Source organism: Advenella alkanexedens (genome assembly GCF_019132845.1).
Taxonomy (GTDB): Bacteria; Pseudomonadota; Gammaproteobacteria; order Burkholderiales; family Burkholderiaceae_B; genus Advenella; species Advenella alkanexedens.
In genome coordinates this window covers 229,390-287,060 of the sequence record NZ_JAHSPR010000005.1, presented here as the reverse complement: position 1 = coordinate 287,060, position 57,671 = coordinate 229,390, and the positions used below count along the sequence as shown (strand labels likewise).

Below are 57,671 nucleotides of genomic sequence, written 5' to 3'. Positions count from 1 at the left end.
GCACCTGCTACAAAACCGGGCGCGCAGTAACCGCATTGGAAAGAAAAATGGTCGATAAAGGCTTGCTGTACGGGGCTGAGGGATTCCAGATTGCCTTGCGGATCGTATTTGGCCTGGCCTTCAATGGTGGTAATGGATTTATTATTGAAGTAGTGGGCGCTGAATACACAAGTGCGGGTTTCTGATAAAGCGCCATCGGGATGGACCTCCATGACCGTGCAGGCATGACATACGCCTTGGCCGCAACCAAACCGGGTGCCCGTCAGGTTTAAGTACTCATGTAGAAAGTCGATCATGGGCATATCCAGCGGTACCTCAACCGGCCCGATTTTTTTGCCATTGATCGTGAGCGTGAGGGGGCGTTTTTCTAAGCTCATACCAGCGCTTCCTTGATTTTGTCAGGGGTAATGGGAAATTCGTAAAAACGTTTGTCAATGGCATGTGTAATGGCATTGCTGATGGCGGCAACGATGGGAATCATGCCCAGTTCGGCCAGACCTTTGGGAGGCGAAGTTTCCGATAAAGGTGGCAGGTAGTCGGCTGTTTGGGTCCATACTGCCACATCTTTGGCGCGTGGCAATGTATACCGGTTGAAGTTCCAGGTGCCGTTACCGGGACCGTCCTCATAAAGCGGCAGTTCTTCCATTAAGGCATGACCGATGCCCATGGCGGTTCCACCTTGTAATTGACCCGATACCAGCTCGGGCACAATCATGGTGCCCGGATCCATCAGTGAATGGTGGCGCATGATTTGCACCCGACCGTCAAATGTGTTCACATTGAGTTCAACCAGGCAGGCGGCGGGTGTATAGGTGGTGGGTCCGGCGCTGCTGCGTTTGGCGGGGGGGTAAGTGGCACTGATGCGTTTGATGAAGTCATAGCCCGCTGTTGTCATGCGTTTTTTCAGGGGTTCGGGCGCACCATCACCATAGCGTAATGCCAGTGCATCGATGGGGAGATTACGTACGCCCACGCCCGGAATGTCAAATTCGGCACGTGCCCACTCCCAACGGCTGAAAGTATGCACCGCCACTCCGGTGATCAGGCCCATTTCATGGGCTTTGCGGGCCAGCACTTCGAAGGGGATGGGCTTCATGCCGCCACCGCCCAGACCATCGGGTCCGATGCGCAGGTCGGAAAACTCTACATTAAAACTGGAAATGGGTCCGCCACCGGCACCTTGGCTCCAGATGGCGCGTGCTGCCGGCCAGAGAGTGAATTCCAGCAAGAAGCGGGCCGCCTGGCGTGTTGCAAAGCCAATGTAATAAACACTGGCCGATGAACTCATGTCAGGGATGATGGATGGCACCCAGTAAGGGTCGTTTTTAGAAAATTCGTCCTGCAGTTTTTGGTCGGCCCAGGCACTCTTGAGTGGCAGCTCCGGAAATTCCGTCACCCCAAATTCAACGTCATCGGGTGCCTTGCCCAAGGCCTGCCACACCATGACTTGTTGTGCAGTGGTTGCACCGGTACCGATTTCCTGGGCGCAATGGCGCATGCTTAATTTGCCATTGCTGTCAAATTCCAGCACCAGGATGCTGGGATCACCGCTTGAACCATACACTTGTTGCACCTGGGCAAAGCCCACGCCATATCGCTTGCCGGGGTTGGCAGCATCAAATTCAGCCTTGGTTTTGTCGCGGTTGGTCCATAAGGGATGTTTGGCGGCCAGGTCCAGCATTTCCAAAAGGCGTGGGTCTCCGGCCTGTACACCACCTTGTGTGTTTTGTACGCCTTCAAGCAGGGCATTGCGGCGGCGCAGTTCAATGGGGTCAATCTTTAATTCATTGGCGATTTCATCCACCATGATTTCGGTAATGCTCATGGTTTGCAAAGAGCCAAAACCACGCATGGAGCCAGCTTCAACGGCCCGGGATGCCATGGCTACCGTTGCCAGGTCGGATTTGGGGAAATAGTAAATAGACTGTGCGCCGCGTGCGCCAACGTGTGAAACGGCCACTGACAGGTTTTCGCGACCGCCACCATTACATGTATACAGGCCTTTCAGGATGTCGAACTTACCGGTCTTGCGGTCTGCCGTAATGGTGACGTTCATGTCGAAAGAATGGCGTTTCATACCAAGCTGGAATTGCTCATAGCGATTATTGGCGACACGAACGGGCATGCCTGCGCTGTACAGGCACGCGGCAATGGCGTAGTACGGGAAGACTGAATAGTCTTTGGAACCATAGCCCACGGTAGAACCCGTTAACAGGATGATGCGTTCAACCGGCGCCTGGGTATTGTCTTTGACCATGGCCGCTGCCGCACTGGCCACACCTGCCGGTGATTGCGTGGCGGTAATGATGTGCAGGCTGCGGGTGCTTGCATCATACCAGGCGGTACAGTTGTCGGGCTCCATGGCACAGGGATCGATGGATTGCGAAAAGCCATGACGTTCCAATACGATTTTATCCGGATTGCTGCGAGCTTTTTCAATTTCATCGGCAATTACCATGGCGGCATCCATGGCCTGGGCCGGTATGCTTGGGTCCAGTGTGGATGCATGAAGGGAGTCCTCGAAACCGCTACCCCGTTTTCTTTTAATGACCTCGGGGATGAACAGTTCAGGATCGGGTTCAAAGGGGGGCCATATCACCTCATTGCCATGAAAGCCACCCTTGATGGAACCATTCTGGAAAGGGGCGAACAATGGGGGATCGTAGGGGCTTTTGCCTCCTATTCGAACGAATCGGCCGGCACCGTAATTGGCTGGGGGTTTGGGGCCGGTGAACTCTCCGTATTTGACGGCGTTTTTCTCAAAGCTGAGTTTGCGTTTGGCTTGCTCAAAGCGGTCAAAGTCTTTGTAAAATAAAATGGCAACCGGATGTCCCAGCAGGGGAGCCGTTTCACCAACCGGCAGCAAAATATGTTTGCCATAGAAACCGCTGCCCATGCTGGTGGGGGCTTCCAGTCCCTTGCTGGCCAAATCTTTTTGCATTAACAGGGTGTCGGGCTGCAGGGTATCGCCCAGTACGCTAAGGTCTATGCCTTCAAAACGATGTTCGGCATCGCTGGCTTTCAGCATAAACGCATAGCCCTGTTCTTTGGGCCAGCCCGGCAAATCCCATGAACGGTAGTCAAATGAAAAGTTTTTTTGACCCGTGACTTTGCGTATGGCGTCCCAGCGGAATTTGGGTTTGCCATTACGACCTATCCATTCGGTCGTGCTTGGTCCAGAGTTCACCTCTAGCGCCTGGGCTGTTGGTAAACGGCCCAGAAGAAGGGTAATACCTCCTGCTGTGCCCAGTTTGATAAAGTCCCGACGGGAAAAACTATTTTGATTCGATCTCGACACAGCCTGCTCCTGATCTTGATTGGGGGTCGGTTTGTTTTTTTGGGCCAACCCCTGAAAAATATATTGAACCGACAGCTGGAAAATTAAAAACTATGGTCCAGACCCACCATGATTTGTTTTCCACTTACGTTTTGGTATGAGAAACCGGTGACATAGGCGCCCAGTGCATACAGTGACGTACGTTTGGACAGGTTATAGCTATAGCCTGCGCTATAGATGTTTTGCTGTCGTTTATCCAGGTTATACGTATCGTTGAAAGCCTTGCTGGCGCGCGATGTGCTCCAGCCCACGATTGCACTGGAAGCAGCGTTGACAGGCACGGTTGCGTTGATGGTAAAACCTGTTGTTTTGAAGTTTTTGGTATAGCCGGAATTCCAGTATTTGAAATCCGGTGAGGTCGCAAAAGAACCCAACCCGGACTGACGACCATTGATATCCTGGCCGACTGCCACGGCAAGTGTCAGTACATTAAAGTCATAGCTGCCGGCCACGATCCAGGAATGCACGGGTTTTTGCCAGCTATCCGCTTTCAGGCGGTCGTAACCCAGGGCCAGCGACAAGGGACCTTTGTTGTAGCCCAGTGCCGAGGTTATCAGTTTGATGTCATCGTCACTATCCGTGCTTTGTTCGCCTTGCGTATTGGAGGAATAGCCAATCGAGAAGTCAAGGCCATTGAAATTGGGCGAGGTGTAAACGATCGTGTTGTTTGCTTTATTTGAACCCGCTGCACTGAAGGTGTTGCTGATGTCGGACAAGCCTTCTTCATCATCCGGGCCGGCTATAAAGCCGGCATAACCCTGTACGGAATTGCCTATACGGCCAAACGTCAGGCTGCCCCATTTTTCACTGCTCAGTCCCAGGGTGGTGGTTTTGAAGAAATGATTGCTGGAGCCTTCACCATTTTCCAGGTTAAAGCCGCTTTCCAGTTTGAAGGTGGCGTGCAGGCCATTCCCCAGATCCTCACTGCCTTTCATTCCCCAGGAGTTGCTGGACCATACACCGCTAAACATGCCGTCTTGTTTGTCTCTGGTGCCGGTGTTTTTGTTCTTTACGGATTTGTACCCGAAGCCACTATCTAAAGTTCCATATAGAGTTACGGAGAGTTGTGCCTGTGCGACACCTGAAACACCCATGATGAGTGTCATGGCAAGTAGTTTCTTTTTCACGAATTCAGCCCCCTTACGAATCCAGCCCCTTTTTTTGATGGATGTTTTAATTGTGATTGATGATTGAGATGTCTTTGTTGTAAAGCCAGAATCGGTATCGATCAGGCAGTCGGTTAGAGTGTATCAATTTTTTGTTAAATTGAATATCTGTTGAATTTTGAAGGAATATTAACCCTGCCAATTATGGGGTGATGTTTTGGTTTGGCAGGGCATGCAGGCGCTGATCGGGCCTATTCAATATTCTGCGACTGTTCGCGCAGCTGTTCTACATAAAGCTTCAGGTTTATCACAGCCTGGGTAATTTCCAAAGAGCTGGACTTGGAGCCCAGGGTATTCACTTCCCGGTTCATTTCCTGGAACAAAAAATCCAGCCGTTTGCCGGTGCTTTGTTTGCTGTTGGTTTTGCCATCCAGCAACAATTGCAGTTCTTTGATATGGGAACGCAGGCGGGTGATTTCTTCTTCCACATCAATGCGTAATGAAAATAGCGCCGATTCGCTGGCGATGCGGGCAGACAGTTCTTCTGCACTCAGGTGCTGCAAGCCATTGGGGCAGGCCGCCTCCAGGGTTTCCTGCAGTTTGGTGGCCAGTTTTGTGCGGTACTCGGCATGTACTTCGGGCAAAAGGGCTTCAACCGTGTCAACAATCCCGGTCATGGCTGTGGCATAGGATCGCATGGCGTTGGCAAGGCGTTCACCTTCGCGATTACGCGCAGTAATAAATTCTTCAATGGCCAGCCGGGCGGTTTCCAGGCACTGTTTGTGCCATTCGGTGTTGGAATCGGGTTTGGCTTTCTGGCTGGGCCAGCTTACCAGTTCGGACAGTTTGGGGGCCTCGGTGTCGGGAATAACGGCACGCACGTCTGCCAGCAGGGTGGCAATAGCCTGAAGCAGGGCGGGATCAACTGAAAGCGTAGCTGCATCCTGGTTTTTTATGAAGGAAACCCGGGCTTCCAGTTTTCCACGGTTGATTTTACCGGTTAGCAGTTCACGCAGGCCGTTTTCCGTTTGTCGCAATTCATCGGGAATGCGAAAATTCAAATCCAGATAGCGGCTGTTAACACTTTTAAGTTCGACGGTAATCGTGCCCAATTCCGATTCGGTCTGGGCGCTGCCAAAAGCAGTCATGCTTTGAATCATAAATATTTCCAAAGTATATGTTGGTGAATTTTGTTGCTGTGGTATGTTAATCCACATCGGAAAATAAGGAAAACTCCATTTTTCAATGTCCTCATACTACAATGTTACCAACGTTAATTACATAGGTGAAAGCATGCCAGGCAATGATCTGACAATAGACTTCAAACGACCTTCAGACAGAGAACCCAATGGCTTGCGAAAAGTGCAGGTTGAGCGTTCTTACACTCCTTATGCAGAAGGGTCTGTATTAATCAAGATGGGTAACACGCATGTGTTGTGCAATGCCAGCGTCTTGGACAAAGTGCCGCCCTTTTTAAAGGGGCAGGGAAAAGGTTGGGTAACGGCTGAATATGGCATGTTACCCCGGTCTACCCATACTCGCAGTGATCGCGAAGCGGCGCGTGGCAAGCAAAGTGGCCGCACCCAGGAAATCCAGCGTCTTATTGGTCGCAGCCTGCGTGCCATTATAGATCTTGAAAAACTGGGAGAACGCACCATTCATCTTGATTGCGACGTGATCCAGGCTGATGGCGGTACCCGTTGTGCCAGTATCACCGGAGCCTGGATTGCCCTGGCTGATGCGGTTTCACACCTGCTCAAAACCGGGCAAATTACCGAAAACCCGCTTAAAGACCGGGTGGCGGCTATTTCCGTAGGCATGTACAAGGGCTATCCGGTTCTGGATCTTGATTACGAAGAGGACTCCAACTGCGATGCCGACATGAATGTTGTCATGACGGGTAGCGGCCAGTTTGTCGAGGTTCAGGGTACCGCGGAAGGGCATCCTTTCAGTCGTCAGGAGCTGGATAGCCTGCTGATGCTGGCTGAAAAGGGAATTGCCGGTTTGTTGCGCGTTCAACAAGATGCATGGCCGGTTTAATCATTATCAAGTAACAACAATCAGGACGTAATGTGGTGAGTTTCAAGGGAAAAGTGGTACTGGCTTCCAATAACCAGGGTAAGCTGAAAGAGTTCAAGGCATTGTTCGAGCCTCTGGGCATAGAGCTGGTTCCCCAGGGAGAGCTGGCTGTGCCCGAGGCCGAAGAGCCTTTTGACACGTTTGTGGAAAATGCCCTGGCCAAGGCGCGTCATGCCAGCAAGTATACCGGACTGCCTGCGATTGCCGATGATTCCGGTCTGACCGTTAATGCACTGGCTGGCGCGCCAGGCGTATTGTCAGCGCGTTACGCCACTTTGTTCGGTGAAGAAAAATCAGACCAGAACAATAATCTGCGTTTGTTAAAACAACTGGAAAATGAAACCGACCGTTCTGCCGCCTATATCGCTTTGCTGGTGTTTGTAAGGTCCGCCGCTGACCCATGTCCCATTATTGCCCAAGGGGTCTGGAAAGGTGAAATTGCCATGCAGGCGGCAGGCAGCAATGGCTTTGGCTACGATCCGTATTTTTATTTGCCCGAATTGGGCTGTACCGCCGCCGAGCTCGCCCCCGAGGTAAAGAACCGTCAAAGTCACCGGGCAATTGCCCTGAAAAAACTGCTTGCCGATTTACAGGCCAATTAAACCATCATGAAAGAAATTATCCCTGTTTTTCCAGCGCTTTCCCGTAGCAAAAAACAGGTGGGTGGAATGGTCAACCGGGCTGTTTCATTTACCCATGGCTTGCCGCCACTGTCTTTATATATCCATGTACCCTGGTGCGTAAAAAAATGTCCGTATTGTGATTTCAACTCCCATGCACAAAAAGGCGAGTTGCCCGAAGAGCGTTATCTGAACGCCTTGGCGGCCGATCTGGAACAAACCCTGCCGCTTATATGGGGGCGGCAAATTCATACGGTGTTTATTGGTGGAGGGACGCCCAGCCTGCTTTCCGCGCAAGCGGTGGAGCGCCTAATGGCCATGCTGCGCAATTATTTAAATCTCTGGCCCGATACCGAAGTCACCCTGGAAGCCAATCCGGGCACGGCAGAGGCTTTGCGTTTCAAACAGTATGCAGAATCCGGTATTAATCGCATTTCATTGGGCATACAAAGTTTTGATGATAGGGCTTTGGGCATTTTGGGGCGTATTCATGACAGCAGCCAGGCCATTGAAGCGATTGAAATGGCCCAAAAGGCGGTGAGTCGCATCAATCTTGACTTGATGTATGCTTTGCCAGGTCAAACGCTGGCGTCTTGTCAGAAGGAGATAGAAACCGCCTTGTCTTTTGGCACCGAGCATTTGTCTTTGTACCACTTGACCATGGAGCCTAATACCGTTTTTGCCAAGTATCCACCCTCCGATCTGCCCGATGACGATACCAGTGCCGCCTTGCAGGACATGCTGATAGAGCTGACGGCTTTGCATGGGTTGGAACAGTACGAGGTTTCGGCTTATGCGCGACCCGGTGCAAGGGCAAAACATAATGTGAATTACTGGGAGTTTGGCGATTACATTGGCATTGGTCCCGGTGCGCATGGCAAGCTCAGTTTTCATGATCGTATTGTGCGAACTGCCAAAGTACGTAACCCCGAGTCCTGGATGGAAAAGGCCGTATTACATGATGGTTCTCATCTGGCTGAAGAACGTGAACTGCAAAGCAGTGATTTGCCATTTGAATTCATGCTTAATGCACTTCGATTGAAAGAGGGGGTGCCCGTATCCCGTTACGAAGAGCGCACCAGTCTTTCTTTGGCAGGTATTAGCCGACCGCTGGAAGAGGCACTTAAAAAGGGTCTGTTAGATGCCGATCCCATGCGCATCAAGGCGTCACCGCTTGGCTGGCGTTTTCTGAATGATTTACAAGGTTTGTTTTTATAATGCACCATACTGGCGCGTTTTATTTTAAGCGCACCAATCGGGTGCAAAATAATTCATGATTGCCGCACCAAAATGCAGCAATCATGACCGTAGTGACAGATTTTCGTGCAAAAATAGTTGGCATGATTATTGCTTTACTTATATCGAACGGCCTGAATGGCTTGCTATTACGCTTTTCCTGGAGAAAACATGACAACCCCACAAGATATTCTGAAGTTGATGAGTGAACGTGAAGTCACTTTTGTTGATTTTCGTTTTACCGATACGCTTGGTAAAGAACATCACATGACTGTTCCTTCCAAAATGGTTGATGAAGACAAGTTTGAGTCAGGCCAGGCCTTTGATGGTTCTTCCATTGCCGGCTGGAAAGGAATTGAAGCCTCTGATATGCTGCTGATTCCCGATGCCAATACAGCCCGTCTTGATCCGTTCCGTGAAGAACCCACCCTGATTCTGACTTGTGATGTGGTTGAGCCTTCCGATCTGAAAGGCTATGATCGTGATCCCCGCTCCCTGGCCAAACGCGCCGAAGCCTATCTGAAAGCCAGTGGCTTGGGCGATACCGCTTATTTTGGTCCGGAACCTGAATTTTTCGTGTTTGATGGCATTACCTGGTCTGATGACATGTCCGGCTGTTCATACAAAATCAAATCTGACGAGGCTTACTGGTCTCGCAGTGAAGATTCCGAGCAGGGCAATCATGGTCATCGTCCTCGCGTTAAAGGCGGTTATGTGCCTGTTTCACCCGTGGATTCTTTTGCTGACATGCGTTCTGAAATGTGTCTTTTGCTGGAGCAGCAAGGTGTGCCGGTGGAAATCCATCACCATGAAGTGGCCGGTGCCGGTCAGCTTGAAATTGGTACTAAATTCAGCACCCTGGTAGAGCGTGCCGACTGGAACCAGATCCTTAAATATACCGTTCATAACGTTGCCCACGTTTATGGTAAAACCGCAACCTTCATGCCCAAACCAGTCGTAGGTGATAACGGTTCTGGCATGCACGTTCACCAGTCTATCTGGAAAGATGGTCAAAACCTGTTTGCCGGTAATGGTTACGCAGGTCTGTCCGAGTTTGCCCTGTACTACATTGGCGGTATCATCAAGCATGCACGTGCTTTGAATGCGATTACCAATCCAGGCACCAACTCGTACAAACGTCTGGTTCCTCACTTCGAGGCACCGGTCAAACTGGCATACTCCGCACGTAACCGTTCGGCTTCCATCCGTATTCCTTATGTGGGCAATCCCAAAGCCCGTCGTGTAGAGGCCCGTTTCCCCGATCCTTTGGCCAATCCTTACCTGGCGTTTTCTGCCCTGATGATGGCAGGCCTGGACGGTGTTCAAAACAAGATCCACCCTGGTGATCCTGCAGATAAAAACCTGTACGATCTGCCACCGGAAGAGGATAAAAAAATTCCAACCGTGGCCGCGTCACTGGAAGAAGCTTTGGAAGCCCTGGATGCAGATCGTGAGTTCCTGACACGGGGTGGAGTGTTCAGCAATGAAATGCTGGATGCCTATCTGGAATTGAAAATGCAGGAAGTGACTCGTTTGCGCATGACTACGCACCCTGTTGAGTATGATTTGTATTATTCGCTGTAATTCAACGATAGTAAACAGGCCATGACAGGAGAAGTTGATGAACAAAAACGGATCTTTTCCTGTCACCCTTCAGGATTGCAAGGCGCTTGATCTGCTGGCGACTACTGTTTTCATGTTAGACCAGGATGGTCTGATTCGGTGGGTAAATAATGCCGGTCAACATCTGTTAAAGCGTTCAAGCCGATCTTTGGAGGGTATGGCTGTCAAGAACCTGTTTGAGGATGTTCGTGCATTTGAACATGCCTTTGAAGCCATTTTACATGAGGAGTTCAGCTCATTTGGCTTGATGGGGTGCATTATCCAAAACCTGGGTCAGGAAAAATTGCTGGTGAGTGCGACCATGCAACGACTTGAACAGCAGGCCTGGAGTGTGATTCTCGAGGTGCGTGAAATTGAACAGCACACACTGGCCGAGCGTAATGAACGCCTGATTAAAGAGCTTGAAATTCATCAGGAAACTTTCCGTAATCTGGGTCACGAAGTCAAAAACCCGCTGGGAGGGCTAAGAGGGGCCGCACAACTGCTTGAAATGGAATTGTCTGATCCTGCCTTGCAGGAGTACACACGGGTCATTATTGCCGAGGCGGATCGTTTGCAGGAACTGGTTGATCGCTTGATCAGGCCAGGGCAAACTAACCTGAACCTATCCCTGATTAATATTCATGAGGTTTGTGAGCGTGTGCACGCCTTGCTGAAAGCCGAGTATCGTGACCAGATCACGATTGCACGTGATTACGATGCGTCGGTTCCTGACATGAATGCGGATATGGCCAAGTTGCTTCAGGCCTATCTCAATATTGGTAAAAATGCCGCTCAGTCCCTATTGTCGAGCAATATTAAAGACAGTCCACGTATTACGTTAAGAACCCGTGTCCTTAACAGGCATTTATTGTTGAATAAAATGCATCGTCTGGTTGTGGTGGTGTCTGTGATTGATAATGGTGCGGGCGTACCGGAAGCATTGCATGATCGTGTTTTTCATCCCCTGGTAACCGGCCGGCCGGATGGAACAGGACTGGGACTTAGCCTGGCACAAGAGTATGTTCGCCAGCATGGTGGACTTATCGAGTTTGATTCGGTGCCGGGCAGAACAGAATTCAGGATATTGCTACCATTGGATGTCACATGAAAAAAATTTGGGTCATTGATGACGATCAGGCCATTCGTTGGGTATTGGACAAGGCCTTGCAAAAAGCAGGCATGCAGCCCCGTTGTTTTGAGCGGGTGGGTGATCTGTGGCAGGCTTTACAGGCCGAACGCCCCGATGTGCTGGTAACAGATATCCGGATGCCTGATATTTCGGGCCTTGAGTTGCTGCGGCAGGTCAAGATGCAGTACCCCGATCTTAACGTGATTGTCATGACGGCGTTTACCGATCTGGATAGCACGGTGATTGCATTTCAGGAGGGGGCTTTTGATTATCTGGTCAAGCCTTTTGACCTTAATGAGGCCTTGGCCCTCATTACAAGGGCTCTCGAACAAAGCCAGAACACGGCTGGTGCCGATACGGCTATCTCAAGCATTGACAATGATTCTGTCGATAAGATGATGAGCAAGTCATCGTCACGCGCGATGCAGGATATTTTTCGGGCCATTGGCAGGCTGGCACCATCCAAAGTGACGGTTCTGATTACTGGCGAATCCGGGACAGGTAAAGAGTTGATTGCACGGGCCTTGCATAAGCATGGGGCGCGTGTCAATAAGCCCTTTGTGGCACTGAATGCCGCTGCGATCCCCAAGGATTTACTGGAAGCGGAATTGTTTGGTCATGAACGGGGGGCTTTTACCGGCGCCAGTCATTTGCGTAAGGGGCGGTTTGAAGAAGCCAATGGAGGCACCCTGTTTTTAGATGAGATCGGGGACATGCCTTTGGATTTGCAAACCCGTTTGTTGCGGGTGCTGGCCGAGGGCAGTTTTTACCGGATTGGTGGTACCCAGCCCGTTAATGTGGATGTGCGAATTATTGCCGCGACTCATCAGCCGTTGGAAACCAGAGTGGCACAAGGCAGTTTTCGTGAGGATTTGTTTCATCGACTGAACGTTATTCGATTAAGGGTACCGCCTTTACGTGAACGAAAAGAAGATATTCCTCGTCTGGTCAGGCATTTCCTGCAGCTTTCTGCTGCAGGCTTGGGGGTTGCAACCAAACGTCTTAGTCCGGATGCCATGCAGGTGTTGCAGGATTTTGATTTTCCGGGCAATGTCAGGCAATTGGAGAATTTCTGTCATTGGCTAACCGTCATGTCACCGGCCAATGTCATTGGAAAGTCGGATTTGCCGCCAGAGCTGTTAAGCAGTCTGACTCATTATTTACCTGCTGATGCCGGTGCGGGACAATCCAATGTGGCGGAAGATATAAGCTTTTCATCTGTACCCGCTTCCGCATCTCAAGCAGCGCAGCCGGTCAATCAGTCTTTCATGAGTGAGTCTGAGGCTCAGTTACAATACGCTGAATCACAGCGTTTCGCAGACAATACGCCAACCATGGCTTCATCTGTGTCCGAGCAGGGCAGCGAAGGCTGGTTGATGCTTTTGGAAAAAGAAGTGCTTAGACAGCTCATGCTCGGCACCTCGGGCATTATGGATAATCTGACTACCGAGTTCGAAAAGAAGGTGTTGAGTACCACGCTTGCCTATTGCAGAGGACATCGCTCTGAGGCCGCCACACGATTGGGCATTGGTCGTAATACGGTTACACGCAAGCTGAAATTGCTGGGTTTTGCTGACGAATAATCGTATGCGCTAGCGCATGAAAGCCTGCTCACGCAAGGCGGACAGGCTGTCCCGGCGAATGAAGTCACTGACTTCCTTGCTGTTCGGGTTATGCATGATCTCGTTGGGACTGGACCATTGAAGCAGTTTGCCATGGCTCATGATGCCGATTTTATCTGCAATCGCAAAGGCTTCGGCTTGATTATGGGTAACCAGGATGGCACTCAGCTTGTTTTCCTTAAGAATTTCCCGCACCTCAAAGGCCAGTTTTTCACGGCTGTCGGTATCCAGGTTTGAGAATGGTTCATCAAGCAAGAGGATTTTTGGGGAGGGCGCAATCGCACGCGCCAGCGCTACCCGCTGTTGCTGCCCGCCAGACAGTTCGTGTGGGTAACGTTTGCGGGTATCAGCCAGATTGATCAGGCTGAGCATTTCGGCCGTGCGGCTTTTAATGTAAGCCTTGTCTTTTTTCTTCAGGCCAAAAGCAATGTTTTGTTCAATGGTTAAATGCGGAAATAAGGCATAGTCCTGGAACATCATGCCGATATGGCGATTTTCCGGCTCTACCATCTTGCCAGGGGCGGATAACACCACATTAGCCAGTTTTATTTCACCTGCATAAACCGGTTCAAAGCCGGCAATCGATCTCAAGACTGTGGTTTTTCCGCAGCCGGAAGGCCCCAGCAGGCAACCAATCTCGCCTTCCTGCAGGGAAAGGGAAAAATTTTCAACAACGACCTTTAACTGTTTTTGTTGTGGATAGGCCAGTTTGATCTTATCCAGTTCGAGAAGCTGATTCATAGGGTTAATAGTTGGATTTTGTTTGTGATTTGGCCAGTATGATCACTGGCAACAGACCTGCCAGAACGATAATGAGTGCGGCAATAGCCCCTTCCTCATAGGTGCCCCTGGCAGCCTCAGCATAAAGCCAGGTAGAAAGCGTTTCAAAATTCAGCGGGCGCAGCAGCAAGGTGGCGGAAAGCTCTTTCATGGCATCGACAAAAATAAGCAAGGAAGCGGCACCAATGGCAGGCTTTAGCAGGGGAAGATGAATTTTAAAGAAGGTTTGCCGTGATGTCTGTCCCAGTATGCGGGAAGCATTTTCCAGGGAGGGAGGAATGCGTGAAAGACCGGCTTCTATGCCGCCAACGGAAATGGCCAGAAAGCGGATGACATAGGCAATAATAATGCCGCTCATGCTGCCCATGATATAGAGTTGGGGGGGTAACTGAAACAAAAATGACAGGCTGTCTGAAATGAAGGTATCTATTAAGGCGTAAGGAGTAAGCAGGCCAATGGCCAGCACTGTGCCGGGAATGGCGTAACCCAGGCTGCTGGCACGCACAATGAATTTGCCCATTTTAAAGCGGGGGTTTCTTACCACCCATGCAATTAACAGACCACAGACTACGGTAATAAAGGTGGCGATAGCGGCCACGGTAATGGTATTGATGGTGCCTCTGATCAGGTCGTTGGAGACGGTTCCTGTCGCTTCCAGGCGCTCTACGCTTTCCGCAACCAGATAAATGGCAGGTATGATGAAACCGCAAATGACGGGAAACCAACCTAATGCCATGGCGATAAGTGCCTGGATGCCTCGCAGTTTTTGCGGCTGGATAGGGTGCATGCGTTGTGTGTTTGCATAGCGCTGACGCTGGCGGCCATGACGTTCCAGCCATATTAATGTGGTGACCACAATTAGCATGAAAATGGCAATTTGCGCGGCCCCGGCAAGATTGGAGCGCGATATCCAGGTAGTGTAGACTGAAACAGTCAGGGTTTGTATCCCTAGAAACTCGGAAGCACCGATATCATTCAGGGTCTCAAGCAGCGCCAGGCTGATGCCCACGGCAATGGCCGGACGTGCCATCGGAATGACCACCCTGAAGAAAGCTTCGCGACGGCTGCATCCCAGTGTTCTGGCCGCTTCTATCAGGTTGGCCGCCTGCGTCATGAACATGACGCGGGTACTTAAATAGACATAGGGGTACAGTACAAAGCCAAGCAAAATAATGGCTCCCCCCATGGAGCGGATGTCTGGCAGCCGGAATTGGCGTGGCGAGGTATAACCCAGCAGATCGCGAATAACAGATTGTATGGGCCCCAGCGGATGCATTACATCCAGGTAGGCAAACGCCATGATGTAGGTAGGAACCGCCAGTGGCAGCAGCAGCGCCCACATGAGTATATTGCGGGTAGGGAACTGGTACGCGGTGGTCAGCCAGGCACTGCCGGTGCCCAGGCAGGCTACCATGAAGGCAACACCTGCCAGCAGAACCAGCGTGTTACCCAGTGAGTTGGGGATCACGTTTTGCAGCAGACCGCTCCAGTGCTGGAAGTCACCGGAAAAGGCATGCCATAAGAGGGTTAGCACGGGAGCAAGCACACAGAAAGCAACACCAAGAGCAAGATAGGTCGAAGCATTGATTGATTGTGTTTTTTTTAAGGGCGGTTGTTGCAGGGTGTTTTCTGACATGCTTTAAATAATAGTAAAGGGCGATACGTATGCAACGCATCGCCCTTATTGTAAAACAGTTATGGGTTTAGTTGTCAAAACCTACTTTATCAACGAGTTCGCTGGCCTGCTTGCGGAATTTGGCAATTTCAGTGACTGGAAGGCTGTCTACCTTGAGTTCACCAATCGCTGTCATGACCGGATCCATTTCAACCCCTTCGCGGATGGGATATTCGTAGTTGGTTTTTGAGTAAAGTTGCTGCGCCTGGTCGGAAACCAGGTATTCGAGCAGTTTGACTGCATTGTCATGGTTGGGTGAGTGTTTGGCAATCGCTGCACCGGTAATGTTCACGTGAGTGCCGCTGCCTTCAGGATTTGCAAAAGTAGGACGAATAACTTTGATGGCCTCACCCCATTGGTATTGCTCACTGCCGGGTTCGGCGTTTTTCATGCGTCCGACATAGTAGGCGTTACCAATGCCAATATCACAAATGCCACCCAGAATGTCACGGGCGACTTCACGATCACCGCCAGCAGCTTTGCGGGCCAGGTTGTTTTTTACGCCTTTAAGCCATTCTTCTGTTTTTTCAGGGCCGTTATGGGCAATCATGGCGGCAATCAGGCTGGTGTTGTAAGGATGTTGACCAGAGCGAATGCAGACTCTGTTTTTCCATTTTGGATCAGCCAGGTCCTCATAGGTGAAGGTGTCCAGATCCAGCTCTTTGGCGGCATAAAGAACCCGGTCACGTAATGAAAAGGCAAACCATCTGTCATCAGCGGCTCGCAGGTTTTCAGGGATGATTTCTTTGAGTGTTTTGGAATCGACCGGCTGCACCAGATCCTGGTCTACGACATCCAGCAGCTTTCCAATGTCTACGGTCATCAGGACATCGGCAGGTGAACGCTCGCCTTCAGACTTGATGCGTTCGGGCAATCCATCCTTGATGAAAACCGTGTTGGTTTTAATGCCTGTATCCTTTTCAAAGGCTTCCAGAAGAGGTTGAATGAGCCGGGGTTCACGGGTGGTATAGAGATTGACTTCACCGGAGGCAAAGGCTGACAGGCTGACTGTCAGTGCGCTCATTGTGAATAAGCTTTTTTTCACTAGGTTTTTTCTGGAAATCATAAGAGATAATCCCTGAATATTAATGAGAATGATTATTAAATAGATTGGCTAAAAATTAAACCATACATTCAATTTTTTTTAAAGTAAATAATTTCTATCCTTGCTGATATATTTACAGTATTATTTATTGGTACCTGTTTTAAGTAAGAAATAAGTCATTGGTTTAATAAAAGAAAGGGGTTTACATGAGTAAGCAAATTATTCAAACAGATAAAGCACCTGCCGCGATTGGCCCATATTCCCAAGCGGTTGTTGTTCCGGTTGGCAGCACGGTTTATTTATCAGGTCAAATCGGCCTGGATCCGGCAACAGGTGATCTGGTGTCTGAAAATTGCGAAGAGCAGGTCAGACAGGCCTTTGCCAATATGACTGCCATCATTCATGCAGCGGGTGGCTCCCTGAACAGTATTGTCAAACTCACCCTGTTTGTGACCGACATCCGTAATTTCGGTATTGTCAATTCAGTTATGTCCGAACTTATTCCACAGCCTTTTCCTGCCCGCTCTACGGTAGAGGTCAGTGCCTTGCCAAAAAATGCCCAATTTGAAGTTGAAGCCATTATTATTGTGTAATCCCGCTTTTCAGAATGGGTAAGTTGTCAAGGTGCCTGCAAACGTAGTTTCCCAATCATCCAGGCCCGGACTATTGGATAAGAAATTCAAGTCATTGGGCCTGGAGTATGATTTTGATTTTGTCCTTCATTTGCCATTGCGCTATGAAGATGAAACCGCAATACATAAAATAAGCCAGATTTATCCCGGCATGAGCGTGCAGCTTGAAGGAGTGGTAACCCATTCCGAAGTGATTTTCAAGCCCAGAAAACAACTGCTGGCCACGTTCAAGGATGATACCGGGCAAATCTCCCTGCGTTGGATACACTTCTATCCAAGCCAGCAAAAAATGCTTGAAAAAGGCGGGCTTATCCGTATTCGCGGTGAAGTACGCGGCAGTAGCATGTGGGGCTTTGAATTAATTCATCCCAAAATAAGCAAGGCCGGTGAAGCCTTGCCAAAAACCCTCACACCGGTTTATCCCACTACCGAAGGATTGGCCCAGCCCAGTATCAGGAAGGCGGTTCTGGCAGCGTTGTCACGAACCGTTCTTGACGACACTTTGCCCGAGGTTATCCAACAAAAATATCAATTGCCCGATTTTGCGCAGGCCATTCAGGCGTTGCATCATCCGGCTGTCGGTACCGATCCCGAGTCCTTAACCCAAAAATTGCATCCGGCCTGGTTGAGAATCAAGTTTGATGAGCTCCTGGCCCAGCAACTGGCGCTGGCTGCGGCAAGGGCGGCCAGACAACAGAAAAAATCCTTTCCCATGTCGCTTAAGCCGGGCAAACTGGCGGCCAGCCTGCTGGCAGGGCTTGAGTTTTCATTAACGGCTGCCCAAAAAAAAGTCATTGATGAAATCAATCATGATTTGCAGCAGGCTTATCCCATGCATCGCTTGCTGCAGGGGGATGTGGGTAGTGGGAAAACAGTTGTGGCGGCCATGGCGGCGGCCACCGCACTGGAAAACGGTTTTCAGGTGGCGATTATGGCACCGACCGAGATCCTGGCTGAACAGCATTTCATCAAGATGAAAAAGTGGTTCGATCCGCTGGGTATTGAAGTGGCCTGGTTAAGTGGCAGTTTGCGAGCCAAAGCCAAGCAGGAAGCGGTTGATAGTATTGCCAATGGCAAAGCGCGACTGGTCATTGGAACCCAGGCCTTAATCCAGAAGAATGTTGATTTTCAGCTTCTGGGTTTGATGATTGTCGATGAACAGCACCGTTTCGGGGTTGGCCAGCGCTTAAGCTTAAGTCGCAAAGGTGAGCACTTGCTGCAAAACCAATATATGGTGCCTCATCAACTTAATATGAGTGCAACACCCATTCCGCGCTCATTGGCCATGACTTTTCTGGCCGATCTTGAAGTGTCGGTGATTGACGAACTTCCCCCTGGTCGTACGCCGGTCATTACCAAGCTGTTTTCCGATAACCGGCGGGATGAATTGCTTGCGCATGTCAGGCATGAAGTTAAAAAAGGCCGGCAGGTATATTGGGTTTGCCCCCTGGTTGAAGAAAGTGAGGTGTTGCAGTTGCAAACGGCGGTAGACACGCATGCTCGTTTGCAGGAAGAGTTGACTGATGTGCGCAGTGGTCTGCTGCATGGCAGGTTGAATACCCAGGAAAAAGCCAAGGTGATGGGAGATTTTGTCCGACACGATCTTGATCTGTTGGTGGCCACCACAGTTATTGAAGTGGGTGTGGATGTGCCCAACGCATCTTTAATGATTATTGAGCATGCCGAGCGTTTCGGTTTGGCCCAGTTGCATCAGTTACGGGGCAGGGTGGGAAGAGGCCAGGCCAATTCCGTTTGTGTATTGTTATATCAACAGCCCTTATCCAAGGTTGCCGCGCAGCGACTTAAAGCCATGTATGAAACGACCGATGGGTTTGAAATTGCCCGGCGCGATCTTGAACAAAGAGGCCCGGGCGAGTTTCTGGGGGTGAAGCAGTCGGGATTGGCCCTGATGCGATTTGCCGATATAGAGGCCGATTACCTGATTGTGGAAAAAGCCAGGGAGGCAGCCAGGGAATTGCGTGAAAACTACCCGGATGCCGTGGCCCGTCACCTTCATCGCTGGATGCGAGGAAAAGAAGATTATATTAGAACCTAATAGATAAGCGCTTATTGCATTGATTTATGGAATTTTAGTATTTGGTTTTGGAGGGTTTCAGTTTTATGACGTTGCCGATAGTTTTTATTTGATAAAATAATAGTCAAAATCTATTACCAGGGATCTGCGCGTGACACTTACTGAACTGAAATACATCATTGCGGTTGCAAGAGAGCGACATTTTGGACGTGCTGCTGAAGCATGTTTCGTAAGTCAGCCTACTCTTTCGGTAGCCATTAAAAAGCTGGAAGAGGAACTGGGCGTTACCATTTTCGAGCGTGGTGGCAGTGAGGTGGGGATTACGCCAATTGGCATGCGTATTATTTCCCAGGCACAAAAAGTGCTCGAGGAAAGCGCCAATTTAAAAGAAATTGCCAGACAGGGTCATGATCCTTTGGCGGGTCCGCTTAAAGTGGGCATTATTCATACCATTGGCCCTTATCTTTTGCCCAGGCTTATTCCTTTGCAAATCCGGCAAACACCACAAATGCCACTTATTCTTCAGGAAAACTTCACAGTTCGCCTGCTGGAACTGTTACGCCAGGGAGAACTCGATTGTGCCATTATGGCATTGCCGCTACCCGATGCCGGGCTTGAAATGAAACCCTTGTATGATGAGGATTTTGTCGTTGCGGTACCTGCCAACCATAAATGGGCCAATGAAAAAGCACTGGCGACCGATGACCTTAAACAGGAAACCATGCTTTTGCTCGGGTCTGGTCATTGTTTTCGTGATCAGGTTCTTGAGGTTTGTCCTGAAATGTCCCGCTTTTCTGCGGCAGATGATGGGATACAGCGCTCTTTTGAAGGTTCATCGCTGGAAACCATCCGGCATATGGTGGCCGCTGGCCTTGGGATTACCTTATTGCCCATTAGTGCCGTAATCAGTCAACCGGTAACGGAAAAAGACCTGGTTAAATATATTCCCATCAAAAAACCGGTTCCCAATCGTCGTATTGTGCTGGCATGGCGTAAAAGTTTTACACGGGCAGCAGCGATTGAAGCCCTGGCAAAGGCTGTTTTTTCTTGTGATTTGCCGGGCGTCACCATGTTGCCCGATGAAAAAACACAGAAATTGTCTGAATTTTCAGCATAATTAATACAGTTTTGTCAACGATTGCCGGGTTTGTCAAATGCCTGACATAGTTCTTTATTAAGCTAGTGACATATTTTTATGTAACTTGTCAATAAAGGATTTACCCGATGAGCGATCTGGATCGTGACGATATTCCAAGTAACAACAGCAAAGTTGAATCATTTAATGAGATATTAGGAAAACAGCAGGCCCGCCGTGGTTTTTTAAAAGCCAGTGCGGGTGCCAGTACCATGGCGTTTTTTGGACTTTCCCTTAAGACGACTGCTGCCAGCGCGCAGCCTTCGGTCCCGGGTTCAGCCGCTGCAGTTCCCTCCATGAGTTTCAAGGCCGTTGCTGCAAGCACAGGTGATAAAATCGTGGTTCCGGAAGGTTACCGTTATGCGGTTATTAATCGCTGGGGTGACCCTTTATTTGCCAATTCCCCAAAATGGAAGGGCGATGCCACTGATGATTCTGCTGCACAAGCCATGCAAACGGGTGACAATCATGATGGCATGCATTATTTTCCCATTGATGGCAGCAACACCGAAGGTCTTTTAGTTACCAATCACGAATACATCAACCCAGACTATTTTTTTCCTGCCAATGTTCGCGTTGCCGGTGAAAACTGGAATGAGGACTGGGTTAAAAAATCACAGCGGGCACAAGGTGTTAGCGTAAAACATATTCGTTATGATGGGCAGAACTGGAAAACAGTCCTTGACTCCAACTTTAACCGCAGCATTAATGCCCTTGATACGGAAATGGTTCTTACAGGGCCCGCTGCCGGCCATGATTTGTTGAAAACCAACGCGGACCCAAGCGGTACAGTGGTGTTTGGTACTTTTGGCAACTGTGGTAACGGTTATACCTTGTGGGATACCTATCTTACCTGTGAGGAAAACGTTACCGATTACTTTGGTAGCCTGAAAGAAGGTGTTGAAAGCAATACCCTGATGCAGCGTTATGGCGTTACAACCAAAGCGTCAGACGAGAGCTATCGCTGGGAGACTCATGACAAACGCTTTGATGTGGCTGAAGAGCCCAACGAATGGATGCGTCACGGCTGGATCGTTGAAATTGATCCTTTTGATCCGCAATCAAAGCCGCGCAAACTGACTGCCCTGGGTCACTTCAAACATGAAAACGCCGCCATGACCTTGGCTGCCGACAAGCGTGTTGTAGTTTATATGGGCGATGACCAGCGCAGTGAATATATTTATAAATTTGTCTCTGACGGCAAGTTTGACCCGGCCAACAAAGCCGCCAACCGTTCTTTGCTGGATAATGGCACTTTGTATGTTGCCCGGTTTACTGATGGCGAACAGGTGGGTGACCTGAAAGGAAAAGGCAAATGGATTCCCTTAACCCTTGATACGGTAGGCCTGGATGGCAAAAAATTGGGAGAGCTGTTCAAGGATCAGGGCGAGTTGCTGGTTAAAACCCGCCTTGCCGCAGATGCCGTGGGTGCAACCCCAATGGATCGCCCCGAGTGGATTGCCGTTAATCCTCATACCCAGGCAGTGTACGTTACCTTAACCAATAACTCGGATCGCGGCAGTGACAAAGAGCGCAAAGGAACCAATGGCCTGAAACATCCAGGTATTGACGATGCCAATCCGCGTGCAAAAAATCCGTATGGCCAGATTGTTCGCTGGAATGAGTCAGGCAAGGATGCAGCTGCCAGTGAATTTGATTGGGACGTGTTTGTATTGGCTGGCAACCCTGAGGTGCACAAAGAGCCGGGTAACTTAATGGCCGGTACGCAAAACGTGTCAGCCAAGAATCTGTTTAATAGCCCCGATGGACTGGCTTTTGACAAGGATGGCCGTTTGTGGATCCAGACAGACGGCAACTTTTCCGATGCGGGCAACTTTGCCGGTAATGGAAACAACCAGATGCTGGTTGCCATCCCTGAAACAGAAACGGGTAAAGGTGAAATCCGTCGTTTCCTGGTGGGACCTTCAGGCAGCGAAGTGACCGGTATTACCTGGACACCTGATTACAAAACTGTTTTTGTTAACATACAGCACCCTGGTGAGTACGGCAAACATCCACGGGCACCAAAGGTGACGCCTCAGGAGGATCCACTGGCATTTTCCAAGTGGCCTATGGATGACAATGAGGACAAAGAAGGTGGCGGTGGCCGTCCTCGTGCCGCAACTGTTGTGATCTGGCGTGAAGATGGTGGCGTTGTAGGTGCTTGACGTTTCAAGTTTCCGTTTCTGACAGCCGCTTTGGAATCACCCCCTGTTTGTTAAGGGGGTGATTTTTTATCTGCCGTTTTTTGGTCTGGATTTTGCGGGTTTATGCCATATACAAAACCACCTGGTTCAGTGTATGCTTTACAGGCGATTATTCTGTTAATTGGAGATTAAAGAAATGAATAAATCATTCCGTTTTACTTTGTTGGCAAGCGCCATGGGTATTGCAATGGGCATGGGTGTTGCCCAGGCAGAAAACATCAAGATTGCCGTGGTGGGGCCACTAACCGGTCCTGTTACACAATACGGTGATATGGTGCGTGAGGGTGTCAGAACTGCAGTTGAAATGACCAATGCCGCAGGTGGTGTTGATGGCAAACAAATTGAACTGGTTGAGGTTGATGATGCCTGCGAGCCCAAGCAGGGCCCTATTGCTGCAAACAGTGTTGTTAACCAGAAAATCGGTTTTGTGGTTGGTCCGGTTTGCTCGGGTGCAACAGTAGGCGGAGCTGCAGTTTATGATGAGCAGGGCGTGGTAATGGTTACGCCTTCAGCCACTGCCCCCAACGTAACGGATGGTAAAAATTTCACATTTGTTTTCCGTACTATCGGACGCGACGATCAGCAAGGTCCTGCGGCAGCCAAATACATTATTGACTCGGTCAAACCCAAAAAAGTGGCTGTGTTGCATGACAAGCAATCATATGGCCAGGGTATTGCCAGTGCGGTTCAGGATAACCTGAAAAAGGCGAATATAGACGTTGTCCTGTTTGAGGGCATTAACGCGGGTGAGTCCGATTACTCTTCAATTATTACCAAAATGAAATCCCAAGGGGTTGATTTTGTTTATTATGGTGGTTACCATCCCGAGATGGGTCTGTTAATGCGCCAGGCAGCTGAACAGGGTCTGAATGTCAAGTTTATGGGACCGGAAGGTGCCGGTAACCCTGAAATTAACGCGATTGCCGGTGATGCCGTTGAGGGCATGCTGTTAACCTTGCCTGCTGATTACTCCAGCCTGCCAGAAAACCAGGAAATTGTGAAAGCCTTTACAGAAAAAGGTCGTAATGCTTCCGGTGCGTTCCAGTTGACTTCTTATGCAGCTACACAGGCTATTATCAACGCCATGCTTGCAACCAACAGCACCGATCCAGAAAAAGTGGCTGAATATCTGCATGCCAATTCGGTGCCAACCGTTATTGGTGACCTGAGCTGGAATGAGCAGGGTGACCTTAAAGATTTTAAATTTGACATTTATACCTGGCATAAAGACGGCAGCAAAACCGCGGTTCAATAATCCGGATTTTTCACTTTAATCATAAAAAACGCTACCCGAAAAGGTAGCGTTTTTTAATGACAGGCTATGGATTTAAAGCGTTTTTTGAAATTAATACTATTTTTGCGTTGGTTTTTATAAAGCTGCCGGTTTGTTCAATTCAGGCGACGTGTGGTTTCAGTGTCAAACCAATGGAGCGCATGATTTCCATCAGGGGCTATATGAATAACTTGGCCTGGCTTTAAATGTGCCTGTTCTTGCGCATTTCCATGAATGTTTTGCCGGATAACAATATTTGTCTGTCCGATCAGTCCATGAATCAGTTGTTCGGATCCCAGGATTTCAACCATTTCAATATTGACGGGTATGCCGGTCTCCTGAAGCTGGCAATTTTCAGGTCTGAAACCCATGATGGCCTGTGTCTTGCCTTTTAGCGAAGCAGGAATCCAGTCGGGATTGATGGGTAAAACATGACCTTCTTCCGTGGTTATTTTCCCGTCGTGACTGATCGCGACATTAAGCAGATTCATGGGGGGAGAGCCAATGAAACTGGCCACAAAGGTTGAGGCAGGGCGTTCGAAGACTTCCATGGGGGTGCCGATTTGCTCAGCAATGCCTTTGTTCATGACAATCATGCGTTGCGCCAGGGTCATGGCTTCCACCTGGTCGTGCGTGACATACAGGCTCGTGGTTTCAAGGCGGCGATGCAGCTTTTGGATTTCAAGCCGCATCTGGACACGCAATTTGGCATCCAGGTTGGACAGGGGTTCATCAAACAGGAAAACCTTTGGTTCTCGCACAATGGCCCTGCCCATGGCAACCCGTTGACGCTGTCCGCCTGATAATTGTTTGGGGCGGCGGTCAAGTAAGTGGGAAAGCTCGAGTGTTTCCGCTGTTTGCCGGACCCGTTCCCTGATTTGCTCTTTGGTCATTTTACGTATTTTCAGACCATAGGCCATATTGTCAAATACCGACATATGCGGATAAAGCGCGTAGTTTTGAAACACCATGGCAATATCCCGTTGTGCCGGTTCAAGATGGTTGATGCTTTGTGCATCGATCTGAATATCACCTTCGGTAACGGTCTCAAGACCTGCCACCATGCGCATCAGGGTTGATTTTCCGCATCCGGAGGGGCCGACAATAACAATAAACTCTCCATCTTTGATATCCATGCTGATACCGTGGATAACCGCGACGTTGCCCGGATAGGTTTTTTTGACATTTTTAAAGCAGAGTGTTGCCATGGTGAATAATCCTTATTTATTTTTCCGAGTCTACCAGGCCTTTGACAAACCATTTTTGCATGAGTACAACCACCAGTCCGGGAGGGATCATGGCGAGCAGGGCAGTTGCCATGACCAGGTTCCATTCGGTGACGCTGTCACCACCTCCAATCATGGTTTTAATACCCACCACAATTGGCGTCATGTTTTCAGAGGTTTTCATGACCAGTGGCCATAAATACTGGTTCCAGCCATAGGTGAACTGAATCACAAAAAGGGCGGCAATACTGGTTTTGGATAAGGGAAACAGAATATCCTTGAAAAAACGGATGGGGCCTGCCCCATCAATACGGGCAGCCTCTACCAGCTCGTCAGGGACAGTAAGAAAAAATTGCCTGAACAGAAATGTGGCGGTTGCGGAGGCAATAAGGGGCAGGGTAAGTCCTGCGTATGAGTTGGTCAGCCCCAAGCCGGCAACTACTTCGAAGGTGGGGGAAATACGTACTTCCACGGGGAGCATCAGGGTGATGAAAATCATCCAGAAACAAAGCATTCTAAAAGGGAAACGAAAATACACCACGGCAAACGCCGATAACATGGAAATGCTGATTTTGCCAATAGAGATGATCATGGCAATAACAAAAGACACCCAGAGCATATTGCCAACCGGGGTGGTTTGCACAGAGCTGCCGGTAAAGAGCACCTGGGTGTAGTTTTCAATAAAATGTGTGCCAGGAAGCAGGGAAATCGGTGCATTGGCCACTTCACGGGCTGTCTGGGTAGAAGCCACAAAGGCAACGTAAAGCGGAAAGGCAACAATAACCAAACCCAAAATCAGGATCAGATGTGCCAGTAGATCAAGCCATGGGCGACGTTCAATCATGAGGAATTCCTTTATTGGGCTTGATTAGTATTGCACCTTGCGGTCAACGTATCGAAATTGAACGATCGTCAGCAAAATGACAATAAACATAAGAATGACGGATTGCGCGCCGGAAGAGCCGTAATCAAATGATTTGAAAGCCGTTTTGTAGACGTTGTAGACCAGAATGTTGGTTGAGCTGCCGGGGCCGCCTTGTGTGGTGGTGTCAATAATGGCGAAGGTTTCAAAAAATGCGTAAACCATGTTAATGACCAATAGAAAAAAGGTCGTTGGCGACAGTAGTGGGAAAATAATTGTCCAGAAGCGTCTGGCAGGTGAGGCGCCATCAATGGCGGCTGCCTCAATGAGTGATTTGGGAATGGATTGCAGGCCGGCCAGGAAGAACAGGAAATTGTAGGAAATCTGTTTCCACACAGCCGCCATGACGACCAGGATCATTGCATCCGTCGAGTCCAGTCGCGGGTTCCAGTCCAGTCCCATTTGCGTCAGATAAACCGCCAGTGTGCCGACAGCGGGTGAAAACAGGAATGCCCAAAGCACGCCCACTACAGCAGGTGCGACGGCATAAGGCCAGATCAGCATGGTTTTATAAAGCATAGCCCCTTTAATGACCCGGTCGGCCATAATGGCCAGCAGCAGCGAAACAGATAAACCGGTAACGGCAACCGCTATTGAAAAAACAAAGGTGACCTTAAAAGAGTCAAAGTAATAAGGGTTATCAAAGAGCGCTGTGTAATTGTCGAGACCGACAAATTGCCGGTCTCCACCGAAAGCGGATTCTATGAAAAATGATTGCCAGATTGCCTGGCCGGCAGGCAGGAAAAAAAATATCACCGTAATGAGAAGTTGGGGGGCAAGCAGGAGATAGGGCAATATCTTATGATTGAAAACGACGCGTTTTTCCATTATGCCTCTTGGTCTTAATATTTATGGGAGTGAAGAACAGCGAGCATCCGGACTTTGTCTGCTCGCTGTTTACGCGGGTAAGTATGGATTACTTATTGCTGTTTTCGAAACGCTGCAGCAGTTCATTGGCGCGTTTTTGCATGTTTTCCAGGCCTTCTTCCACAGACACTTTCTGGGCAAAGATGTTTTCCATCTCAGCGTCCTGGATATCGCGGATTTGCGGCAGGAAGCCCAAGCGCACACCACGGGATTCATCAGTGGTTTCAACGTTTAACTGAATGAAAGGCACGTCGGTACCTGGGTTCTTGTCATAAAAACCGGACTCTTTGGTAAGGTCATAGGCTGCCTTGACCACAGGCACATAACCGGTGTCCTGGTGCCATTTGGCAGCCACTTCAGGTGAGGAGATATATTGGAAAAATTCGGTAATGCCTTTATTGACCTCGGGTGATTTGTTATTGAAGACCCACAGTGAGGCACCACCAATAACGCTGTTTTGAGGTGCACCGGGTACGTCGTCATAGTAAGGCAGGGTGGAAATACCAAACTTGAAGGGTGCGTTTTTGCTGAAGTTGGCGCGTGAACCGCTTGAGCCGGTAAACATGGCACATTTGCCTGAAGAAAACAGGGCGTTGGCGGCATCACCACGGCCACCGTAAGTAAATGTACCGTCTTTAGCCATTTCGTTGAGGAATTTGAAATGTTTAACAAAGCCTTCTTTGTTTAACTCAATGCGGGCGTCAAGGCCATCAAAGCCGTTGTTTTTGGTGGCATAGGGCAAATTATGCAGGGCAGAGAAGTTTTCAACCAATACCCATGATGGCCAGGCGGTTGTATAGCCACATTCAATGCCGGCTTCCTTGAGTTTTTTGGCTGCCTCATGAATTTGGGCATAGGTTTTAGGAGGAGAATTAGGGTCAAGTCCGGCTTTTTCAAACATGTCCTTGTTGTAATAAAATACCGGTGTAGAGCTGTTAAAGGGCATGGAAGCCAGTTTACCGTTTGGCTCGGAGTAATAACCTGCAATGCCGGGCACAAAGTTTTTCGGGTCAATCGGATTGCCTGCCTCTTCAGACATTTCCTGGATGGGTTTGATGGCGCCTTTGGAGAACATCATGGTGGCTGTACCCACCTCGAAGACTTGAATGATATCCGGAGCCTGGCCGGCACGGTATGCGGCAATACCTGCATTCATGGATTCGCCGTATGCGCCTTTGTAGGTGGGTTTTATTTTGTAGTCGGTTTGTTTTTGGTTGAAATCATTGACGATTTCGTTAACCCGCTCCCCAAGGGGACCTTCCATAGAGTGCCAGAAAGTGATTTCGGTTGCGGCATGGGTGCTAAAACTGGCCAGGGCAAAAATACTGCCCAGGATCATTGCAGATTTCTTGATTTGCATGTTACTTTCTCCGGTTGTTATAACTGCATTCTTTTGGAATAGTTACTTCTGAAGTAAAGCAAAGATATTATGACCTGTTTATTACGGTATTGTGAATTTATATAACCAATATGGAAGTTTTGCAACCCTTATAAAATCAAACTAAAATGGCAGGATTGTGAATTCCTTCCTGAATTGGTAATAAAATCACGGCATCTTCCCATGCTCGGTCACTGTTTTGGTTCAGGTTTGGTCTCTTTTTAAACCGGGCTTTTCTCATTAAATAAATTTTTCATGAAACAAAATACCAAAATCGCCTTTATTGGCGGAGGCAATATGGCCATGGCCATGGCCAGTGGCATGATTGGCACTGTGTGTCAGGCCAAAGATATTCTGGTGATAGATATCAACACCGCGGGGCATGAGCGCTGGCTTGGCAAAGGTGTTCAGGTAAGCAGTCAGGCAACCTCAGAACTTGCGCAATGCAATATATGGATTTACGCGGTTAAGCCGCAAAACATGCATGAAGCCATTGAGGGCAGCAAAATTCATTTGCAGCCAGGTACGCTGGTGATCAGTATTGCCGCAGGTCTGAATACGCAATCGCTGTGTGATTGGCTGGGAGCTGATGGCAAACCCTGGCCCGGTCTGGTTCGGGTGATGCCCAATACACCTGCGTTAATTGGCAAAGGGGTGACGGGTTTATATGCAATGCCGTCACTGGTTGAAAAAGATGTGTTGCAGGCCGAGCAAATCATGTCCTCCATCGGTTCGGTTGTCCGGGTTCAGGAGGAAAGCCTGCTCGATGGCGTTACGGCGCTTTCAGGCAGTGGCCCGGCCTATGTGTTTTTGTTGATAGAGTCTCTGGTGGAGGGGGCCAGGGCTTTGGGGCTTGATGAGCAACAGGCCAAGAAGCTGGCGATCGAGACCATTCTGGGTTCGGCTGCACTGGCCGCTACATCAGACCAAGAGCCTGCCATCTTGCGTGAAAACGTGACCTCAAAAGGGGGAACGACAGCTGCAGCCCTGGCGGTATTTGAACGGCACCAATTCAGGGAGATAGTTAAACAGGCCATGAAGGCCGCTTCTGACAGGGCGGTTGAAATGTCCAGGGAATTGGGTAAATCCTGATGAGCAAGAACGGTTATTTTGATCAAATATCATCCTTGCAGGCCTTGCTTTCGATTGTGCTCATGTGCATTATCGTGGTTGCCTCCAACGTACTGGTTCAACCACAATTCCATATTAATGAATGGCTTACCTGGGGAGCTTTGACGTATCCGGTTTCTTTTCTGGTTACCGATTTGCTGAATCGGCGTTTTGGTCCGCAGGTGGCCAGGAAAATCGTACTGGTGGGTTTTGTGGCCGCCATTATTGTTTCATATCTCCTGGCCGATGCCCGCATTGCAATTGCTTCCGGCAGTGCATTTTTGTTTGCTCAGCTGGGGGATATTTTCATTTTTGACAAAATGCGCCAGTTAAGCTGGTGGAAAGCGCCTTTTATAGCCGGTGCGCTGGCATCGGTTATTGACACCTTCCTGTTTTTTGGTCTTGCTTTTGCCGGTACGCCTGTTCCCTGGATATCGCTTGCATTGGGTGATATGGTGGTGAAACTGCTGGTTAGCATGTGTTTATTGCTGCCATTCAGAATGCTCATGTGGAATATCGGCAAACCTAAAAACTGCACGATTTAATGCTTGTCTAATGGTTTTCAGGAGTTTACCCGGCTACGGATTTTGTCTATCCTTCTGGGAATTCCTTTTATTGGTATAACGAGAAAAAAATGCAAGAGTTCTTACCTCAGTTTATCCAGCAGCTGTTCAACGGCTTGTCGCTGGGTGCCATTTATGCATTAATTGCAATTGGCTACACCATGGTGTACGGCATCATAGGCATGATTAATTTTGCCCACGGTGAAATTTACATGATTGGTGGGTATGTCGGTCTGGTGACATTGTCTGCGATTGGTGTCAATAGTGGTGTACCTATCCCCATAACCATTCTTTGCATGGTCCTGATAGCCGTGGTGGTGACAGGGGTGTATGGTTACTCGGTAGAGAGAATCGCCTACCGGCCAGTACGGGGAGGGCCAAGGCTGGTGGCACTTATTTCAGCGATTGGCATGTCCATCTTTTTGCAAAACTGGGTGGCCATTGGTCAGGGCTCTCGTGACATGGCGGTTCCCAACCTTATTCCGGGTGCTTTGCAGTTTACGGTTGGTGCGTCAGACTTTACAGTCACGGTTACTTACGCCAGGCTGCTTATTATTACCGTGGTTTTCTTTCTCATGGTGGGCCTGAGTTTTTATATCAAGAACTCAAAAATGGGTAGGGCCTCACGGGCCTGTTCCCAGGATATGCACATGGCCAATCTGTTGGGTATTGATACCAACAAAGTCATTTCTTTTACTTTTATTCTGGGGGCTATGCTGGCGGCTGTTGGAGGGGTGCTGATTGCCCTTACCATTGGCAAGCTTAATCCTTTTATCGGGTTTATTGCTGGCATCAAGGCATTTACGGCTGCCGTGCTGGGCGGAATTGGCAGCATACCCGGTGCCATTCTGGGTGGGCTTTTATTGGGTGTGGCCGAAACCATGGCGGCGGCTTATTTGTCTTCCCAATATAAAGATATTGTTGCCTTTGGCCTGCTGATTTTCATTTTGCTGTTCAGGCCCAGTGGTTTGTTGGGTAAACCCGAAGTGGAAAAAGTGTAATGAAAAATATAAAAAGTGCATTTTTTGCAGCTCTTTTAACAGGAATCATGATTGTCCCCATTTTCGGGCTTCAGCTTGAAAGAAAGGGCATCAACACCGAGATCGTGCCACACTGGAGCATTGTGCTGTGGGGAATGGCTATCGTGTTCGTGGTGCAATTGTTAAAACCCTATGTATTCAGGAAAAGACCGGGTGTCCGTTTCAATCTGCCCCGAGTCCCTTCACTTAATCCGAAATCCAGTGTTATGTTGTTGGGCCTGGTTTTTGTTGTCGCTGTTATCTGGCCGTTTTTCAGTGGACGCAGTCAGGTTGATATTGCCACGCTGGTGCTGATTTACGTCATGCTTGCGCTTGGCCTTAACATTGTGGTGGGTTTTGCCGGCTTGCTGGATCTGGGTTTTGTGGGCTTTTATGCTGTTGGTGCTTACACGTATGCCTTGCTGTATCACTGGGCAGGCTGGGGCTTTTGGGAGGCTTTGCCTGTAGCCGGTGTCATGTCCGCCTTTTTTGGTTTCCTGTTGGGCTTTCCGGTCTTGCGTCTGCGTGGCGATTACCTGGCCATTGTTACGCTGGGATTTGGGGAAATTATCCGCCTGTTATTAATTAATCTGTACGGATTTACCGGTGGTCCCGATGGTATTTCAGGCATACCCAAACCCACTGTCTTTGGGTATGAAATGACACGCAGAGCTTCTGTGGAAGGCGCGCAAACCTTTCATCAGTTGATGGGCTGGAAGTTCAGTACAATGGATGTGGTCATTTATCTGTACTTGATGGCCTTGGTACTGGCTTTTATTACACTTATTGTGTCCAACCGGCTGGTTCGTATGCCCATTGGACGCGCCTGGGAAGCCTTGCGCGAAGATGAAATCGCCTGTCGTTCATTGGGTCTGAATCCTACCCGAATCAAATTGTCAGCCTTTACGCTGGGTGCGACGTTTGCCGGTCTGGGCGGTGCGTTTTTCGCTGCCCGCCAGGGGTTGGTCAACCCCGAGTCATTCACCTTTATTGAGTCGGCGCTTATTCTGGCCATTGTGGTATTGGGCGGAATGGGTTCGCAGATTGGGGTCATTCTGGCTGCCATTATCTTAACGGTATTGCCAGAATTGGCGCGTCAGTTTGCCGAGTACAGGATGTTGATTTTCGGTTTGGTCATGGTGTTAATGATGGTATGGCGCCCGCAAGGCTTGCTGCCGGTAAAACGTCCGCAAGTGGAGATTCCCAATGAGTGAAAAAATATTAAGCGTTAATGGCTTGATGATGCAGTTTGGCGGGTTGCTGGCAGTCGATTCAGTAAGTTTTGATGTAAGCAAAAATGAGATTTTTGCCATTATTGGTCCTAATGGAGCCGGTAAAACAACCGTATTTAATTGTGTGAGCGGTTTTTATAAACCTACTGCGGGTAGCATTACGCTAAATGGCAAGGCAATTGCCGGTTATCCAAGTCATAAGGTTGCACAGCATGGTCTGGTCCGTACTTTCCAGAATGTGCGTCTGTTCAAGCATCTTACGGTGCTGGAAAACCTGCTGGTGGCACAACATACACAAATCAAATCCAGTCTGTTACCGGGTTTGCTGAATTTGCCGTCTTATCGCCGTTCTGAAAAACAGGCCTTGAACAATGCGGTGAAGTGGCTGGATTTCATGGGTTTGCGGCAATTTGCCAACCGTGAGGCCGGTAATCTGGCTTATGGGCACCAGCGTCGCCTTGAAATTGCGCGCTGCATGATTACCAAGCCACGTTTGCTTTTGCTTGATGAACCCGCTGCCGGATTGAACCCGCAAGAGAAAAAAGATCTGGCGGATTTAATTAATCAGTTACGCAATGATTTTGATATGTCTGTTCTTTTAATTGAGCATGATATGAGTTTGATCATGGGTATTTCTGACCGCATCCTGGTCATGGAGCATGGTAAACCCATTGTGACAGACAAGCCTGAGGTCGTTAGAGCCGATCCGCGTGTTATTAAAGCCTATCTGGGAGAAGAATAAGTGTTAAAACTGGAAAAGGTGAGTACTTATTACGGTGCGATCCAGGCCTTGGATGAGGTCAGTGTTGAAGTCAATCAGGGCGAAATCGTCACCTTGATTGGGGCAAATGGCGCCGGTAAAACAACTTTGCTTATGACGGTTTGCGGCAATCCGCGAGCCAGAAATGGTTCCATTACCTTTCTTGACGAGGATATTACCAACGAGTCCACGCATAAAATCATGCAAAAGGGTATTGCCATCTCACCTGAAGGCAGGCGGGTCTTTTCTGACATGACGGTTGTTGAAAACCTGAAAATGGGTGGTTTTTATCTTAAACCCCATGAGATCGAAGAGGGTCTGGATCATGTCTTCAAGTTGTTTCCCCGACTTAAAGAACGTGCCAACCAGCGCTCCGGAACCATGTCGGGCGGAGAGCAGCAAATGCTGGCTATTGGCCGGGCATTAATGAGTAAACCCCAATTGCTGCTTCTTGATGAACCAACGCTGGGTTTGGCGCCCTTGATTATCGCCCAGATTTTTGAAATCATCAGAACCATTCGTGAGGAAGGGGTGACTGTTTTTTTGGTAGAGCAAAATGCCAACAAGGCTTTGCAGCTTGCCGATCGGGGTTACGTCATGGAGACAGGCAAGGTGGTACTTTCCGATACGGGCGCTAATCTACTGGTGAATGATGATGTGCGCAAGGCTTATTTAGGGCATTAATCAAAAAGTATTACCCAGGTGCGCATTCTTGGGTATGGTTAAAAAATCCTGGCACTGCTTTTCAGCTTGCCAGGATTTTTTGTTTTGGCCCGGTTGATGTGTGTTGAGGGCTGTTTTCCGGATAGGGATTGCATTAAAGCGTATTAGCGAATCTGTATTGACATCGATATTTGATCGCTCAGTTTTTAGCATCGGTTCCGTTTTTTTCGGCCTGCCGGTCTTGTTGGTCTGTTGTGGATTCCTGATCATTACTGTTGTCATGGTGACTGTTATTAGCCGATACATGGTGGGCATCAGCGTCATCCTCTTCATGGTGACCCGCGACCGAGTGATCCAAAGACAAGGTGACATTGCCTGATTTTTCTTTGGCAATTTTATAGGCCGGTCTGTCTTTTACCGCACTCAGGAAAGATTGAATGTTTTGCATGTTTTCGGTAATGCAGCCACGGGCTTCAGCCAGCTCCAGTGGATAGCACATTTGAATGTCTGCCGCGGTAAACTGGCTGCCACAGAACCAGCCATGCTGGCCCAGCTCGGTGTCGATGAAATTAAGTTTTTTTTCAATTTCCGGAAGAACATTGGCGTGGATATTGCCATTGACGGCCTTTTTGAGGATTGAGCGGGCAAAAAATGGCACACGTGTGGTTCCCAGTTTCAGCAGGGCCTGATGCTTGGACAATGCAGGCATAAGAGAACCTTCGGCAAAATGCATCCACAAGGAGTACTGGTTGTAATCGGCCGAGGCAATCGGTGGACGTAATCCACTGCGGTCGTAGTGGTTAAGCAGGTATTCGATAATTGCGCCAGATTCAATCAGGGTTAAGCCATTGTCATCCAGTATAGGTGCCACGCCCAGTGTGTGGATGTCCTGCAATGAGGTTTCCGCTTCCGTGGTTTCCGTATTTCTGCGGTGATGCCTTATTTGGTATGAAAGCCCCAACTCTTCCAAAAGCCAGACGATACGAAAAGATCTTGAAGACTCCAGGAGATGAATAGTGATCATAATAGACTCCGGTTTAGAAAGTTAAGAGGAAGAGGGCAGGATACCGCGGATTTTATCAAGTAGCATTTCTGGTTCTTCACTGTCTGAAGCCAAGAACTGGACTTTTCCATTGGCATCAAAGATATATATTCCACGTGCATGCATGACTTCGTAATTGTTGGGATCGCTGCCTGGTTGAGGTTTTTCTATTTGGTAAGCGACACGATAGCGGCGGGCAATATCAGCAATTTGTTTTTCGGTGCCGGTCAGGCCAATGGCACCATTATCGAAGGCATCAACGTATGCCTGCAAAACTTCAGGCGTATCGCGGTGTGGGTCTACGCTCAGAAAAATAATCTGGATATTGTTGGCCTGTTCACCAAGCATGCTTTTGACGGCTGATAGCTGTGCCATGGTGGTGGGACAGATATCGGGGCAGCTGGCATAGCCAAAAAATAAAAGCACCACTTTTCCCTTGACGTCTTTTTCTGTAATCGTCTTGTCTTGTGCGCCGTTTAAACTGAATTTCAAATCGGGAAGGCGGCCGGTGATTTTGTAAATCACACTGGGTTTGGCTTGCGGCTGTTCCTGCGTGACAGCAGGAACAGAATGCAGCAAGGCCATTGCCAATACCGATGAAAGCAAGGTTTTCTTGATCATTATGTTAGGTACCAAAATGATATCAGGCCGCTTCGGTCATGCCACAATGCCTTAACAGCGCTTCAGGGCTGGGTTCGCGGCCACGGAAAGCCTTGAAGGAGTCAGCGGCAGGACGTGAGCCGCCAACCGCCAGGATCTCTTGCCTGAATTTATTGCCGATGACGGGGTTAAGCGTCCCCTGATTGTCAAGGGTATTTTCTTCAAACAAGCCATAGGCATCAGAGGAAAGCACCTCAGCCCATTTGTAACTGTAGTAACCGGCCCCATAGCCGCCAGCAAACAAATGAGAGAAATTATGCGGGAAACGATGCCAAGCCGGCGGTATGATAACGGCCACTTCTTGACGCACTTCATTGAGCAGTGACAGTACATCGGCAATAGAGGTTTGACTGGTGCGTTGATGCAAAAGCATGTCAAACAGGGCAAATTCTATCTGGCGTACGGTTTGCATGCCACTTTGATAGTTTTTTGCAGCCAGCATTTTCTGGTATAAAGACTCGGGCAGCGGTTCCTGGGTTTCCCAGTGACCGGACAGTTTTTGCAGGACAGACCATTCCCAGCAGAAATTTTCCATGAATTGGGATGGCAGTTCTATGGCATCCCATTCAACACTTGCGAATGGAGAGGCGGCTGGCTCATCAACTTTTGAAAGCAGGGCGTGCAGGGCATGACCTGACTCATGGAACAGGGTGATGACATCATCATGCGTGAGCAGAGCAGGTTTGTTGTCTTGTGGTGGCGGGAAATTGCAGGTTAAATACACCACCGGTGTTTGCAGGTTTTCGCCCTGCAAGTGGCGGGTTCTTTCGCTGTCAACCCATGCGCCACTTTGTTTGCCGGCACGGGCATAAAGATCGGTGTATAAATAACCAATCAGTTCATTGTTTTCTTTAACGGCATAAACCGCCACGTTTTCGTGCCAGACGGGGGCTTTGAAAGGAACCAGTTCAACATTGAACAGGGTGCCAATGACATAAAACAATCCATTAAGCACTTTGGGTTCAGGCAGATACTGTTTGACTTCCTCATCGGAATAAGCATAACGGGATTTACGCAATTGTTCAGAGACATAGGCATAATCCCAGGGTTGGAGTTCATTCAGACCCAGTGACTGGCTGGCAAACTCCCTGAGAGCAGCCACGTCTTTTTCAGCGAAGGGCTTGGCTTTTGCGGCCAGATTGCGCAGGAAGCCCACAACCTGGGAGGAAGTGTCAGCCATGCGGGTTTCAAGTTGCATTTGGGCAAAGTCATTGTAGCCCAGCAAGCGGGCTTCTTCGGTTCTGAGGGCCAGCAGTTTTTCAATGTTGGAGGAGTTGTCGTAGCGGGCATCACCTTGTTCGGAGGCAATGGTGGCATAGCCACGATATAGCTTTTCACGCAAGGCCTGGCTTTTGGCATATTGCATGACCGGCAGGTAAGACGGCATTTTAAGCGTGAATTTCCAACCTTCCTTGTTTTCGGCCTGTGCGGCTTGCCGTGCGGCATTAATCGCGTCTTGCGGCAAGCCCTCAAGCTCTTTTTCGTCGGTTACGATCCATTCCCATGAATCGACGGCATCCAGGGCGTTTTCAGAAAATTTCTGTGAGGTTAAGGCGATTTGCTCGCTGATTTGGGCATAACGCTCTTTGTTTTCCCCCTCAAGTTCCACGCCACTCAGCCTGAAGTTGCGCAAAGCCAGTTCGATAATGCGTTTGCGGGTAGGTGTGAAGCTCTTGAAAGCCTTACTTTGTGAAATTTTCAGGTATTGCCGGTACAGGTCTTTATTAAGGCCGATCCAGGTTGAAAACTCGGTCATTTTGGGGAGCATTTCATTATATGCATCCCGTAATTCAGGTGTGTTGACAACTGAATTCAAATGACCGGCTACCGACCAGGCCCGCCATAAGCGGGCAGTGTCACATTCCAAAGGTTCTATGAATGAATCCCATGTTGGCTCTTTTACCTTTTCAACAATTTCATTAATGGCATGACGGGTATCGTCCAGCAGGCTGCTCAGTGCCGGAACCAGGTGTTCAGGTTTGATGGCACTGTAATCAATGAGTTCGGATAAAGGGGCTAATAAGGGATTGCTATTCATGGACTCTTCTAAATTAAAGTTTACGTTCTGCTGCTTCGATGGTGTTCACCAGCAGCATGACAATGGTCATGGGGCCAACGCCGCCAGGTACAGGAGTAATTGCGCCGGCAACCTCTTTGGCAGAAGAAAATTCTACGTCGCCCTTGAGTTTACCATCTGAACCGCGGTTGATACCTACATCAATGACAATGGCACCCGGTTTGATCATGTCGCCAGTGATCATTTCGGGACGACCCGTTGCCACGACAAGGACATCTGCACGTCGTGTATGGGCGGCAAGGTCTTTGGTTTTGGAGTTGCAAATAGTGACGGTGGCACCCGCTTTTTGCAATAGCAGTGCCATGGGTTTGCCGACTATGTTGCTGGCCCCTATTACGACCGCTTCAGCACCGCGAAGTTCAACATTTTCCGATTCGAGCATTTTCATGACACCATAAGGGGTGCATGGAATGAACAGGGGACGGCCCGTCATTAACGCACCGGCATTGCTGATATGAAATCCATCAACATCTTTTTCCGGGCTGATGGTTTCAATGACTTTGTTGGCGTCCAGGTTGGCAGGCAAGGGCAGTTGAACCAGAATGCCATGAACGGATGGATCGTTATTGAGTTCGCGAATCCGGTTACAGAGCGCTTCTTCGCTTAGGCTTGCCGGGTATTGTTCTACTGAGGAGTTAAGGCCAAGTTTGGTGAAGGTATTGGCTTTGTTCCTGACATAAACCTGGGAAGCCGGATCATCACCAACCAGAATCACGGTAAGGCCGGGAATAATATTCTTTTCCTTCAGTGCGTTGATGCGTTCAGCCAGATTCTGTTTGATGGTTTCGGCGAGTTTTTTTCCGTCAATAATGCGAGCAGTCATTCAAATGTCCTTGCGATTTAATTACTTTGCCAATGCCACTTTCATTAAGTCAGCGACAGTGGTTACTTCGAGTTTTTCCATAATATTGGCCCGATGGGCCTCAACGGTTTTAATACTGATATTCAGGTCATCGGCAATTTGCTTGTTAAGCCGGCCGGCGACAATCCGGCCAAGTACCTGTTGCTCGCGTGATGTAAGGCGGGCAAGTAGTGCCTGATGATTTTTTTGCTGTTCGGCAATCGATGCCTTGTCTTGGGCCTGCACCACCATATGGGCGATGATTTCACGCAGGTCGGCTTCGTTGAAGGGCTTTTCAAGAAAGTCAACAGCACCTTTCTTCATGGTTGAAACGGCCATGGGAACATCACCGTGACCGGTGATGAAAACAATGGGAAGAGGAGCATTGCGTTTGATCAGTTCTTCCTGCAGCTCCAGTCCTGTCATGCCAGGCATGCGAACGTCTGCAATCAGAACGCTTATTATCGATGGGTCATAGCTTTCCAGAAACTGTTCGCCACTTTCAAAAGCCTGAACCTGATAGCCATTGGCTTCCAGTAACCAGCGTAACGAATCCCTGACGGCTTCGTCGTCATCGACGATAAAGATTGTGCAATTGTCTGTTGTCATAGTTTGTATCCTTTACTCATTGTTCTTGGATTGGCTCTTTTGGAGCACAGGGGAGTAAAAAGCGGAATATTGTTCCGCCTTCGGGGTTGGTTTCAGCCCAGAGCCTTCCATGGTGGGATTCAATAATTGTTCTGCAAATATTGAGACCCATGCCAAGCCCCTCTGACTTGGTGCTGAAGAATGGTTCAAATAAACGTTCGGGTTCTTTCAGTCCATGACCGCGGTCAACAACCCGTACCTCAATTTGTTTGTCATGAAGGTAGGCATTGACATAAAGTGTATCGGCTTCGCTGTTGACCATGGCCTCAAGGCCGTTTTTGACCAGATTAAGCAGTACTTGTTCAATAAGAATGGGGTCGGCCAGGACATTGGGCAGATCATCGGGAACATTGGCCTCGATTTTTATTCTGCGTTTGCGGGCATCAATTTCGGCAAGATCCAGGGTGTTGTCGATGATTTTGGACACGGGCGTGCTTTGACGGCGTGGCTCGCTTCGTTTGACAAACTCACGGATGCGACTGATGATTTTACCGGCACGTTCTGCCTGATTGGCGGATTTCTCCAGCGCGGACAGGAGTTTTTCCTGTGATATGTTGCCCGATTTGATCATGGCAACGATGGCCATATTGTAGTTGGCAATCGCGGTAAGGGGCTGGTTAAGCTCATGCGCCAGGGAAGAAGCCATTTCGCCCATGGTGGTAAGCCGACTCGTCAGCTGGATTTTTTCCTGCTGGATTCGTGAGTCTTCTTCGTGCTTGCGTCTTTCGGTAATGTCCCGGGCAACCTGCATCCGTACTTTTCGGCCATCGGTCCAGATGAGCATCCGATGATGCACTTCAAACCAGCAGTCTGCCGAAGGCGCATATTGCTCGATGGTTACACCGCTGAACCGGCCTCGCCGTCCGCCCATTAATTCGCTGTGGCCATTGGGCTGTGAGCCAAAAAGGCGTCGGTAGGTACGATTGGCAAATAAAAGCTCCAGTCCGGCAGGGGTATCCGCCACCACCGAGATGGCATCATCCAGTCCTTCCAGCACGGTCATGAAGCGTTCATGGGCAGCCGTCAGGGCCTCCCGAACCCGTTTGGGTTCGGTGATGTCGGTCATTGAAGTCATCCAGCCGATTTGCTCTCCGTTGGGGTCCCGCAAGGGAGATACATACATGCGCGAGGTAAAGCGTGATCCATCACGCCGCTGGGCTTCTACTTCCAGTCCGGTGCTGGGGGTTTTGCCCGACATGAGAATATCCAGAATACGCTGGTGTTCGTCATATTTTCCGGGCACCCAGTATGGATAGGGAATGCTTTTTCCAAGCAGGTCGGCCTCGTTCCAACCCATCATGCGACAGAAGGCCGGGTTTACATAGGCGATTCGGCCTTGCATATCCAGGACACGCATGCCGGTTGACATGGAGTTTTCCATGGCCCGGCGAAAGCTGGTTTCGGCCAGTAGGGCCGCTTCAGCATTTGAACGAAAGCGTGTGTAACGCCATAAGGCCAACAGGCTGATGATGATAATGAAAGAAAGTGCCATGACAAAGAACATCAGGCGTTCCTGCTTGGTTTCTTCATCAACGGTGACGAACATGACGCTTTCTTTGTGTATTTGCTGCAACCAGAAAAAGCCGGTCATGACAAGCAGATACAGGACAAGTACAAATACGGGTGTAATCCAATAAAGGCCTTTTTTATTTATTTTTGCATTGTCGTAAAACGACGAAGCCAGCAGGGATTTATTGGGCAGGTCAGACATTGGTGTTACAAAAAAATCTTTAAAGTAAATGGGTATTGTAATTGAGACATTTCCCCATGATACTGGTTTTGTTGCACCAGGTAAAATTTTAATGTTTGTATTAAAAACCTTTTTGTTTTTTCATAATGTGAAAACATATATCATTATATAAAATTTAGCTTGTGCGAATGCTGGCTGTCTCATAGAATAGAAGTCGCATTATTTATATTTGGCCACTTCAGACGTGGGTGGCATGCATTGCCGTATTCTGCTTTTAAGGTACAGTGTGCTTTAATGGGAGCAGAACAATATTAGAAAATAAATGATTTGCGGATAGCAAATCCTAACAGGAGAAAACGATGTCGTCGCCTGATCTCAAACAAAAAATTGCACAAATCGCCGATGTTGATGCAGTTGAAACGCAAGAGTGGCTTGAGGCGCTTGAAGCCGTGCTGGACCGTGAAGGCCCTGAAAGAGCGCATTTTTTACTGGAAAAACTAATTGATTTGGCCCGTCGTTCAGGATCGAATATCCCGTTTTCTCCACATACAGCTTATGTAAATACCATTCCTCCCGGACTGGAACCCCCCAACCCTGGCAACTTGGCCCTTGAAGAACGCATCCGCTCGTATGTGCGCTGGAATGCCATGGCCATGGTTGTGAAGGCGAATAGCCACGAGCCCGCTGATGGTGGCGATCTGGGTGGTCACATTGCTTCGTTCGCATCGCTTGCCACCATGATTGGTTGTGGACAAAACCATTTTTGGCATGGTGAAACGGCCGAACATGGCGGTGATCTGGTGTATTTCCAGGGACACTCTTCACCAGGTGTCTACGGCCGGGCTTATCTTGAAGGCCGCCTCACCGAAGAGCAGCTGGACAGTTTCCGTCAGGAAGTGGGTGGCAAAGGCTTGTCTTCATATCCCCATCCCAAGTTAATGCCCAATTTCTGGCAGTTCCCTACGGTATCAATGGGTCTTGGCCCCTTGATGGCCATTTATCAGGCTCGTTTTCTCAAGTATCTGCATGCGCGTGGTATTGCAGATACCAGTAATCGTAAAGTGTGGGTCTTCTGTGGTGACGGCGAAATGGATGAGCCGGAATCCCTGGGCGCTATCAGCCTGGCTGCCCGTGAAAAACTGGATAACCTTATTTTTGTGATCAACTGCAACCTGCAGCGTCTTGATGGCCCGGTTCGTGGTAATGGCAAAATCATCCAGGAACTGGAGGGTGATTTCCGTGGCAGTGGCTGGAATGTCATTAAGCTGATTTGGGGCAGTTACTGGGATCCGTTGCTGGCTCGCGACAAAGAAGGTATTTTGCGTCGTGTCATGGAAGAAACCGTAGATGGTGAATACCAGGCCTATAAGGCCAATGATGGTGCTTATGTGCGCGAACACTTTTTTGGCAAGCACCCCAAATTGCTTGAGATGGTCAGCCGCATGAGCGATCAGGAAATTTGGCGCCTTAATCGTGGTGGCCATGATCCCAACAAGGTGTATGCCGCCTTTGATGCTGCGGTTAAAACCAAAGGTCAGCCTACTGTCATTCTGGCCAAAACCATTAAAGGTTACGGTCTGGGTCACGTTGCGCAAGGTAAAAACCCTGCCCACCAGCAGAAAAAACTGGATCTCGATTCCATCCGTGAATTCCGTGATCGATTCAATATTCCCATCCCTGATGACAAACTGGCCGATTTGCCATACTTCAAACCTTCTGAGGATTCCGCAGAAATGAAGTATCTCAGGGAACAGCGCCAGAAACTGGGTGGTTATTTACCAGCCCGAAGAGCGGTAGCAGAAGAAAAGCTGAAAGTGCCCGATCTGGATAAATTCAATACCATTCTTGAGCCAACGGCAGAAGGACGTGAAATCTCAACCACGCAGGCATTTGTACGTTTCCTGAACCAATTGCTCCGGGACAAGAATATTAGTGACCGTATCGTGCCTATTCTGGCCGATGAGTCACGCACTTTCGGTATGGAAGGTCTGTTCCGTCAGATAGGTATTTATGCACCTGAAGGGCAAAAATACACCCCGGTCGACAAGAATCAGGTGATGTATTACAAGGAAACCGCCAACGGACAGTTGTTGCAGGAAGGCATTAACGAAGCAGGCGCTTTTGCATCATGGATTGCAGCGGCTACTTCATATTCCACCAATAACCGCATCATGATTCCATTCTTCATTTATTACTCGATGTTTGGATTTCAGCGAATTGGTGATCTTGCCTGGGCTGCAGGCGACATGCAGGCCCGTGGTTTCTTGCTGGGCGGTACCGCCGGCCGCACCACATTGAACGGTGAAGGCCTGCAGCATGAAGATGGACATAGCCATATCCTGTCCTCCACGATTCCCAACTGTGTTTCTTATGATCCTGCTTTTGCGCACGAATTGGTTGTCATTATGCAAGACGGCCTCAAGCGTATGGTTGAGAATCAGGAAAACGTTTTCTATTACCTGACGGTAATGAACGAAAACTATGCGCAGCCAGGTCTGCGAGTGGGTGATGAAGAGGGCATCATCAAGGGTATTTACAAGTTCAGCTCTGTCGACAAGGGAGAGTTCCGCGTACAGTTGCTGGGTTCCGGCACTATTTTGCTGGAAGTGATTGAAGCCCAGAAACTGCTTGAGCAGGATTGGGGTATTGGTTCTGATGTCTGGAGTGTGACCAGCTTTACAGAGCTCCGGCGTGATGGCCTGGATTGCAACCGCTACAACTTGCTGCATCCCACTGCCAAGAAACAAAAAGTTCCTTATGTGACTCACAAACTGCAAGAGTCGGAAGGCCCGATTATTGCCTCTACCGACTACATGAAGCTGTTTGCCGATCAGATTCGCGAATTCATTCCTGCCGGACGTGAGTACAAGGTCCTGGGTACTGATGGTTTTGGCCGTTCGGATTTCCGCTTCAAACTAAGAGAACACTTTGAGGTTGATCGCCATTTTGTGGTATTGGCAGCATTGAAAGCCCTTGCTGATGAAGGCAAGATTCCTGCTTCAAAACTTGCCGAAGCCATTAAGAAATATGATATTAACCCCGCTAAAGCCAACCCACATCACGCATAAGGTTTTTCGACATGAGTAAATTGTTAGAAATTAAAGTGCCGGATATCGGAGATTTCAGTGAAGTTGAAGTCATTGAGTTGCTGGTTGCTGTTGGCGATCGGGTAGAGGCTGAACAAAGCCTTGTAACGGTTGAGTCAGATAAGGCCTCAATGGAAATTCCGTCCTCGGATGCAGGTATTGTTAAAAGTCTGAAAGTCAAACTGGGTGACAAGGTGAAAGAAGGTAGTGTCATTCTGGAGCTTGAAGCCGCAGATAATGTCGTTGATCAGCCAGTATCGGCTGCCAAGACTACTACTGCTCCCGACTCGTCACCCGCTGTCAGTCAGGCGCCTGTGCAGGCAACGTCATCTTCAGCACCTGCAGCGGCAGGGGATGTGATCAATGTTGTGGTGCCTGATATTGGGGACTTCAGCGAGGTAGAGGTCATTGAGGTTCTGGTGTCAGTGGGTGATACGGTAGATGTCGAGTCAAGCCTGATTACGGTGGAGTCTGACAAGGCTTCCATGGAAATTCCTTCATCACATGCCGGAACGGTGACTTCCCTGGCAGTGAAGGTGGGTGACAAGGTTTCCAAAGGTTCTGTTGTTCTGACCTTGAGCCCCACCGGACAACAAGTCGCGGCAGCGCCTGTTTCCGTTCCTGCGCAGCCCGAACAGGTGGTTCAGGCCGCAGAAACGATGACAAAACTGCCCAGCTCAGACCGCATTGATGAGACCGCAACAGTCCCTTCCGAGTTCAGGGTTTCTCCCACGGCTTCCTTTGCATCCACCATGATGCCAAGCCGCAACTTGCCCCATGCCTCTCCCTCCGTGCGTAAGTTTGCCCGTGAACTTGGCGTGGATCTTGCGCAGGTGAAAGGAACGGGTGAAAAGCACAGGATTACCCAGGATGATGTGCGCAAATATGTGAAGGCAACCCTGACGGCGGCCATGAGCACACGTTCTACCACGAGCAGCTCAAGTGTTGGTGGCGGCTTGTCAGTACTGGATTGGCCGAAAATTGATTTTGCCAAGTTTGGACCGATCGAATCCAAACCCCTGTCGCGCATTAAAAAGATTTCAGGCGCAAACCTGCATCGCAACTGGGTCATGATTCCTCATGTAACGAATAACGATGAGGCGGACATTACCGAGCTGGAAGCGCTCCGTGTGAAGTTGAACAAAGAGCATGAAAAAGCAGGTATCAAGTTCACCATGCTGGCATTCATCATCAAGGCCGTCGTTGCATCCCTGAAGAAATTCCCGGAATTCAATGCTTCGCTTGATGGTGACCAGTTGGTGATGAAAAAATATTACCACATCGGTTTTGCCGCTGATACACCAAACGGTTTGGTGGTTCCGGTTCTTAAAGATGCCGATAAGAAAAGCATTTCCGAAATTGCCAAAGAAACCGCAGAACTGGCCAAGCTGGCTCGTGACGGAAAATTGTCACCTTCACAAATGCAGGGCGGGTGTTTCACGATTTCCTCACTCGGAGGTATTGGCGGCACCTCATTTACGCCCATCATTAATGCGCCTGAAGTGGCTATTCTGGGTGTGTGCCGTTCTTCATATAAACCGGTATGGAACGGACAGGCCTTTGAACCGCGCTTGACCATTCCTCTGTCATTGTCCTACGATCACAGGGTTATTGATGGTGCCTTGGCTGCCCGTTTCAATGCCTATCTGGCCTCATTGCTGGCGGATTTCCGTCGGGTATTAATCTAAGCGCAGGGGTTGAAAATGAGTCAAATTGAAGTCAAAGTACCTGATATTGGCGATTTTGATAGCGTTGAAGTGATTGAGATCCTGGTCGCGCCCGGTGATGTGATTGCCGAAGAACAAAGCCTGATTACCGTAGAGTCTGATAAGGCTTCTATGGAAATCCCTTCTACTGTTGCTGGCAAGGTAGTGGCACTCAATGTTAAGTTGGGTGACAAGGTTGCACAAGGAAGTGTGATTTTAACGCTTGAAAGCAATGGTGCCGAGGCAAAAGTCGGGAAGCCTGCTGCCAGTGCGCCTGCAACGCCTGTTGCCGATACCTCACCTGCCACCGGTGCATCCCGTCTTTCAGTGGCAGTGTCAGAAGATGCTTATGATGTCCTGGTGCTGGGTGCCGGTCCCGGTGGATACTCTGCCGCTTTCCGTGCCGCAGACCTTGGCCTGAAAGTGGTATTGGTAGAGCGTTACTCTACCTTGGGTGGTGTGTGCCTGAATGTGGGATGCATTCCGTCCAAGGCCCTGTTGCATAATGTGGCCGTGCTGGAAGAGGCCAAACACCTGGCCGCCAATGGTATTGTTTTTGGTGAGCCGGTGATCGACCTGAATAAACTGCGTGACTATAAAGACAGTGTTATCGGCAAACTTACCGGTGGCCTGGCCGGCATGGCAAAGGCTCGTAAAGTAACGGTGGTAACCGGTGTTGGCGAGTTTTCAGACAGTCATCATCTGTCGGTTGCCAAGCCTGATGGTACAACCCAGGTGCTGGCATTTAAAAACGCCATTATTGCGGCTGGTAGCCAGTCGGTAAAACTGCCTTTCCTGCCAGAGGATGATCGTATTGTTGATTCCACCGGTGCGCTTCAGCTTAAATCCATTCCCAAGAAAATGCTTATCGTTGGTGGTGGCATTATCGGGCTTGAAATGGGTACCGTCTATTCCGCATTGGGTGCTCGTCTTGATGTGGTTGAAATGCAGGATGGCTTAATGCAGGGGGCAGACCGGGATCTGGTTAAGGTCTGGCAAAAAATGAACGCCTCCCGTTTTGACAACATCATGCTGAACACGAAAACGGTGGCAGCCGAAGCAAAAGAGGATGGCATTTGGGTGACGTTTGAAGGTGAAAGTGCACCCAAAGAACCTCAGCGCTACGATTTGGTACTGCAGGCGGTGGGACGCTCTCCGAATGGCAATAAAATCGGCGCTGAAAAAGCGGGTGTGCAGATCAGTGATCGCGGCTTCATTGCGGTAGACCAGCAAATGCGCACCAATGTACCTCATATTTATGCCATTGGGGATCTGGTGGGGCAACCCATGCTGGCTCACAAGGCTGTTCATGAAGCGCATGTGGCTGCTGAAGTGATTGCCGGGCAGAAAAGCTTCTTTGATGCCCGTGTCATTCCTTCGGTTGCCTACACAGACCCTGAAGTGGCTTGGGTTGGACTGACGGAAGAGCAAGCCAAAAAAGAGGGAATCAAGATCGAGAAAGGTCTTTTCCCATGGGCGGCATCGGGCAGGGCTATTGCCAATGGGCGTGATGAAGGTTTCACCAAACTCATATTTGATGCTCAGACTCATCGGATTCTTGGGGGGGGCATTGTGGGCACCCATGCGGGCGACCTGATCAGTGAAGTGGCACTGGCCATTGAAATGGGCGCTGATATGGTGGATATTGGCAAGACTATTCACCCACACCCGACTTTAGGTGAATCGATTGGCATGGCAGCGGAAGCGGCTCATGGCAGTTGTACAGACTTGCCACCAGGCAGACGTAAATAACGCTTTTGGCTTGCAAGATTAAAGCTCTCTTATTTTCCGGTTTTCTGGAAAATCAAGAGAGTTTTTTCTTGGTGTCGCTTAAAATAGTCGATTAACCGTTATGTATTTTTATATATTGAAATGACTGCCGTACCTACTGAACAGCATTCTCTTGATGAATGGCTGGCTTATCTTGAATCCATTCATTCAACGTCCATTGATATGGGTCTGGATCGTATCAATGAAGTGGCCAAACGCCTTGATGTTGATTGGTCTGGTGTGAAAATTATCGTGGGTGGCACAAATGGCAAGGGTTCAACCTGTGCCATGCTAGAGTCCATTTACCTGGCAGCGGGTTATTCGGTTGGTATGTACACCTCGCCACACCTGGTTCATTTCAATGAACGCATCCGCCTGAATGGCATCATTGCAGATGATGCCTCAATCATTGCGCAACTGGCACACATAGAGAAAGTACGTGCAGAGATTACACTTACCTACTTCGAGTATACAACGCTGGCGGCATTGCTGCTGTTCAAGCGGCATAATGTTGATGTTGCCGTACTGGAAGTGGGTTTGGGTGGCCGCCTCGATGCGGTCAATATCGTTGATGCCGATTGCTCCATTGTCACTAGCGTGAATATCGATCATACCCAGTGGCTGGGCAATACCCGGGAAGAAATCGGATTTGAAAAAGCGCATATTTTCAGGGCAGGCAAGCCAGCCATTTGCAGTGACCCTGAACCCCCACAATCCCTTCTTGATTATGCCAAGCGCATAGATGCGGATTTATGGCTGTTCGGCAAAGATTTCAATTATGCGGGTGATAAACAGCAATGGGCGTTTGCCGGGCGTACGCAGCGTCGCAATGCTTTGGCCTATCCCGCTTTGCGTGGGGCAAACCAACTGTTAAATGCATCAGCAGCCCTGGCTGCCATCGAATCGCTTCGTGGTCGTCTTGCCGTGCCGATTCAGGCTATCCGTGAAGGTTTGTTGCAGGCATCCTTGCCGGGTCGGTTCCAGATTCTGCCTGGTCAGCCTACCGTGATCCTTGATGTTGCCCATAACCCGCACGCTGCCGCTGTGCTGGCACACAATCTTGATGGCATGGCTTACTTCCCATATACCCATGGTGTTATTGGCATGCTGAATGACAAGGATTGTGAGGAAGTCCTTAAAAAAATGGGGCGGCGTATCGATCATTGGTATTGCGCAAGTTTGCCAGGTGACCGAGCCCGCTCGGGTCAGGATATTGCCAATAAAATTACGGCTCTTTTCCCGGCAGATAAAGACGGTTTGCCAACCGTTACGGTCTATGATACACCTGTAAGCGCCTACGAATCCGCCCGGGAAAAAATGGGTAACGATGATAGAATTGTGGTTTTTGGTTCATTTGTAACGGTGGCTGCCGTTATGCAAAAGCTAAATAAATAAAGGGTTGATTGACCGTAAAGTTAACGCTCAACAAGGATTTATATGGGATTGTTCAATTCACAAAATAACCAGTATCAACGCCAGCGGTCTCGTACACGCATGAGCGAGTCAGAGCAACAGGCGCTCAAGGCCAAGGCTCGCAATCGGCTGATTGGTGCTATTGTATTGATTGTTTTGGCAATTATCGTGGTTCCTGCTGTTCTTAATACGAATGATTCTCCTGAAATTCAGCAATTGCCGCCGATGGCTCCTTTAGTGACGGGCGGCAACAATGATGCCAATGTGGCCGGAACCCTGTCTGTCGTTACCGCGCCAGGGGTCGAGTCCAATGGCAGCGCGTCAACTTCCCAGCTCGTCAACACAGACGGAACAGTTGCCGGTGATGTACAGGTAACCGGTTCCGTAGCCTCTGATACCGCCATTGTTTCCGAGCAACAGCAGGAAACGCCTGTTGAATCAGTCGCTTCCGGTACTGCCATTGTGGCAGGCAACGAAACCCAGAATCTGGCAGAGCAAGAGGTCAAAGCCACTACACGTACACCCGATTCCAGGGAAGTCGTCAAAAAACCCGAGCCAGAGCGTAGCAAACCGGCAGAGGTTAAGGGGCCTGATAATCGCATTACCATTAAAGAAACCGAACGAACTGATGACGGATCACGTGCACTGGCTTTGCTGGAGGGGCGCAGTCCTTCAGTCAAGCCGAAAAGCTCTCCCAAGGTAACCAGTGGGAATTACTCCCTCCAGGTGGCATCTTATTCTTCTTCAAAAGATGCCCAGGATAGACGTGAAAAATTAATTGCCTCTGGCGTTTCCAATGCATATGTACAAAGTGCCATGGTTAATGGCAAACAGCAGTATCGTCTTCGCGTGGGTCCATTCAATTCGCGTGAAGCGGCCCAGGCTGCACAAACCCGTTTGCGCACGCTGGGTTACGATAATGGATTTATTTCTGCCAATTAAATCATTGTGACCGAATTTGATTATATAGCGCTAGGCATTGTGACCGTGTCTGGTTTGCTTGGGTTAATGAGAGGGTTCCTGAAGGAGTTTTTCTCATTAATGGCCTATGTTGCCGCATTTGTTGGTGCTGTCTGGTGGGGGCCTCAGGTCTATCCCTGGTTCCAGACATTGATTGATAACTCCCTGTTAAGTATGGGTATTGGTTACGGGTTGACCTTTATTGGTGTTTTGCTGGTGGTGGGTTTGCTTAACCTGACCCTTGGCACGCTGATCGAAAAAACCGGTCTTGGCCCGGCGGATCAGGGATTTGGAATTATATTTGGATTGGCACGGGGCGTTCTTATTGTTCTTGTGCTTGTCGTTATTGCGGGATACACTCCTTTTCCTCAGGAACAATGGTGGGTAAATGCACGTTTTTCAGGGGCGGCTGTCAATCTGATCAAGCTGATTGCGCAGTTATTGCCCGAGAGTGTGGGATCTTACCTGCCTTATCAGTAGTTTTCATCGTTAAAAATAGGTATACACAATATGTGTGGAATAGTCGGGATCGTCGGTCGTTCTCCTGTTAATCAATTGATATATGACAGCCTGCTTTTATTGCAGCATCGTGGTCAGGATGCGGCGGGTATAGCAACAGCAAACGGCAATAACTTTAATATGTTCAAGGCACATGGTCTGGTCAGGGATGTGTTCAGAACACGTAACATGAGGTCATTGCCGGGTAATTCGGGTATTGGGCAGGTGCGTTACCCCACGGCCGGTTCAAGCGACAGCCTTGAAGAGGCGCAGCCGTTTTATGTGAATGCGCCTTTTGGCATCACTTTTGCCCATAATGGTAATCTGACTAATTGGCGTGAATTGCGCGAGTCGCTGTTTAGGGTGGATCGTCGTCATATCAATACCAATTCCGACTCCGAGGTGTTGTTGAATGTGCTTGCCAATGAGCTGCAAAATGCATCGCAAGGTATCTCTTTGGATACTGACACGATTTTCAAAGCGGTGGCGTCACTTCATAAACGGGTAAAAGGGGCGTATACCGTTATCGCCCATATTGCCGGTTATGGCATGCTGGCTTTTCGTGATCCGTTTGGCATTCGCCCATTGTGTCTGGGACGCTCAGAGTCTGAGCAGGGTGTCGAGTGGATTGTGGCATCAGAGTCTGTTGCCATTGAAGGTATCGGGTTTGATTTTGTACGTGATATACAGCCTGGCGAAGCGGTCTTTATCGATCTTGATGGCAATGTTACCTCTCAACAGTGTGCTGAAAATCCTGTCCTGACTCCTTGTCTGTTCGAGTATGTTTATTTTGCCCGGCCTGACTCAACCATTGACGGTGTTAACGTTTATAACGCCCGCCTTAAAATGGGTGAATATCTTGCCAATAAAGTTGCCAAGCAATTGCGTTTAAGTGATATTGATGTGGTAATGCCTATTCCTGATTCCTCACGACCTGCTGCGATGGAGCTGGCTTCCCATCTTAAGCTGGAATACCGCGAAGGATTTATCAAGAACCGTTATGTCGGACGTACCTTTATTATGCCCGGCCAGGCAGTACGTAAAAAATCAGTGCGGCAAAAATTGAATGCCATGAGCATGGAATTCAAGGGGAAAAACATTTTGTTGGTTGATGATTCTATTGTGCGCGGCACGACAAGTCGTGAAATTGTGGACATGGCCAGGGCGGCAGGTGCCAAGAAGGTTTATTTTGCTTCTGCTGCGCCAGCCGTGCGTTATCCTAATGTGTATGGTATTGACATGCCCTCACAGGATGATCTGATCGCAACAGGCAGGACCCCCGAGGAAGTGGCCAAGGAAATTGGTGTTGATGGCTTGGTGTATCAGGATCTTGAGGATCTTAAACGGGCCATTCATGATTTGAACCCAAATATTACCCAATTTGAGGCATCCTGCTTTGATGGGAAATATGTGACCGGCGATATTGATGAGGCTTATTTGAAGCGTCTTCACGACACCCGCCATAAAGAGGGTGGCAATACAGAGCCACAGGGTGGCTTGCAATTCAATATGGGTTACGCTGCAAATAACGGCTCAAATTACTAGTCGCTAATCATTGACCGGGCAGTGTTGTTCTTTCTGAATAACACTGCCAATGAAGCAATAACAATTACAGCAAATAGCAGCAGGCTCCAGATGGCATATTCAACGCCAAATAATTCTGCCCGGGCATCCATGCAGGTGGCGTAAATACCAAACAGCCATGGTACAGCGGCATCCAAACTCGTTGTTTTGGCCATGAAACGGTCGGCAAATGTCATGTCACAGGAAAACATCACAGAAGCCACGCTATATTGGTACCATGCAGAAAGAACACCACAAACACCCAGTCCGCCTGTGATAAGGGAAAATATCTTTTTTGCGATACCTGAACGAAAAAAATTGGCCAGCAGGCAAACCGCAGCGATGATCAGGAGTATGAGGCGTTGCAAAACACACCAGGCGCATGGGGGCATATCAAGAAAGTATTGACAGAATAGGGCAAAGCCAACCGCAACCAGACAGGCCAATGCAATTGTATTCAGTATTTTTTGTGTCATGGATAAACTTTGTTCAGGAATGAAGTTTGGCAATATCGCCCGAAAGAGACATTATAAGCTCGTATGCACCGTTCCAAACAATTTGTACACCAATGCTAAGCAGGATAAAAGCTGACAGCCTCATGAAAACCGCTGTTCCGGTAGAGCCGAGTTTATAAAGGAATTGGGCGGCATAGCGCAAGCAAAGATACACAATAATTGCAACAAACAAAATACCTGTAAGGGTTCCAGTCAGGTTGAGCAGGCTATAGGTTGGACTGGAACTTTGAATCGTGGCGCCAATTGTGATGGCGGCGGAAATACTGCCCGGTCCACAGGTAATGGGAAAGGTTAATGGAAAAAAAGCATGTGCCTTGACTTTTTCCATGGTGAATTGCTCGGCCAGTTTTTCAGCGTGAAGCATGTCGTTGTCTTTGGCATTAAGCAACTGCCAGGCGCTGGCCACCACCAGAATTCCGCCAGCCACTCTGACAATCGGCAAGGAAATGCCAAAAAAGCTCAGGACAATATTGCCACCTACGGTTGCACAAACAAGCATGATAAGTACATTAATGGCGATTCTTTTTGCCAAAAGAGCACGTGTGGCACTGCTGGCGCCACTGGTCATGGTCCAGAAGATAGGGGTTACTGCAGGTGGGTTGACGAGTGGCAGCAAAGTACCTACAACGAACAGGAAGCTGCGACTTATAAAATAAAAATACTCGTTCATTATTTGATGCGGGTATCCGGATAGGTAAGGTTTTTCAGGGTTTCAAGCAAATCACGTTCAAACAGCAGCTGTGTGCGCGGGTTTTCAAGTGTGGCTCCATCAAGAATGAAAACGTCTTCTACGCGCTCACCCAAGGTCATGACTTTGGCCATTTGAAGATTAATGTTGTGCCTGCTGAACGTAGATGCAAGGCTGTATAGTATACCCGGAGTATCTGTGGCTGTAATTGAAAGTCGCCAGGATTTGCTATGCTCATCGGGCTGGAGCTCTATACTGGGTACAATGGGAAAGGTTCGTGAACGACGAATGCCGGGCGACATGCTGAACCGGGATCTTCGCTTAAGTACGCACTGAAAGTCTTCGAGCTGTTTTTTTGTGATTTTATCGGCAAGGCCATGTTCAATAATGGGAACGTAAGAACGGGTGTCTTCTCCAAAAGCAAGGCTTTCAATAATAAAGCTGTCCAGTGCATAGCCTTCATTGCTGGTATGAATGCGGGCATCAAGAATGTTAATCTGGTTTTCATAGAAATAGGAACAGATCAACTCAAACAGGTTTTCTTTATCCTTGGTATAAACCAGCAGCTGAATGCCTTCATTCTTATCGGTAGGTCTGGCTTTCACAATGGTTTGTGTGGTGGAAACCGACTTATAGAGTTGCCGGGTATGCCAGGCAATTTCCTGGGGATCATGGCGCAGAAAGTAGGCAACATCCATTTTTGACCAGAATGCATCCCGGTCCTCATCGTCCAGTCCGGCCAGGCTGATTAATGCCATCGCTTCATTTTTGCGTTGGGCCAGAATGCTGCTGCGATCCAATTGTGCTCCTCCCAGGGCAGCCAGGGCCTGATTGTACAAATCTTCAAGAAGTTTGCCTTTCCAGGCACTCCAGACTTTCGGGCTGGTGCCACGGATATCAGCCACGGTTAGCAAATAAAGCGCACTCAGGTAACGCTCGGTTTTTACCAGATCAACAAAATTCTGTATAACCTGAGGGTCTGACAGATCCTGTTTTTGCGCCACTTGGGACATGACAAGATGATTCTCGACCAGAAACTCAACCAAGCGGGCGTCTTGCGGTTCAAGTTTGTGGTCTTTGGCGAATTTTCGGACTTCAATGGCACCCAGTTCGGAGTGGTCTCCACCCCGTCCTTTGGCAATATCATGAAAAAGGGCGGCCACATACAAAAGCCAGTGCTTTTCAAAATAAGCAATCAGGTGACTGGCCAGCGGGTATTCACGGGCATGTTCCGGCATGGTGAAGCGTCGCAGGTTACGAATCACCATCAAGGTATGTTGATCGACAGTATAGACATGAAACAAATCATGCTGCATCTGGCCAACCACATTTTTGAAGGCAGGGATGTACATGGGCAGGACATTCAACATTGTCATGCGGCGCAGGTTATGCACAATGCCTACGGGAGATTGCAGTATTTGTAAAAAAAGACGCCGGTTGACCGGGTTGCGTCTGAATTGGGCGTCTATCCTGAAGCGAGAACTCCAGATGGCTCGCTGTGTACGAACGGTCATGTCGGTAAGCTCGGGGTGCTGCTGCATGACCAAAAACGACTTTAGCAGTAACTGGGGCTTGCGCTCAAAGGCATCATCCGCCTTGATGTCGAGTCTTTGCTGAATGCTGCAAAAGTCCTCATCAATATCCACCCGCATAGGATTGGTGACAGGAAAAAAATAGTCTTGGAAATTTTGCATCATGAATTGGGTGAGCTGATAAACAATTCGTGCTGAATTGTAATACCGTTGCATGAGCACTTCGCTGGGACGTTTGCTGTCTTGGGGTTTTATTTTATAAATTTCCGCCAATACCGGTTGAGTATGAAAAAGCAGCCGATCATCACGTTTGTTGGCCAGTAAATGAAGTTCAATCCGCAGTCGCTTGAATTCCTGTTCGGCTTTTTTCAACTTGCTTGATTCATCATCGGTCATTAATCCTGCGCTAACCAGATTTCGCCAGCTTGGTCCCATTCCCGCGGCCGTGGCAAGCCAATGTATTTGCTGCAGATCCCTATGGCCTCCTGGAGACTCTTTGCAGTTGGGCTCAAGTGAATAGGGGGTGTCATTGAAGCGGGCATGACGCTGTTGCAATTCGAGCTTTTTGGCCAGGAAAAATTCGCGCGGATTTAGTTGGTCACGGAATTTTTTATTCAGTTCAAGAGCCAGTTTTCGATTGCCCAGTAAAAAACGCAACTCAAGTAGCGAGGTTTCTATCGTTATGTCTGTTTTTGATATTTCAAGGCATTGTTCAATGGTTCTAACACTATGGCCAATTTCCAGACCAAGATCCCATAGCATTGCGACAAAAGACTCAAGTTCGATTTTTTCTTTGGGTTCCGGGTCTTGTCTGAGCAGGACAAGAATATCAATATCGGAAAAGGGGTAAAGTTCTCCTCTTCCATAACCTCCTACGGCACAAAGTGCGGCATGTTGGGGAAGAGGATAGAATTCGACCAGGTTTTTAAATGCCTGGTCTATGACCTTGCGTAATGATACCAGCAAAGTATCCGGTCTTATTTTTTGTTGTCTGTATGAGTCAAAAAGATGCTTTTGCTGCTCGTTAATTTGTTGTTTAATAAGGAGTACTTTGCTGGTGATATTCATTTTTTATTGTTTGATAAAAGCGGGTGGGGCTGGCATGCCGGGTGAGGTGGTAAGGATTTCATAACCGGTTTCGGTAACAATGAGCGTATGTTCCCATTGCGCGGAAAGACTATGGTCTCGTGTAACGACTGTCCATTGGTCGGCCAGTAAACGCGATTCTCTACGACCGGCGTTAATCATGGGTTCTATGGTAAAAACCATGCCTTTTTCCAGTTTCTGGCCTTCTCCGGGCTTGCCAAAGTGCAATATTTGCGGTTCTTCATGAAAATTGCGTCCGACACCGTGACCACAATATTCACGTACCACTGAAAACCCATGGGATTCGGCATGTTTCTGAATGGCATGGCCAATATCGCCAATGGTTGCGCCAGGTTTGACTTGCTGTATGCCAAGCCACATACACTCGTAGGTGTTTTCAACAAGACGTTTTGCCAGAATTGAAGGGGCGCCGACATAGAACATACGGCTTGTGTCACCATACCAGCCGTTTTTAATAACCGTAACGTCAATATTAAGGATATCTCCGTTCTTGAGTTTTTTATCTCCCGGGATACCATGGCAAATAACGTGATTCACAGAAATGCATACACTGCCTGGATAGGGGGGGTGTCCGGGTGGCGCGTAACCAATGGTGGCCGATTTGACTTTCAGGATGTCGGTCATGTAGGCAAGGCACAGGCGGTCGATTTCACCGGTTGTGACACCTGGTTTGACGAATGGCGCAATATAATCCAAAACAGAGGCGGCTGTTTGGCAGGCGTCCCGCATTTGGTCGATATCAGTTTGATTTGTTAAAATTGGCATAACTGCTTGAGTAAATTATAAAAAAGATAGTAGAATGGTGGGCTTACCTGAAATTGTGGGGTAAGGAGAAGTGGTGGAAAGCATAGATTGTACCACTTATTTTTATTTTCAATTAAGCAGTAAATCGCGTGTATTTTTTCCTAGGGTGTTGATTTTAAAAAATAAATCAATGCTAAAAATACACAGGAACTAACCCTTTGGAGTTTTATATTATGTCATTAATGCGTGAAATGCTGGAAGCAGGTGTACACTTTGGTCACCAAACCCGTTACTGGAATCCCAAAATGTCTCAGTACATTTTTGGCAGCCGTAACAAAATTCACATTATCAACCTGGAAAAAACCGTAGCCAACTACCTGGAAGCAATGAAATTTGTTCGCCAGACAACCGCTCGCGGTGGTAAAGTCCTGTTTGTTGGTACAAAACGTGCTGCTCGTGAAACGATTGCGGCAGAAGCAACACGCGCAGGTATGCCTTATGTTGACAGTCGCTGGTTGGGTGGCATGATGACCAACTTTAAAACTGTCAAAAGCTCTATCAAGCGCCTGAAAGAAATGGAAGCTGCAGTTGCAGATGGCAGCACCGAGCGCATGAGTAAGAAAGAAGCCCTGATGTTCGAACGCGAACTGGAAAAACTGAACAAATCCATCGGTGGTATCAAAGACATGAACACCTTGCCCGATGTGTTGTTCGTTATTGACGTTGGCTACCACAAAATTGCCATCCAGGAAGCCCGTACGCTGGGTATTCCAGTTGTTGCCGTTGTTGATACCAATCACTCTCCTGATGGCATCGATTACGTTATTCCTGGTAACGATGACTCTGCCAAAGCAATCGCCCTTTACGCTAAAGGCGTAGCTGATGCCGCCCTTGAGGGCCGTGAGCAAAGCCTGAATGGTCTGGTTGAGACCATTGTTGAGGTCGAAGAAGAGTTCGTTGAAGAAGTTCAGGAAGACGACAACAACTAATATGACAGCATTCTGCACAATTTTCATGTGTCATGAAAGTCGTGTGTGTTGTCAATTGATCCCGTAAGGCTGATCAATTATATTTGTAAATTCAATTCGCCCCGCCCAGTCGGGGCGACTTTAAAAATACTGGAGTAAAAATGGCTGCGATTACTGCTGCGATGGTTAAGGAACTGCGCGAGAAAACAGATGCGCCCATGATGGAATGCAAAAAAGCCCTGACAGAAGCTGATGGTGACTTGGCTCGCGCCGAGGAAATCCTGCGTGTCAAGCTGGGTAGCAAAGCCAGCAAGGCCGCTTCGCGTGTTACTGCTGAAGGTCTGGTTGGTCTTTTTATTGCTGAAGATGGCAAAACAGGTGCTGTTGTTGAAATCAACTGCGAAACTGACTTTGTTGCGAAAAATGAAGACTTCATTAACTTCGTCAATCAAATGGCTGAATTGATTACCAAAGAAAATCCTGCTGACGTTGAGGCACTGTCTGCCCTGCCATTTGCTGAGGGTACCGTAGAGTCAACACGCTCAGCCCTGATTGGCAAGATTGGTGAGAATATGTCTATTCGCCGCTTCAAGCGGATCGAAACCGAAAACCTGTTGGCCAGCTATGTTCACGGTGGTCGTATTGGTGTATTGGTTGAGTTCGCGGGTGATCCTGAAGTGGGTAAAGACCTGGCCATGCACATTGCTGCCACCAAGCCTAAAGCGATCGATGCCAGCGGTGTACCTGCCGAGGAAATCGAGAAAGAACGTTCTGTTGCAGAGCAAAAAGCGTCAGAGTCTGGTAAACCTGCCGATATCGTTACCAAAATGGTTGAGGGTTCTATTGCCAAATTCCTCAAGGAAGTTACCTTGTTGACCCAGCCATTCGTGAAAAATGACAAACAAAC

At 48.9% G+C, this 57,671-nt stretch carries 47 protein-coding genes (2 of these 47 only partly in view); 26 read left to right on the top strand and 21 right to left on the bottom strand.

All coding sequences use genetic code 11. The annotated features are described in order from the left end of the window. From KU392_RS08920 to KU392_RS08905, 4 genes are all read right to left on the bottom strand, one after another. A protein-coding gene (locus KU392_RS08920; protein WP_169294372.1) for a (2Fe-2S)-binding protein crosses the window boundary here: on the bottom strand, positions 1 to 377 show its 5' portion. The gene continues 169 nt to the left of window position 1, outside the view; 377 of the gene's 546 nt are visible here — the first part of the coding sequence; the start codon lies at positions 375 to 377; the stop codon falls past the left edge of the window. Continuing rightward, entirely contained in the window at positions 374 to 3,298 is a 2,925-nt protein-coding gene (locus KU392_RS08915) for a xanthine dehydrogenase family protein molybdopterin-binding subunit (RefSeq protein WP_217735107.1), read from the bottom strand. Before KU392_RS08915 ends, KU392_RS08920 begins: the two co-directional genes overlap by 4 nt. 83 nt (positions 3,299 to 3,381) lie before the next feature. Next, entirely contained in the window at positions 3,382 to 4,464 is a 1,083-nt protein-coding gene (locus KU392_RS08910; RefSeq protein WP_169294374.1) for a porin, read from the bottom strand. A gap of 230 nt (positions 4,465 to 4,694) precedes the next feature. Further along, complete coding sequence (locus tag KU392_RS08905; protein WP_217735106.1) at positions 4,695 to 5,603, bottom strand: YicC/YloC family endoribonuclease; 909 nt, start codon at positions 5,601 to 5,603, stop codon at positions 4,695 to 4,697. 133 nt (positions 5,604 to 5,736) lie between these two features. On the opposite strand from KU392_RS08905, the gene rph reads away from it, so the two are divergent. The 6 genes from rph (at position 5,737) to ntrC (ending at position 12,695) form a co-directional block, all read left to right on the top strand. Next, positions 5,737 to 6,483 (top strand): ribonuclease PH, encoded by a 747-nt coding sequence (gene rph / locus KU392_RS08900; protein ID WP_169294376.1) that lies wholly within the window; start codon positions 5,737 to 5,739, stop codon positions 6,481 to 6,483. Positions 6,484 to 6,518: 35 nt separating this feature from the next. Further along, positions 6,519 to 7,124 (top strand): RdgB/HAM1 family non-canonical purine NTP pyrophosphatase, encoded by a 606-nt coding sequence (gene rdgB, locus KU392_RS08895; RefSeq protein WP_287811607.1) that lies wholly within the window; start codon positions 6,519 to 6,521, stop codon positions 7,122 to 7,124. A 66-nt stretch (positions 7,125 to 7,190) separates the two neighbouring features. After that, on the top strand, positions 7,191 to 8,360 hold the full coding sequence (hemW, locus tag KU392_RS08890) for a radical SAM family heme chaperone HemW (protein ID WP_246587403.1): 1,170 nt from the start codon (positions 7,191 to 7,193) through the stop codon (positions 8,358 to 8,360). A gap of 189 nt (positions 8,361 to 8,549) precedes the next feature. Then, positions 8,550 to 9,962: a type I glutamate--ammonia ligase gene (gene glnA / locus KU392_RS08885; RefSeq protein WP_169294379.1), complete on the top strand. Its 1,413-nt coding sequence runs from the start codon at positions 8,550 to 8,552 to the stop codon at positions 9,960 to 9,962. Between the two features lie 37 nt (positions 9,963 to 9,999). Beyond that, positions 10,000 to 11,091 carry a nitrogen regulation protein NR(II) gene (gene glnL, locus KU392_RS08880; protein WP_217735105.1) on the top strand — a complete coding sequence of 364 codons (1,092 nt, stop codon included), beginning with the start codon at positions 10,000 to 10,002 and terminating at the stop codon, positions 11,089 to 11,091. Further along, positions 11,088 to 12,695, top strand: coding sequence for a nitrogen regulation protein NR(I) (gene ntrC, locus KU392_RS08875; protein WP_169294381.1), 1,608 nt, complete (start codon positions 11,088 to 11,090; stop codon positions 12,693 to 12,695). The genes glnL and ntrC overlap by 4 nt, the downstream gene beginning before the upstream one ends. 9 nt (positions 12,696 to 12,704) lie before the next feature. Here ntrC and KU392_RS08870 read toward each other — a convergent pair whose 3' ends face one another. The 3 genes from KU392_RS08870 to KU392_RS08860 form a co-directional block, all read right to left on the bottom strand. After that, positions 12,705 to 13,475, bottom strand: a complete 771-nt coding sequence (locus KU392_RS08870; protein ID WP_169294382.1) for an ABC transporter ATP-binding protein — start codon at positions 13,473 to 13,475, stop codon at positions 12,705 to 12,707. Between the two features lie 4 nt (positions 13,476 to 13,479). Then, entirely contained in the window at positions 13,480 to 15,150 is a 1,671-nt protein-coding gene (locus tag KU392_RS08865; protein ID WP_169294383.1) for an ABC transporter permease, read from the bottom strand. Positions 15,151 to 15,217: 67 nt separating this feature from the next. Further along, on the bottom strand, positions 15,218 to 16,213 hold the full coding sequence (locus KU392_RS08860) for a Fe(3+) ABC transporter substrate-binding protein (protein ID WP_246587390.1): 996 nt from the start codon (positions 16,211 to 16,213) through the stop codon (positions 15,218 to 15,220). Between the two features lie 227 nt (positions 16,214 to 16,440). Here KU392_RS08860 and KU392_RS08855 point away from each other — a divergent pair, with 227 nt between their 5' ends. From KU392_RS08855 to KU392_RS08835, 5 genes are all read left to right on the top strand, one after another. After that, a complete protein-coding gene (locus tag KU392_RS08855; RefSeq protein ID WP_169294385.1) occupies positions 16,441 to 16,827 on the top strand; it encodes a Rid family detoxifying hydrolase in 387 nt (128 codons plus the stop codon). 73 nt (positions 16,828 to 16,900) lie between these two features. Further along, complete coding sequence (gene recG / locus KU392_RS08850; RefSeq protein WP_246587389.1) at positions 16,901 to 18,922, top strand: ATP-dependent DNA helicase RecG; 2,022 nt, start codon at positions 16,901 to 16,903, stop codon at positions 18,920 to 18,922. A 130-nt stretch (positions 18,923 to 19,052) separates the two neighbouring features. Beyond that, complete coding sequence (locus KU392_RS08845; RefSeq protein WP_169294387.1) at positions 19,053 to 20,018, top strand: LysR substrate-binding domain-containing protein; 966 nt, start codon at positions 19,053 to 19,055, stop codon at positions 20,016 to 20,018. A 107-nt stretch (positions 20,019 to 20,125) separates the two neighbouring features. After that, on the top strand, positions 20,126 to 22,204 hold the full coding sequence (locus KU392_RS08840) for a PhoX family protein (protein ID WP_217735103.1): 2,079 nt from the start codon (positions 20,126 to 20,128) through the stop codon (positions 22,202 to 22,204). Between the two features lie 175 nt (positions 22,205 to 22,379). Then, a complete protein-coding gene (locus KU392_RS08835) occupies positions 22,380 to 23,498 on the top strand; it encodes a branched-chain amino acid ABC transporter substrate-binding protein (protein WP_217735102.1) in 1,119 nt (372 codons plus the stop codon). A 134-nt stretch (positions 23,499 to 23,632) separates the two neighbouring features. Here KU392_RS08835 and KU392_RS08830 read toward each other — a convergent pair whose 3' ends face one another. From KU392_RS08830 to ugpB, 4 genes are all read right to left on the bottom strand, one after another. Beyond that, positions 23,633 to 24,724 carry a sn-glycerol-3-phosphate import ATP-binding protein UgpC gene (locus KU392_RS08830; RefSeq protein ID WP_217735101.1) on the bottom strand — a complete coding sequence of 364 codons (1,092 nt, stop codon included), beginning with the start codon at positions 24,722 to 24,724 and terminating at the stop codon, positions 23,633 to 23,635. Between the two features lie 16 nt (positions 24,725 to 24,740). After that, the gene (gene ugpE / locus KU392_RS08825; protein WP_217735100.1) at positions 24,741 to 25,586 is read right to left on the bottom strand and encodes a sn-glycerol-3-phosphate ABC transporter permease UgpE; all 846 of its coding nucleotides are present in this window, start codon (positions 25,584 to 25,586) and stop codon (positions 24,741 to 24,743) included. Positions 25,587 to 25,610: 24 nt separating this feature from the next. Further along, complete coding sequence (ugpA, locus tag KU392_RS08820; RefSeq protein ID WP_169294392.1) at positions 25,611 to 26,492, bottom strand: sn-glycerol-3-phosphate ABC transporter permease UgpA; 882 nt, start codon at positions 26,490 to 26,492, stop codon at positions 25,611 to 25,613. 88 nt (positions 26,493 to 26,580) lie between these two features. Then, complete coding sequence (gene ugpB, locus KU392_RS08815) at positions 26,581 to 27,891, bottom strand: sn-glycerol-3-phosphate ABC transporter substrate-binding protein UgpB (protein WP_217735099.1); 1,311 nt, start codon at positions 27,889 to 27,891, stop codon at positions 26,581 to 26,583. Positions 27,892 to 28,164: 273 nt separating this feature from the next. On the opposite strand from ugpB, the gene proC reads away from it, so the two are divergent. The 6 genes from proC to KU392_RS08785 all read left to right on the top strand — a co-directional run bounded on the left by proC (position 28,165) and on the right by KU392_RS08785 (position 33,277). Continuing rightward, a complete protein-coding gene (gene proC, locus KU392_RS08810; RefSeq protein WP_217735098.1) occupies positions 28,165 to 29,001 on the top strand; it encodes a pyrroline-5-carboxylate reductase in 837 nt (278 codons plus the stop codon). Then, entirely contained in the window at positions 29,001 to 29,564 is a 564-nt protein-coding gene (locus KU392_RS08805) for a queuosine precursor transporter (protein ID WP_217735097.1), read from the top strand. Before proC ends, KU392_RS08805 begins: the two co-directional genes overlap by 1 nt. A gap of 89 nt (positions 29,565 to 29,653) precedes the next feature. Then, complete coding sequence (gene livH / locus KU392_RS08800; RefSeq protein ID WP_169294396.1) at positions 29,654 to 30,583, top strand: high-affinity branched-chain amino acid ABC transporter permease LivH; 930 nt, start codon at positions 29,654 to 29,656, stop codon at positions 30,581 to 30,583. Positions 30,584 to 30,630: 47 nt separating this feature from the next. Beyond that, complete coding sequence (locus tag KU392_RS08795) at positions 30,631 to 31,815, top strand: high-affinity branched-chain amino acid ABC transporter permease LivM (RefSeq protein ID WP_371808401.1); 1,185 nt, start codon at positions 30,631 to 30,633, stop codon at positions 31,813 to 31,815. Then, positions 31,808 to 32,575, top strand: coding sequence for a high-affinity branched-chain amino acid ABC transporter ATP-binding protein LivG (livG, locus tag KU392_RS08790; RefSeq protein WP_217735096.1), 768 nt, complete (start codon positions 31,808 to 31,810; stop codon positions 32,573 to 32,575). The genes KU392_RS08795 and livG overlap by 8 nt, the downstream gene beginning before the upstream one ends. Then, on the top strand, positions 32,576 to 33,277 hold the full coding sequence (locus KU392_RS08785; protein ID WP_217735095.1) for an ABC transporter ATP-binding protein: 702 nt from the start codon (positions 32,576 to 32,578) through the stop codon (positions 33,275 to 33,277). Between the two features lie 178 nt (positions 33,278 to 33,455). On the opposite strand, the gene KU392_RS08780 is transcribed toward KU392_RS08785, so the two are convergent. Genes KU392_RS08780 through KU392_RS08755 form a run of 6 tightly spaced genes read right to left on the bottom strand, consistent with a single transcriptional unit; the run spans position 33,456 to position 40,235 of the window. Then, positions 33,456 to 34,280: a glutathione S-transferase family protein gene (locus tag KU392_RS08780; protein WP_169294400.1), complete on the bottom strand. Its 825-nt coding sequence runs from the start codon at positions 34,278 to 34,280 to the stop codon at positions 33,456 to 33,458. Between the two features lie 21 nt (positions 34,281 to 34,301). Next, positions 34,302 to 34,919, bottom strand: coding sequence for an SCO family protein (locus KU392_RS08775; protein WP_217735094.1), 618 nt, complete (start codon positions 34,917 to 34,919; stop codon positions 34,302 to 34,304). 22 nt (positions 34,920 to 34,941) lie between these two features. Then, positions 34,942 to 36,996: a M3 family metallopeptidase gene (locus tag KU392_RS08770; protein ID WP_169294402.1), complete on the bottom strand. Its 2,055-nt coding sequence runs from the start codon at positions 36,994 to 36,996 to the stop codon at positions 34,942 to 34,944. A 13-nt stretch (positions 36,997 to 37,009) separates the two neighbouring features. Then, positions 37,010 to 37,858: a bifunctional methylenetetrahydrofolate dehydrogenase/methenyltetrahydrofolate cyclohydrolase FolD gene (folD, locus tag KU392_RS08765; RefSeq protein WP_169294403.1), complete on the bottom strand. Its 849-nt coding sequence runs from the start codon at positions 37,856 to 37,858 to the stop codon at positions 37,010 to 37,012. 21 nt (positions 37,859 to 37,879) lie between these two features. Beyond that, positions 37,880 to 38,485: a response regulator transcription factor gene (locus tag KU392_RS08760; protein ID WP_217735093.1), complete on the bottom strand. Its 606-nt coding sequence runs from the start codon at positions 38,483 to 38,485 to the stop codon at positions 37,880 to 37,882. 16 nt (positions 38,486 to 38,501) lie between these two features. Continuing rightward, on the bottom strand, positions 38,502 to 40,235 hold the full coding sequence (locus KU392_RS08755) for a PAS domain-containing sensor histidine kinase (RefSeq protein WP_169294405.1): 1,734 nt from the start codon (positions 40,233 to 40,235) through the stop codon (positions 38,502 to 38,504). Positions 40,236 to 40,573: 338 nt separating this feature from the next. Between KU392_RS08755 and aceE the strand changes: the two genes are divergently transcribed. The 7 genes from aceE to purF all read left to right on the top strand — a co-directional run bounded on the left by aceE (position 40,574) and on the right by purF (position 51,192). Continuing rightward, on the top strand, positions 40,574 to 43,282 hold the full coding sequence (aceE, locus tag KU392_RS08750; RefSeq protein ID WP_169294406.1) for a pyruvate dehydrogenase (acetyl-transferring), homodimeric type: 2,709 nt from the start codon (positions 40,574 to 40,576) through the stop codon (positions 43,280 to 43,282). Positions 43,283 to 43,293: 11 nt separating this feature from the next. After that, positions 43,294 to 44,988 carry a dihydrolipoyllysine-residue acetyltransferase gene (gene aceF, locus KU392_RS08745; RefSeq protein ID WP_217735092.1) on the top strand — a complete coding sequence of 565 codons (1,695 nt, stop codon included), beginning with the start codon at positions 43,294 to 43,296 and terminating at the stop codon, positions 44,986 to 44,988. Positions 44,989 to 45,003: 15 nt separating this feature from the next. Then, positions 45,004 to 46,758, top strand: coding sequence for a dihydrolipoyl dehydrogenase (gene lpdA / locus KU392_RS08740; protein ID WP_217735091.1), 1,755 nt, complete (start codon positions 45,004 to 45,006; stop codon positions 46,756 to 46,758). Positions 46,759 to 46,878: 120 nt separating this feature from the next. Continuing rightward, positions 46,879 to 48,171, top strand: coding sequence for a bifunctional tetrahydrofolate synthase/dihydrofolate synthase (gene folC / locus KU392_RS08735; protein ID WP_169294409.1), 1,293 nt, complete (start codon positions 46,879 to 46,881; stop codon positions 48,169 to 48,171). A gap of 42 nt (positions 48,172 to 48,213) precedes the next feature. Continuing rightward, positions 48,214 to 49,131, top strand: coding sequence for an SPOR domain-containing protein (locus KU392_RS08730; protein ID WP_246587388.1), 918 nt, complete (start codon positions 48,214 to 48,216; stop codon positions 49,129 to 49,131). Positions 49,132 to 49,137: 6 nt separating this feature from the next. Then, positions 49,138 to 49,629 (top strand): CvpA family protein, encoded by a 492-nt coding sequence (locus KU392_RS08725; RefSeq protein WP_169294410.1) that lies wholly within the window; start codon positions 49,138 to 49,140, stop codon positions 49,627 to 49,629. A 30-nt stretch (positions 49,630 to 49,659) separates the two neighbouring features. Then, entirely contained in the window at positions 49,660 to 51,192 is a 1,533-nt protein-coding gene (gene purF / locus KU392_RS08720; protein WP_169294411.1) for an amidophosphoribosyltransferase, read from the top strand. Here purF and KU392_RS08715 read toward each other — a convergent pair. Genes KU392_RS08715 through map form a run of 4 tightly spaced genes read right to left on the bottom strand, consistent with a single transcriptional unit; the run spans position 51,189 to position 55,817 of the window. Then, on the bottom strand, positions 51,189 to 51,686 hold the full coding sequence (locus tag KU392_RS08715) for a disulfide bond formation protein B (RefSeq protein WP_217735090.1): 498 nt from the start codon (positions 51,684 to 51,686) through the stop codon (positions 51,189 to 51,191). The genes purF and KU392_RS08715 overlap by 4 nt on opposite strands. A 13-nt stretch (positions 51,687 to 51,699) precedes the next feature. Next, the gene (locus tag KU392_RS08710) at positions 51,700 to 52,395 is read right to left on the bottom strand and encodes a MarC family protein (RefSeq protein ID WP_217735089.1); all 696 of its coding nucleotides are present in this window, start codon (positions 52,393 to 52,395) and stop codon (positions 51,700 to 51,702) included. After that, positions 52,395 to 55,013 carry a [protein-PII] uridylyltransferase gene (locus KU392_RS08705; RefSeq protein WP_217735088.1) on the bottom strand — a complete coding sequence of 873 codons (2,619 nt, stop codon included), beginning with the start codon at positions 55,011 to 55,013 and terminating at the stop codon, positions 52,395 to 52,397. The genes KU392_RS08710 and KU392_RS08705 overlap by 1 nt, the downstream gene beginning before the upstream one ends. Before the next feature lie 3 nt (positions 55,014 to 55,016). After that, on the bottom strand, positions 55,017 to 55,817 hold the full coding sequence (map, locus tag KU392_RS08700) for a type I methionyl aminopeptidase (RefSeq protein WP_169294414.1): 801 nt from the start codon (positions 55,815 to 55,817) through the stop codon (positions 55,017 to 55,019). A gap of 212 nt (positions 55,818 to 56,029) precedes the next feature. Between map and rpsB the strand changes: the two genes are divergently transcribed. Both rpsB and tsf read left to right on the top strand, forming a co-directional pair. Then, entirely contained in the window at positions 56,030 to 56,785 is a 756-nt protein-coding gene (gene rpsB / locus KU392_RS08695; protein WP_169294415.1) for a 30S ribosomal protein S2, read from the top strand. A gap of 140 nt (positions 56,786 to 56,925) precedes the next feature. After that, positions 56,926 to 57,671, top strand: partial view of a translation elongation factor Ts gene (tsf, locus tag KU392_RS08690; RefSeq protein ID WP_169294416.1) — the 5' portion only. 127 nt of this gene lie beyond the right edge of the window; 746 of the gene's 873 nt are visible here — the first part of the coding sequence; its start codon is at positions 56,926 to 56,928; its stop codon lies beyond the right edge, outside the window.

Bases quoted from the DNA above. Each gene is read 5' to 3' on its own strand.
- KU392_RS08905 (WP_217735106.1), bottom strand. From the start codon at position 5,603: ATGATTCAAAGCATGACTGCTTTTGGCAGCGCCCAGACCGAATCGGAA.
- rph (WP_169294376.1), top strand. From the start codon at position 5,737: ATGCCAGGCAATGATCTGACAATAGACTTCAAACGACCTTCAGACAGA.
- hemW (WP_246587403.1), top strand. From the start codon at position 7,191: ATGGTCAACCGGGCTGTTTCATTTACCCATGGCTTGCCGCCACTGTCT.
- glnA (WP_169294379.1), top strand. From the start codon at position 8,550: ATGACAACCCCACAAGATATTCTGAAGTTGATGAGTGAACGTGAAGTC.
- glnL (WP_217735105.1), top strand. From the start codon at position 10,000: ATGAACAAAAACGGATCTTTTCCTGTCACCCTTCAGGATTGCAAGGCG.
- ntrC (WP_169294381.1), top strand. From the start codon at position 11,088: ATGAAAAAAATTTGGGTCATTGATGACGATCAGGCCATTCGTTGGGTA.
- KU392_RS08870 (WP_169294382.1), bottom strand. From the start codon at position 13,475: ATGAATCAGCTTCTCGAACTGGATAAGATCAAACTGGCCTATCCACAA.
- KU392_RS08865 (WP_169294383.1), bottom strand. From the start codon at position 15,150: ATGTCAGAAAACACCCTGCAACAACCGCCCTTAAAAAAAACACAATCA.
- KU392_RS08860 (WP_246587390.1), bottom strand. From the start codon at position 16,213: ATGAGCGCACTGACAGTCAGCCTGTCAGCCTTTGCCTCCGGTGAAGTC.
- KU392_RS08855 (WP_169294385.1), top strand. From the start codon at position 16,441: ATGAGTAAGCAAATTATTCAAACAGATAAAGCACCTGCCGCGATTGGC.
- KU392_RS08840 (WP_217735103.1), top strand. From the start codon at position 20,126: ATGAGCGATCTGGATCGTGACGATATTCCAAGTAACAACAGCAAAGTT.
- KU392_RS08835 (WP_217735102.1), top strand. From the start codon at position 22,380: ATGAATAAATCATTCCGTTTTACTTTGTTGGCAAGCGCCATGGGTATT.
- KU392_RS08830 (WP_217735101.1), bottom strand. From the start codon at position 24,724: ATGGCAACACTCTGCTTTAAAAATGTCAAAAAAACCTATCCGGGCAAC.
- ugpE (WP_217735100.1), bottom strand. From the start codon at position 25,586: ATGATTGAACGTCGCCCATGGCTTGATCTACTGGCACATCTGATCCTG.
- ugpA (WP_169294392.1), bottom strand. From the start codon at position 26,492: ATGGAAAAACGCGTCGTTTTCAATCATAAGATATTGCCCTATCTCCTG.
- ugpB (WP_217735099.1), bottom strand. From the start codon at position 27,891: ATGCAAATCAAGAAATCTGCAATGATCCTGGGCAGTATTTTTGCCCTG.
- proC (WP_217735098.1), top strand. From the start codon at position 28,165: ATGAAACAAAATACCAAAATCGCCTTTATTGGCGGAGGCAATATGGCC.
- KU392_RS08805 (WP_217735097.1), top strand. From the start codon at position 29,001: ATGAGCAAGAACGGTTATTTTGATCAAATATCATCCTTGCAGGCCTTG.
- livH (WP_169294396.1), top strand. From the start codon at position 29,654: ATGCAAGAGTTCTTACCTCAGTTTATCCAGCAGCTGTTCAACGGCTTG.
- KU392_RS08795 (WP_371808401.1), top strand. From the start codon at position 30,631: ATGATTGTCCCCATTTTCGGGCTTCAGCTTGAAAGAAAGGGCATCAAC.
- livG (WP_217735096.1), top strand. From the start codon at position 31,808: ATGAGTGAAAAAATATTAAGCGTTAATGGCTTGATGATGCAGTTTGGC.
- KU392_RS08780 (WP_169294400.1), bottom strand. From the start codon at position 34,280: ATGATCACTATTCATCTCCTGGAGTCTTCAAGATCTTTTCGTATCGTC.
- KU392_RS08775 (WP_217735094.1), bottom strand. From the start codon at position 34,919: ATGATCAAGAAAACCTTGCTTTCATCGGTATTGGCAATGGCCTTGCTG.
- KU392_RS08770 (WP_169294402.1), bottom strand. From the start codon at position 36,996: ATGAATAGCAATCCCTTATTAGCCCCTTTATCCGAACTCATTGATTAC.
- folD (WP_169294403.1), bottom strand. From the start codon at position 37,858: ATGACTGCTCGCATTATTGACGGAAAAAAACTCGCCGAAACCATCAAA.
- KU392_RS08760 (WP_217735093.1), bottom strand. From the start codon at position 38,485: ATGACAACAGACAATTGCACAATCTTTATCGTCGATGACGACGAAGCC.
- KU392_RS08755 (WP_169294405.1), bottom strand. From the start codon at position 40,235: ATGTCTGACCTGCCCAATAAATCCCTGCTGGCTTCGTCGTTTTACGAC.
- aceE (WP_169294406.1), top strand. From the start codon at position 40,574: ATGTCGTCGCCTGATCTCAAACAAAAAATTGCACAAATCGCCGATGTT.
- aceF (WP_217735092.1), top strand. From the start codon at position 43,294: ATGAGTAAATTGTTAGAAATTAAAGTGCCGGATATCGGAGATTTCAGT.
- lpdA (WP_217735091.1), top strand. From the start codon at position 45,004: ATGAGTCAAATTGAAGTCAAAGTACCTGATATTGGCGATTTTGATAGC.
- folC (WP_169294409.1), top strand. From the start codon at position 46,879: ATGACTGCCGTACCTACTGAACAGCATTCTCTTGATGAATGGCTGGCT.
- KU392_RS08730 (WP_246587388.1), top strand. From the start codon at position 48,214: ATGGGATTGTTCAATTCACAAAATAACCAGTATCAACGCCAGCGGTCT.
- purF (WP_169294411.1), top strand. From the start codon at position 49,660: ATGTGTGGAATAGTCGGGATCGTCGGTCGTTCTCCTGTTAATCAATTG.
- KU392_RS08715 (WP_217735090.1), bottom strand. From the start codon at position 51,686: ATGACACAAAAAATACTGAATACAATTGCATTGGCCTGTCTGGTTGCG.
- KU392_RS08710 (WP_217735089.1), bottom strand. From the start codon at position 52,395: ATGAACGAGTATTTTTATTTTATAAGTCGCAGCTTCCTGTTCGTTGTA.
- KU392_RS08705 (WP_217735088.1), bottom strand. From the start codon at position 55,013: ATGAATATCACCAGCAAAGTACTCCTTATTAAACAACAAATTAACGAG.
- map (WP_169294414.1), bottom strand. From the start codon at position 55,817: ATGCCAATTTTAACAAATCAAACTGATATCGACCAAATGCGGGACGCC.
- rpsB (WP_169294415.1), top strand. From the start codon at position 56,030: ATGTCATTAATGCGTGAAATGCTGGAAGCAGGTGTACACTTTGGTCAC.